This is a genomic window from Ruegeria sp. CF5 (assembly GCF_056537325.1).
Genome location: NZ_JBQFRI010000011.1, coordinates 57,272 through 114,942 on the forward strand (window position 1 = coordinate 57,272; position 57,671 = coordinate 114,942).

The 57,671-nt window shown below is 56.5% G+C and carries 47 protein-coding genes (2 of these 47 running past the window's edge); 17 read left to right on the plus strand and 30 right to left on the minus strand.

The window, feature by feature from the left end; translation table 11 throughout:
- Positions 1-4,017, minus strand: partial view of a beta strand repeat-containing protein gene (locus ACR0NW_RS20655; protein WP_480452087.1) — the 5' portion only. Its footprint begins 714 nt before the window's first position; only the first 4,017 of its 4,731 coding nucleotides appear in the window; it begins with the start codon at positions 4,015-4,017; its stop codon lies beyond the left edge, outside the window.
- 427 nt (positions 4,018-4,444) lie between these two features.
- Here ACR0NW_RS20655 and ACR0NW_RS20660 point away from each other — a divergent pair, with 427 nt between their 5' ends.
- Both ACR0NW_RS20660 and ACR0NW_RS20665 read left to right on the plus strand, forming a co-directional pair.
- Entirely contained in the window at positions 4,445-5,398 is a 954-nt protein-coding gene (locus ACR0NW_RS20660; RefSeq protein ID WP_480452085.1) for a winged helix-turn-helix domain-containing protein, read from the plus strand.
- Between the two features lie 233 nt (positions 5,399-5,631).
- The gene (locus tag ACR0NW_RS20665; RefSeq protein WP_480452084.1) at positions 5,632-7,182 is read left to right on the plus strand and encodes a hypothetical protein; all 1,551 of its coding nucleotides are present in this window, start codon (positions 5,632-5,634) and stop codon (positions 7,180-7,182) included.
- 97 nt (positions 7,183-7,279) lie between these two features.
- Here the strand turns inward: ACR0NW_RS20665 and ACR0NW_RS20670 are convergent, their stop codons facing one another.
- The 3 genes from ACR0NW_RS20670 to ACR0NW_RS20680 form a co-directional block, all read right to left on the minus strand.
- Positions 7,280-8,575, minus strand: a complete 1,296-nt coding sequence (locus tag ACR0NW_RS20670) for a phospholipase D family protein (protein ID WP_480452083.1) — start codon at positions 8,573-8,575, stop codon at positions 7,280-7,282.
- Positions 8,576-8,796: 221 nt separating this feature from the next.
- Positions 8,797-9,258 carry a mechanosensitive ion channel family protein gene (locus ACR0NW_RS20675; protein ID WP_480452082.1) on the minus strand — a complete coding sequence of 154 codons (462 nt, stop codon included), beginning with the start codon at positions 9,256-9,258 and terminating at the stop codon, positions 8,797-8,799.
- Positions 9,259-9,283: 25 nt separating this feature from the next.
- Positions 9,284-9,640: a hypothetical protein gene (locus tag ACR0NW_RS20680; RefSeq protein WP_480452080.1), complete on the minus strand. Its 357-nt coding sequence runs from the start codon at positions 9,638-9,640 to the stop codon at positions 9,284-9,286.
- A 119-nt stretch (positions 9,641-9,759) separates the two neighbouring features.
- Here ACR0NW_RS20680 and ACR0NW_RS20685 point away from each other — a divergent pair, with 119 nt between their 5' ends.
- Entirely contained in the window at positions 9,760-10,233 is a 474-nt protein-coding gene (locus ACR0NW_RS20685) for a hypothetical protein (RefSeq protein WP_480452078.1), read from the plus strand.
- 98 nt (positions 10,234-10,331) lie between these two features.
- Here the strand turns inward: ACR0NW_RS20685 and ACR0NW_RS20690 are convergent, their stop codons facing one another.
- A complete protein-coding gene (locus ACR0NW_RS20690; RefSeq protein WP_480452076.1) occupies positions 10,332-10,826 on the minus strand; it encodes a hypothetical protein in 495 nt (164 codons plus the stop codon).
- 340 nt (positions 10,827-11,166) lie between these two features.
- Here ACR0NW_RS20690 and ACR0NW_RS20695 point away from each other — a divergent pair, with 340 nt between their 5' ends.
- The 3 genes from ACR0NW_RS20695 (at position 11,167) to ACR0NW_RS20705 (ending at position 14,373) form a co-directional block, all read left to right on the plus strand.
- On the plus strand, positions 11,167-12,186 hold the full coding sequence (locus tag ACR0NW_RS20695) for a patatin-like phospholipase family protein (protein WP_480452075.1): 1,020 nt from the start codon (positions 11,167-11,169) through the stop codon (positions 12,184-12,186).
- Between the two features lie 294 nt (positions 12,187-12,480).
- Positions 12,481-13,407 carry a SphA family protein gene (locus ACR0NW_RS20700; RefSeq protein WP_480452074.1) on the plus strand — a complete coding sequence of 309 codons (927 nt, stop codon included), beginning with the start codon at positions 12,481-12,483 and terminating at the stop codon, positions 13,405-13,407.
- 255 nt (positions 13,408-13,662) lie between these two features.
- Positions 13,663-14,373: a hypothetical protein gene (locus ACR0NW_RS20705; protein WP_480452073.1), complete on the plus strand. Its 711-nt coding sequence runs from the start codon at positions 13,663-13,665 to the stop codon at positions 14,371-14,373.
- A 120-nt stretch (positions 14,374-14,493) separates the two neighbouring features.
- Here ACR0NW_RS20705 and ACR0NW_RS20710 read toward each other — a convergent pair whose 3' ends face one another.
- From ACR0NW_RS20710 to ACR0NW_RS20745, 8 genes are all read right to left on the minus strand, one after another.
- Positions 14,494-14,859, minus strand: coding sequence for a hypothetical protein (locus tag ACR0NW_RS20710; RefSeq protein ID WP_480452072.1), 366 nt, complete (start codon positions 14,857-14,859; stop codon positions 14,494-14,496).
- Between the two features lie 541 nt (positions 14,860-15,400).
- Entirely contained in the window at positions 15,401-15,745 is a 345-nt protein-coding gene (locus tag ACR0NW_RS20715) for a RidA family protein (protein ID WP_480452070.1), read from the minus strand.
- 14 nt (positions 15,746-15,759) lie between these two features.
- Complete coding sequence (locus tag ACR0NW_RS20720; protein WP_480452069.1) at positions 15,760-16,875, minus strand: NAD(P)/FAD-dependent oxidoreductase; 1,116 nt, start codon at positions 16,873-16,875, stop codon at positions 15,760-15,762.
- Positions 16,872-18,269, minus strand: a complete 1,398-nt coding sequence (locus ACR0NW_RS20725) for an FAD/NAD(P)-dependent oxidoreductase (protein ID WP_480452067.1) — start codon at positions 18,267-18,269, stop codon at positions 16,872-16,874. Before ACR0NW_RS20725 ends, ACR0NW_RS20720 begins: the two co-directional genes overlap by 4 nt.
- Positions 18,256-18,567, minus strand: a complete 312-nt coding sequence (locus tag ACR0NW_RS20730; protein ID WP_480452066.1) for a (2Fe-2S)-binding protein — start codon at positions 18,565-18,567, stop codon at positions 18,256-18,258. Before ACR0NW_RS20730 ends, ACR0NW_RS20725 begins: the two co-directional genes overlap by 14 nt.
- Before the next feature lie 73 nt (positions 18,568-18,640).
- On the minus strand, positions 18,641-19,633 hold the full coding sequence (gene dctP / locus ACR0NW_RS20735; RefSeq protein ID WP_170656461.1) for a TRAP transporter substrate-binding protein DctP: 993 nt from the start codon (positions 19,631-19,633) through the stop codon (positions 18,641-18,643).
- 36 nt (positions 19,634-19,669) lie between these two features.
- The gene (locus ACR0NW_RS20740; protein ID WP_170656459.1) at positions 19,670-20,968 is read right to left on the minus strand and encodes a TRAP transporter large permease; all 1,299 of its coding nucleotides are present in this window, start codon (positions 20,966-20,968) and stop codon (positions 19,670-19,672) included.
- Positions 20,965-21,459: a TRAP transporter small permease subunit gene (locus tag ACR0NW_RS20745; protein WP_170656457.1), complete on the minus strand. Its 495-nt coding sequence runs from the start codon at positions 21,457-21,459 to the stop codon at positions 20,965-20,967. Before ACR0NW_RS20745 ends, ACR0NW_RS20740 begins: the two co-directional genes overlap by 4 nt.
- A 144-nt stretch (positions 21,460-21,603) precedes the next feature.
- Here ACR0NW_RS20745 and ACR0NW_RS20750 point away from each other — a divergent pair, with 144 nt between their 5' ends.
- On the plus strand, positions 21,604-22,518 hold the full coding sequence (locus tag ACR0NW_RS20750; RefSeq protein ID WP_170656455.1) for a LysR substrate-binding domain-containing protein: 915 nt from the start codon (positions 21,604-21,606) through the stop codon (positions 22,516-22,518).
- A 680-nt stretch (positions 22,519-23,198) separates the two neighbouring features.
- Here ACR0NW_RS20750 and ACR0NW_RS20755 read toward each other — a convergent pair.
- Both ACR0NW_RS20755 and ACR0NW_RS20760 read right to left on the minus strand, forming a co-directional pair.
- Complete coding sequence (locus ACR0NW_RS20755) at positions 23,199-24,266, minus strand: ParB/RepB/Spo0J family partition protein (RefSeq protein ID WP_480452064.1); 1,068 nt, start codon at positions 24,264-24,266, stop codon at positions 23,199-23,201.
- On the minus strand, positions 24,259-25,644 hold the full coding sequence (locus ACR0NW_RS20760; RefSeq protein ID WP_480452063.1) for an AAA family ATPase: 1,386 nt from the start codon (positions 25,642-25,644) through the stop codon (positions 24,259-24,261). Before ACR0NW_RS20760 ends, ACR0NW_RS20755 begins: the two co-directional genes overlap by 8 nt.
- Positions 25,645-26,224: 580 nt before the next feature.
- On the opposite strand from ACR0NW_RS20760, the gene ACR0NW_RS20765 reads away from it, so the two are divergent.
- Entirely contained in the window at positions 26,225-27,487 is a 1,263-nt protein-coding gene (locus tag ACR0NW_RS20765) for a replication initiation protein (protein ID WP_480452062.1), read from the plus strand.
- Positions 27,488-27,544: 57 nt separating this feature from the next.
- Here ACR0NW_RS20765 and ACR0NW_RS20770 read toward each other — a convergent pair whose 3' ends face one another.
- The 6 genes from ACR0NW_RS20770 to ACR0NW_RS20795 form a co-directional block, all read right to left on the minus strand.
- On the minus strand, positions 27,545-28,390 hold the full coding sequence (locus ACR0NW_RS20770; RefSeq protein WP_480452060.1) for a HupE/UreJ family protein: 846 nt from the start codon (positions 28,388-28,390) through the stop codon (positions 27,545-27,547).
- Between the two features lie 179 nt (positions 28,391-28,569).
- Positions 28,570-29,397 (minus strand): peptidyl-prolyl cis-trans isomerase, encoded by an 828-nt coding sequence (locus ACR0NW_RS20775; RefSeq protein WP_480452058.1) that lies wholly within the window; start codon positions 29,395-29,397, stop codon positions 28,570-28,572.
- 95 nt (positions 29,398-29,492) lie between these two features.
- Positions 29,493-30,341: a carboxylating nicotinate-nucleotide diphosphorylase gene (gene nadC, locus ACR0NW_RS20780; protein ID WP_480452056.1), complete on the minus strand. Its 849-nt coding sequence runs from the start codon at positions 30,339-30,341 to the stop codon at positions 29,493-29,495.
- Positions 30,338-31,906, minus strand: a complete 1,569-nt coding sequence (locus ACR0NW_RS20785; protein ID WP_480452055.1) for an L-aspartate oxidase — start codon at positions 31,904-31,906, stop codon at positions 30,338-30,340. Before ACR0NW_RS20785 ends, nadC begins: the two co-directional genes overlap by 4 nt.
- 8 nt (positions 31,907-31,914) lie before the next feature.
- Entirely contained in the window at positions 31,915-32,967 is a 1,053-nt protein-coding gene (nadA, locus tag ACR0NW_RS20790) for a quinolinate synthase NadA (protein WP_480452053.1), read from the minus strand.
- 141 nt (positions 32,968-33,108) lie between these two features.
- Positions 33,109-34,005 (minus strand): LysR family transcriptional regulator, encoded by an 897-nt coding sequence (locus ACR0NW_RS20795; protein WP_480452051.1) that lies wholly within the window; start codon positions 34,003-34,005, stop codon positions 33,109-33,111.
- 136 nt (positions 34,006-34,141) lie between these two features.
- Between ACR0NW_RS20795 and ACR0NW_RS20800 the strand changes: the two genes are divergently transcribed.
- Positions 34,142-35,143: a sterol desaturase family protein gene (locus tag ACR0NW_RS20800; RefSeq protein WP_480452050.1), complete on the plus strand. Its 1,002-nt coding sequence runs from the start codon at positions 34,142-34,144 to the stop codon at positions 35,141-35,143.
- A 76-nt stretch (positions 35,144-35,219) separates the two neighbouring features.
- Positions 35,220-36,044: a 3-methyl-2-oxobutanoate hydroxymethyltransferase gene (locus ACR0NW_RS20805; RefSeq protein ID WP_480452048.1), complete on the plus strand. Its 825-nt coding sequence runs from the start codon at positions 35,220-35,222 to the stop codon at positions 36,042-36,044.
- Positions 36,045-36,135: 91 nt separating this feature from the next.
- Here the strand turns inward: ACR0NW_RS20805 and ACR0NW_RS20810 are convergent, their stop codons facing one another.
- The gene (locus tag ACR0NW_RS20810; protein WP_480452047.1) at positions 36,136-37,095 is read right to left on the minus strand and encodes a lysylphosphatidylglycerol synthase transmembrane domain-containing protein; all 960 of its coding nucleotides are present in this window, start codon (positions 37,093-37,095) and stop codon (positions 36,136-36,138) included.
- Between the two features lie 513 nt (positions 37,096-37,608).
- Here ACR0NW_RS20810 and ACR0NW_RS20815 point away from each other — a divergent pair.
- Positions 37,609-39,072 carry a glycosyltransferase family 39 protein gene (locus tag ACR0NW_RS20815; protein WP_480452045.1) on the plus strand — a complete coding sequence of 488 codons (1,464 nt, stop codon included), beginning with the start codon at positions 37,609-37,611 and terminating at the stop codon, positions 39,070-39,072.
- Between the two features lie 57 nt (positions 39,073-39,129).
- On the opposite strand, the gene ACR0NW_RS20820 is transcribed toward ACR0NW_RS20815, so the two are convergent.
- The 8 genes from ACR0NW_RS20820 to ACR0NW_RS20855 all read right to left on the minus strand — a co-directional run bounded on the left by ACR0NW_RS20820 (position 39,130) and on the right by ACR0NW_RS20855 (position 52,142).
- Entirely contained in the window at positions 39,130-39,981 is an 852-nt protein-coding gene (locus ACR0NW_RS20820; RefSeq protein ID WP_480452043.1) for a glycosyltransferase family 25 protein, read from the minus strand.
- Between the two features lie 127 nt (positions 39,982-40,108).
- Positions 40,109-41,344, minus strand: coding sequence for a lytic murein transglycosylase (locus tag ACR0NW_RS20825; protein ID WP_480452042.1), 1,236 nt, complete (start codon positions 41,342-41,344; stop codon positions 40,109-40,111).
- Positions 41,345-41,461: 117 nt separating this feature from the next.
- Positions 41,462-43,144, minus strand: coding sequence for a thiamine pyrophosphate-binding protein (locus tag ACR0NW_RS20830; protein ID WP_480452040.1), 1,683 nt, complete (start codon positions 43,142-43,144; stop codon positions 41,462-41,464).
- Positions 43,141-44,502 (minus strand): amidase, encoded by a 1,362-nt coding sequence (locus ACR0NW_RS20835; protein WP_480452038.1) that lies wholly within the window; start codon positions 44,500-44,502, stop codon positions 43,141-43,143. The genes ACR0NW_RS20830 and ACR0NW_RS20835 overlap by 4 nt, the downstream gene beginning before the upstream one ends.
- A gap of 2 nt (positions 44,503-44,504) precedes the next feature.
- Complete coding sequence (locus tag ACR0NW_RS20840) at positions 44,505-46,916, minus strand: FAD-dependent oxidoreductase (protein ID WP_480452037.1); 2,412 nt, start codon at positions 46,914-46,916, stop codon at positions 44,505-44,507.
- Positions 46,913-49,315, minus strand: a complete 2,403-nt coding sequence (locus ACR0NW_RS20845; RefSeq protein WP_480452035.1) for a GcvT family protein — start codon at positions 49,313-49,315, stop codon at positions 46,913-46,915. Before ACR0NW_RS20845 ends, ACR0NW_RS20840 begins: the two co-directional genes overlap by 4 nt.
- Positions 49,312-50,601 carry an aspartate aminotransferase family protein gene (locus ACR0NW_RS20850; RefSeq protein WP_480452033.1) on the minus strand — a complete coding sequence of 430 codons (1,290 nt, stop codon included), beginning with the start codon at positions 50,599-50,601 and terminating at the stop codon, positions 49,312-49,314. The genes ACR0NW_RS20845 and ACR0NW_RS20850 overlap by 4 nt, the downstream gene beginning before the upstream one ends.
- Positions 50,598-52,142: a trimethylamine methyltransferase family protein gene (locus tag ACR0NW_RS20855; RefSeq protein ID WP_480452032.1), complete on the minus strand. Its 1,545-nt coding sequence runs from the start codon at positions 52,140-52,142 to the stop codon at positions 50,598-50,600. Before ACR0NW_RS20855 ends, ACR0NW_RS20850 begins: the two co-directional genes overlap by 4 nt.
- 110 nt (positions 52,143-52,252) lie before the next feature.
- Here ACR0NW_RS20855 and ACR0NW_RS20860 point away from each other — a divergent pair, with 110 nt between their 5' ends.
- The 6 genes from ACR0NW_RS20860 to ACR0NW_RS20885 all read left to right on the plus strand — a co-directional run.
- A complete protein-coding gene (locus ACR0NW_RS20860; RefSeq protein WP_480452031.1) occupies positions 52,253-53,134 on the plus strand; it encodes a LysR substrate-binding domain-containing protein in 882 nt (293 codons plus the stop codon).
- Positions 53,135-53,287: 153 nt separating this feature from the next.
- Positions 53,288-54,262 carry a cytochrome ubiquinol oxidase subunit II family protein gene (locus ACR0NW_RS20865; RefSeq protein WP_480452029.1) on the plus strand — a complete coding sequence of 325 codons (975 nt, stop codon included), beginning with the start codon at positions 53,288-53,290 and terminating at the stop codon, positions 54,260-54,262.
- On the plus strand, positions 54,259-56,349 hold the full coding sequence (locus tag ACR0NW_RS20870; RefSeq protein ID WP_480452027.1) for a cbb3-type cytochrome c oxidase subunit I: 2,091 nt from the start codon (positions 54,259-54,261) through the stop codon (positions 56,347-56,349). Before ACR0NW_RS20865 ends, ACR0NW_RS20870 begins: the two co-directional genes overlap by 4 nt.
- Positions 56,346-56,978 carry a cytochrome c oxidase subunit 3 gene (locus ACR0NW_RS20875; RefSeq protein ID WP_170656403.1) on the plus strand — a complete coding sequence of 211 codons (633 nt, stop codon included), beginning with the start codon at positions 56,346-56,348 and terminating at the stop codon, positions 56,976-56,978. Before ACR0NW_RS20870 ends, ACR0NW_RS20875 begins: the two co-directional genes overlap by 4 nt.
- The gene (locus ACR0NW_RS20880; protein WP_170656401.1) at positions 56,971-57,291 is read left to right on the plus strand and encodes a cytochrome C oxidase subunit IV family protein; all 321 of its coding nucleotides are present in this window, start codon (positions 56,971-56,973) and stop codon (positions 57,289-57,291) included. Before ACR0NW_RS20875 ends, ACR0NW_RS20880 begins: the two co-directional genes overlap by 8 nt.
- A gap of 49 nt (positions 57,292-57,340) precedes the next feature.
- Positions 57,341-57,671: the 5' end (the start) of an HlyD family secretion protein gene (locus tag ACR0NW_RS20885; protein ID WP_170656399.1), read on the plus strand. It continues 647 nt past the right edge of the window; 331 of the gene's 978 nt are visible here — the first part of the coding sequence; the start codon lies at positions 57,341-57,343; its stop codon lies off the right edge, out of view.

The following is a 57,671-nucleotide window of genomic DNA, read 5'->3' on the forward strand; positions in this document are numbered from 1 at the left end:
GATATCGACATCCGTGTCGGGACTACCTGATTGCTCGAACTGTTTCGCCTGCGCGTCGGCCATCACGTAAGGACGGAACGTGTTCACAAAGCTGTCCTCGAATGCAAGGCCGCGAGTGACCTGAGCCGGTGCGTTGTAGCTAAGCGCCTGCCCGGCGCTTCCGACCACTTCGCCGTAAGTTGCAATGACGTCACCCGGTATGAACAAGTTGGCAGAATCGACGCTTGCGTAGATCGGATTGGACCCGCCTTCATCCTCGACAAACCACGCTGATCTGCCGTCTGACACTGTTGTTGTGAAAGTGCCGGTATTGGTGTCCGCGTCCTCGAAATAAAACACGGTGCTGTCGCCGCGTGCGTCGAGGTTCACATCATGCCCGGCGACCCGCATCGTGCCTGTCACCCGGTCCTCGGTGTCGACGTTCAGAGTACCGTTCCCGCCTTCCAGGAAGATCGCGTAGGCATCGCCGCTTTCCGATGTCGCGGTGACAGTGCCCACATCGGTAATTTCGCCGTCAAAGTGCCCCACATAAATTCCAACGGCATCCGCTCCGTTGCCCGAGGCCGACGCAGTTATTTCGCCGCTGTTGGCGAGGTTATGTTGCATGCCCTCAACGTGGATGCCAAAGGCCTTGGCTTCGTCGCCGGAAACGGATGCGCTGATCACACCGCTGTTGGAAATTTGGCCCGGCGTGCCTTCGAGATAGATTCCCATAGCATCTGCATCAGAACCTGACGCCATGGCCGAAATTGCGCCGTTGCTGGTTAGATCGCCCTGCATGTCTACAACATGGATACCAAAGGCGTCCGCCCCTGCCCCGGAAACCGAAGCGCTGATTGATCCGCTGTTGTTGATTGCACCAGATGTTTCACCGATGAAAACTGCAGTTGCCGTGGTGGATGCCGTGCCGGATTGGGCATTCGCCGCAATGGCCAGGATCGTGCCGCTATTGGTAAAATCCCCGTCAAGCGTATCGGTAATGCTGATTCCTTCCGCGTTCATGAAGGAACCATCGCCTCTGGCGGTTGCGACCAGCGTGCCAGAATTTTCAACATTTCCAGTTAGCGTACCGACAATTGTCACGGCCCCGGCACTTCCTCCAACACCGCTATCAAGGTTTTCGACAGTTGCGGTAATGGATCCGGAATTGACCAGATCACCGATCAAGCTGCGAGTCGCCCCTATTCCATATGCAAAGGCGGAAGACGCTCCATCAACGGAAGCCGAAATCGTGCCGCTGTTGGACAATGTGCCATTCATATCGCCGCTGATGTTGATACCAAGTGCGGTGGCGGAAGCGATCTGGTTTCCTGTGGCGGCTGCACTGATTGTGCCCGAGTTCTCAATGTCAGAGTCGACGTCATAACGGATCAGAATCCCCGACGCGACGGCGGCAGAGCCGCTCTCATTCTCGGTGCGGGTTATGATTGACCCGGTGTTGCGGATACCGCCATCTGCGCCGAGGTCCTGGCGTATTCTAAGCCCCGCCGCACTTGCCAAATCCCCTTTTCCGGTGATCGTTGTCAGGATTGTTCCTGAGTTTTCGAACGTACCGTTCAAATCCCCTTCAATAAAGATTCCATAGGCAGTGGCAGTTGCACCACTATCTAATCCCGCGGACGTGTTGATGGTTCCCGAATTGCTGATGTCTCCGGTCACATTACCATCGACATAAACGCCGTAGGCATAAGCTTCGTCCGTTTGATCCGTGGCAATTGCGGTTATTGAACCTGAATTGGTGAAATCGCCAGTGAAGTCATTTCTGAAATAGAAACCAGCAGCCACCGCCGATGTCGCCTTGTCAGTTTTGGCAAAAACGGTGCCACTGTTTGTAACGTTACCGTTCACGTCTCCGGTAATATTGACACCGAACGCCCTAACATCACTGTCAGTGGCATTCGCGGTTGCCGTGATCACCCCAGAGTTTGACAAAGACCCGTTCAATCCAGAACTCAAATACAGGCCAAAGGCATCCGCATCATTGCTTGGGGAACTCGCTGAAGCCGAGACAACGCCGGAATTTGTCAGATCACCGTTCAGGTCACCGACGATGTACACGCCATAGGCTTCGACGTCATCACCCACAGAATTTACCGTCGTCGTGATCGATCCGGAATTTGATAGGTTTCCGCTCAATTCACCACCAACATAAAGCCCATAAGCTTCAGCGTCGCTGTCTCCCGAGCTTGCCGCAACTGCGATAGAGCCAGAGTTCGAGAAATTCCCGTTCAGATCATTTTGAAAATGAAAGCCTGAGGCCGTCACGAGGCCGCTTGAGGCCACGGTCGCTTTTACAGTCACCGTCCCGCTGTTGGTTATGTTGCCCTGCACAACGTCTTCTACAAGAACAGCGGCTGCCATCGGATCTCGTGGAAACGGAGGTGTCCGGAACGGGGGAGAATACTTCCCGTTTGAAGTTACAGAAAGACTTCCGCTGTTCGTGAAGTTACCCGTCAGCTTCTCTCGGAGATAAAACGCTATTGCATTAGCTGAGCTATAGCCACCGGCAGTTGCCACAACTTTCCCACTGTTAATGATATTACCCGTGACATCATCGCCGATAAGAACTCCGCTCGACCGTGCGATATCATCAATAACTGTCGCAGCTGCGCTGATCGTGCCTGAGTTTCTGAAATTCCCGTTCAGTTTGTCGTCGATGCGAATGCCATTAGCTTCGGCATCATCGTTCGTCGTTTTCGCTGATGCTGTGATAGAACCAGAGTTTGAGAAATTTGCCTCCAGATCATCATCTATATAGACGCCATAGGCATCGGCATCGTCGTCGACTGACGTTGCCGATACCGTGATTGAACCATAGTTCGAGACGGCCGCGTCAAGGTCATTGCCGACAAAAAGCCCGTAAGCTTTGGCGTCGTCGCTTGGAGAGCTCGCTACAACAGATATCGAGCCAGAGTTCGTGAAAGCCCCGCCCAAATCTTCGGCAATGTAAAAGCCACTTGCCACCACGCTGCCGCTGCTGACATTGGTCGCTTCAACGGTGACGGACCCGTTGTTGATAATGTCTCCATTAAGGTATTCCTCAACAAAGACTGCAGCGGCTGCTGGTATCCCGCGAGAGGGAGGCGGCCCCGGTCGAGAAAATTGTTCAATCGCAGTCGCGGTCAAACTCCCACTGTTGGTGAAATTTCCGTTCAGGTTGTATTCCAGATGAAACGCATAAGCGTTAACCGTCGACGAGTTGCCCGCCGCATGTGCCGTAACAGTCCCGCTGTTGTTGACATTGCCGGTAACATCGTCGCGGATGTGAACACCTGCCGCCTGCGCAAAACTGCCGTTGTCCGTTGCAATGGCGCTGATCGTGCCCGAGTTGTCGAAGTTCCCGTTCAGTTCATCCCTCATCAGGATGCCGGTCGCAGCCATCGTCGAGGCGTTGTCAGCTATTGCCTGAATTGTGCCACTGTTGACGACGTTGGTACCAACGTTGGAAAAGAAAACCATCCCTGTTGCGGACGCTTGGCTGAACACGCCTGAAGCGATGGCCGAGATAACCCCGGAGTTCTGAATCGTTGCGGTTGAAGTGACGGGACCGCCAACTAAAACCCCAACGGCAGATACCAATGCCGTGGCGTTGTCTGCCGTGGCCGTTATTGCGCCGATGTTAAGAAGAACACCATCGACTTGGCCCAAAACAGAGACGCCATACGCTTCGGCCCGGGCTCCGCCGTTGAAGTCAGTTTCAATCGTACCGTTATTCACAATTTGACCGGTCGTTTCCAAATCGCCGGACACAAACAAACCCGTCCCGAATAAACCACTGGAAGATGGTCTGGATATTGTACCATTGTTGGTGAAGGTGCTGCTGTAGTCGGTAGTAATCTCAACCGATGCGCCAACGCCGGTCGTTAAGCTGACGGCGCCATCGGAAGTAATCGTGTGATCTGTGTCAGTAGTGAACGTTTCAGGTGTATTCTGTGGAGACGAAATGACATCCGCTGCAGCCATTCCAACCGACAGCGCGCCCACCGACACCGACGCCAGGAACAGCGAAGGTGCCATACTTGCCACTGTCCCTTTCCATTTCACTACTCGACCGCCACGGACCACGTGATTTTTCACGTGCCGCTTCAATTTGGTACTATTCACCGACTGATCCCCTTGGAATTCTTTTTGTCGTTTTAACCGGTCAAAGAGTTCGTCAACCCAGACCGGCGCCACTCGCGAAAACCGGCACTCCCGGAAGAACTCGTAAGGACAAACTCATAAACCGACATCTTCAAGGGTCCTGAAACCACCTTTGCCTGTGCCTTCAGACTACTCGTTCAATGCCCGTTAAGCGCGAAGTAGCTTGTGTTTTCTACACGCCACACGCCTTGGGAATCTCCACTCGCAAATCCCATTTTTCTAACTTGAAGTTGAGTTTAGATGTGGAATCACACGAGAATTACACCTAAACGCAAAGTAGAGCGGCAAGAGATAGAGCAGTATGAACTATAATCCCCATTTGATCAGCTATGGGCCCTGGAGTTTCGACGCTGCGCGAAATCTGCTGCATGTCGGCGGCGAGGTTGTGCGGTTGCAGCGGGGCGTCTTGCAACTGTTTCAATACCTGGTGCGCCGTGAGGGCGACGTGGTTACGAAAGACGAACTCATCGAAGCCGTTTGGAATGGTCGCGAAGTTTCCGATGCCGCTATGTACAATCGGGTCACTGCATTGCGAAAGGCACTCGCAGATGACAAGGGGCCAGAGCGTTGCATTCAATGGGAATATGGCCGAGGCCTGCGTTTTGTTCGCCCCAATGTCTCTCGAACCGGAAACGCTGTTGCCGCGCCTGAGTTTGCGCCGTCTTTGAAGACCAATGATCGACAAACTTCTACTGAAAGAGGTAAAACCTTCGAACAACAGAGGCAATTTGTTGGGGTCAGCCCACTCAAGGACTGGCGGTACATACTGGGGATTTACAACACGTTTTACCGCACCCCGTCATGGCCCAACGCTATCAAAGTTGGTGTGACTGTGCTGAAAGAAATCGACGGTCAAGTCGCCGTTTGGACGTCGGAACGCGGTGAAGACCGCAAGGTCGGTACACGACAAAGAGCACGCTATCGAGGCTCTGCAGTTTTCATAAACGGACGCGTGTATGTAACGGAACAAAACTCGGAACCGCCGCATTCTGTGTGCCAGTTAACTCTGGATGCGCCTCATTCTTACAGACCCGATATTATGACGGGCTTGATGCATGGAAGTTCATGGCGGTTGGGCGGCGCACCATACGCTACAAGAGTGGTTTGGCGTCGGGTACCACCCGGAACGAACCTGCGGGCAGCACTTGAAATGTCCGGTCCGTATCCTGAAAACACCGATCTTATTGAGCCTGCTATCCTAAGAAGCGTAGGATCCGATTGCCTGACGTTTCATGAGCAGACGAGTGCGCTTTGATGATGCTGACTAGTAAACAGGTTGTAAGTCTACATTCGTGTGATCCTAGCTGAATGCCCGCATAAGTAGTGGTTGCGCACTCTTGTCGATGATTGATCGAAATCACAATCCAATTAGTTTTGCTCGCGGAAGCAGAGAGAGTCGGCGATCCTCGCGTCGATAGGTATTTACATATTGCGTTTCAGTAATCTTTGCTGACAGATTTGGTATCGAGACGGATCAGGAGAATGTTAATGGCCAGTACCGTCAACCAAGCCAGCGTTCTGGACCAGTTGGAACGCATTGTTTCATCCAAGGATTTCCAAGGCAGCGCACGGACAAAATCGTTTTTAGAATACCTTGTTCGACTGGAGCTTGAGGGACGGGGCGATGAGTTGCGCGGAACAGCTCTGGCCATGGACGTATTTGGAAGAGGCGCCGATTTTGATCCCAATGTAGATCCGATCGTTCGGATCGAGGCGGTCAAGCTTCGCAAGGCACTATATAATTACTACCTCGCGGCCGGGTCTGCCGACCCTGTATTGATTACGATCCCAAAGGGGCAATACCGCCCGCATTTTGATGCCAATTCAGAAAAGTCGGGGCCAGACATTCAATCTCCGCCGGAGTCAGCTTGGCCTATATTAGGAATCTGCGCCTTTACCGGATCGGATACACCACGAGCCAGGCTTTTTCGCGACGGCCTTCCCGAAGAAATCGGTCTGGAGCTTTCACGCTTTGGCTATATCCGCGTTCTGACTGGATATCCGGGTGAGCTTGCAAACGAAGTACCGGAACAATTGAGGCCACATTGTGATTATTTGTTGGGTGGCACGGTGCGAGAGGAAGCGACCAGTTTGCGCCTGATCGTCCAGCTAAAGCGAACCAGTGATAGCAGTCTGGCTTGGTCTGGTCGGCGGGATATCAATCAGGATGACACAGATACATTTGGAGCTCAGGAAGAGATATCGAAACAGTGTGCGGTGATACTGGCTGATGCTTATGGTGTCGTTGCCACAGATGCCGCGGAACAATTTGCAGGCCGACAGGCCTCTGACAAACTGGTATTTGAGGCGTTGTTGGCCTTTCACGCCCACCTTCGCACGTCCAGATCGGGCAGCCTGAAGCAGATGGTAGATTTGGCAAAGATCGCGGTACAAGGCAATGATGCCAGCGGACTGGCGCATGCGCTGATGGCACTAGGGTACATAGAAGAAGTCGCGCTGGGGCAAAAGCGTCTGGGCGCAATCCTGAGCGCAGGACAGGCGCACGCCGACAAGGCCGTCGCGCTTGAACCTCAATGTCCCGAGGCGTTGTATGCGGCTGCGATTTACTCCCAAGTGGGGGGAGACAACCCGAGGTTCCAACGGCTGATTGACGCGGCTAGTCGCGCCAATCCCAACGGAGCTTTGCTGACAGCGTTGACCGGGGCATGGATTGCGCTTGTTGGCGACATCAAACTGGGTGGGCAAATGGTGCGACAAGCAATGGACGCCAATCCCATGCTGCCCATCTGGACGAATATCACCCTGTGCCTCGAAGATGTTGAAAACGGCGATTACATATCAGCTTCCGAAAAAGTGCGTTTGATTGATGCTCGTGAATATGCAAGCGATTGGCTGCTGATCGCTGCTATCCACGGACTGGCCGGTGAAACGCAACTGGCACGACAGGCATTGTCGAAAATTCCGACCCGTCATTTCACCTTGGAGGAATATCTTGATGATCTTCCGTATTCCTCCGGCCTCGTGGAGATGCTTCGTGAGGGAACAGGGATTCTGCGTTCAACCGAAACCGGGGAGTAGCCAGACCTCTAAGGGAACCGGTTCGTCTAGGCCGCCGAACCACTCTGAGATCGGCGTTCAAAAGTTAACCAGAGGTGTGGTTTCGGGTAAATTGCATTCAAAGCTGGTTTTCGATTGGCAACCAACTTGAAATTTTGGCCACCAGCTTGCGCCACAAACCTGCCGAAGGTTCTTTCGTCAGAGGTTCGCCTTTGCTTGACGCCAGATATTCCCATTGTGTCTTTCCAGTATCTGATAGCGTCACCCTATATGTGTAGATTGGCACCGCAACATCCAGCTGCGCGCTGATTTCTTTCGCCAGACTAGGACTGTCTATAACTAAGCCGATTTCAGAGTTCTGCCGGATAGATCTGGGATCGACATTCGCGGAACCAACGAAAACATATGTCTCGTCGATCAGGGTTATTTTGGTGTGTAGGGTCAGTGGCGTTTCAACACCGTCTACCGACGAGGGGACATCTGCCCGAACTTCGGCAATTCTTACGCCAGCGCGCAATAGCCGATCACGGTAGCGCGCGTAATGACCATGCGTGTAGGGATGATTGGTTGAGGCAAGCGAGTTGGTCACGATGGTGACCTCAACACCCTTATTGACCAGACCTTCAAAAAACTCGGCGCCATAATTCTCTGGGATAAAATAAGGTGTCACCACCGTCACGCTGTCGGTGGCGCGCCCCAAAACGGTATAAAATGCATCCCCGACAGCAAATGGACCTATGCCCGGTCGATTGCGCAGCTTACTCGGATTATCAGTAACGGTTCGCACATGACCGAAATGGACGGGCACTTGACCTGACTGGAGTTGGCGCAAGTAACTCGAGCCGAGCGCACGGTCATAAACAGAAACTTCTTCGCCGAGTGTGCGGTTCTGAAACTGTTTGTAGGCTTCGTTCAGGGGAACGATATCGCCGTCGTCGAATACTGCAATTGGCAGGGACCAACCGTCGTTCCAATAGATGTCAAATGACTCGGATAATTCCTGAACCGTTTTGCCTGCGACAAACAGATCGAAATCGGCAAAGTCATACTTTGTCCCAATGCTGTAGTATTCATCAGCGATATTCCTGCCGCCCACGATCGCAAAACTGCCATCAGAGATCAGAACTTTATTGTGCATGCGCCGGTTCACGCGGCCAAAATCCAACAGGAAATTGACAGCGACAGGGCTGTTTCGGGACAGAGGATTGAAGACGCGGATCTCAACATTCGGATGCGCGTTCAGGGTTGCAATCTGATCATCGCGCGCGGTGGTGAACACGTCATCGAACAGCAGTCTGATTTTCACACCTCGTTCCGCCGCAGAATTTAGTGCCAGCCAGATCAAAGACCCCGCCAAATCGGGCTTTATCAAAAAGGTTTGCAGGTCAATCGAGCTTTCCGCCGCTTCGATCATCCGAAGCCTGGCGCCAAGCGCGTCATTGCCATCGAACAAGGTGGCCATCGCCAAATTCTGACTGTCGTTGCCTGTAAGTTCAGTGACAATCCGTTCGGCCTGGGTGCCATCCGGGGTCAAGGCGCGAGAAGGCGTACGAGGCGTATCAAATGGAACATAAGTGCAGCCTAGGACGGTCAGCAAAAGACCAAATATGAGGAACAGTCTCGTCGAAACCCCCATCAGTTTTCCCGACCAGCATAGGCGTCAGTAAGGTGAACGTCTCTCCGCGGAAAGGATATCTCAATTCCTGCGGAATTCAGGTCCGCAAAAATGCGAAAAAGCAGATCTGACTGGACCATCAGGATATCGTCGACATTCCTGAGGTAACACCGCAGTTCAAATTCCAGAGCACTTTCACCTATGCCCCGAAACAAAGCTTTGGGCGCCGGGTCTGCAAGGACTTCGACGTGATCGACGGCAGACTCTTCAAGTATGGATTTGGTTCGTTCCAGATCGCTGTCGAAGGCCACGCAAATTGGTATGATTAATCTGCTAACCCGCGATGTCAGGGTAAGGTTCTTTACTGTGTTTGCGATCAGGTCCTGATTGGGAATAATAATCTCGTGCCGGTCAAAGGTCTCGAGCTGGGTCGAACGCCCCGAGATTTTCCTGACCGTCCCGTTATGTTCCGAAACTTCCATACAGCCCCCTACGGCAATCGGTCTTTTAAACAAGAGCATAATTCCAGTAGTAAGATCCTTGCAAACGCAGAGACATTTCTCCGACTTCTTCGAGGTCGATGAAAATCTGAAAGCCTTCTTCAGCCCCGAGCCCCTGGACGCCGTAATCATGGACGATCGCAATACCTGCCTCGTCCATCGTATGGATAACCTCGGAAATTAGCGCGTAGTTCGTTGTCGGGTTTAGGCGGTTTGATTGGGCGATCGCGCTGGTGGCGAGAGTGGACAGGAACCCGATTGCTATCATCGCCCACTTCATTGCACGTACTCCCAACCCCCAATAGAGCATGAAACACAATATGTGCATGTCAAACAAATTTTTTGCGCCCAGTTGTTCAATCACTTGCCAGACTGCCGCAGCTGCACAACGCCCGTTAACGGTTTCACTACTGTAAAACACCTGTTGGTATTGGTGAGGCTTCCTCATTTCTGTTGGGCGAAAACAGAAATATGGAGTGAGTGATGTCTCAATTCGAACTTCTGACAGTATTGCAGCAACAATACCCTTCGACCACCGCAGCGGCCCATGATCTTGTCATGCGGGCATCTGACCTGAAACGGGCGCGTACCCACGAGAATTGGGTGGATTTCCAGGGGTTGAACAAGGCACAGGTCGCCTTCAACAATGCGCTCTGGGAAACGCTCCTTTGGGCGGCAAGGGAATCGCGTGAGGAATGTCCAGATCGACTGCTTAAATTTGCGGCAAACTTCTTTGCTCAGTTCGCGCTGGCCTGTCCCAGATGGAACAGTGTCTGGCCGGTCATCACGGTCTATTTGCTGGAAGCAATTACAAAAGACGTATCCATACTGAACGATGCTATCGCCCAGGTGAAAAGCGAACAGTCAATTGTCAGGGGAATCGGGCGAGGAAGGAACGATCAATCGTTGCAAACTCGTGTAACGGTATATCCTTTATCAAACTCTGGCCCGCATTAACTTTGAATGATCACCCGGCAGAATATTCGGTCAGTTCAGACCGTGCTCTGCCGGGTAAAATTCAGTATGACACTCAGTCAAATATCCCTAAGTGAGCATCAAGCATGTTGAACGGATTTCGTTCGCTCGACTTTCGACAATAAGTGCGTGGCGGCCACCATTGCGACCCAGATAAGCAAGGAAAAGGTGTTTTCTGCTGCGGCAAGAGGCAAGACCAAAAATCCAAACGCAATCGCAACGAAATCCGTAACCTGCCATCCATCTGCCAAAAGATCGGGCAGCAGACCAATGAAACTTCCAAAGGCGCCAGCTATCAGCGTTGACAATAACCCTCCTGCAAGCGCAACGAACCACCCGACAATGCCGTCGCGACCGAATAACGAGGCGAGTAGAAAGCCCATTATCGCGCCGCCCAATGTCATTGCGATCACATAGCGTGCAACCAACCCGAAATTCTCGCGCGCCCAATCATCCTGCAAGCCGTCGGGAAGATCGCGGGATAGAAATAGCAGAAACAAACTGGCGCCTATCACCGCCATCATGATCGTCGCTGCGCGCCTCGGGGCTTTGCGTTTTTGCCGTGAGAAACTCATTCATTTGGTCCAATTCGCAATGATTTTGATGGCCTGAGATGAAACAAGCTTCCAACCGGAAATGCCTGCAGATGCAGCGCTTGAGCTGTCGGGCGCGATCAGAACACTTGATTAACCATACAACGAAATGCTTGTGTCAGGTCAACGGATTGGCAAATGATGAGGCAATATGGCCAAACTTTTCCCACTTCTGACGGGTGTTTTTTTGTGCTCGTTTTTGTCTGTCTGCGGATCAATCAAACGAGATCCAGTGGGTATCGGAGATTTGCAAAATCCCCAGGTCCCGGGAATTCCCGGCGCACGTTACTGGGCGGACTCACCTCCCGAAGAACTACAAGATTTGATCCGGGAAACGTTTGAACAGCGCCAGAGATCTGGTGTCGGTCGAAATGGGCGTGAAGTTCTGGTGCTATCGGGTGGTGCCGAAAACGGTGCCTACGCCGCCGGACTGTTAAACGCCTGGTCCGAGAGCGGGACGCGCCCTGAATTCACGACGGTGACCGGCGTCAGCACAGGTGCGCTGATCGCCCCTTTTGCATTTCTTGGCGAAAAGTATGATGGAAAGCTCCGAGAATTCTACAGCGGCACACCAGCCGATCAGATTTTCAGATCACGTGGGGCCATTGGAACCGTTTTCAATGTGTCCGCTCTGGATTCAAGCCCTTTGAAACGGATCATAGACGACACGGTTACACCGGAGTTTTTGGCCGCTATAGCCAGAGAACACGCCAAAGGTCGACGGCTTCTTGTTCAATCTCTGAGCCTCGACGCACAACGTCCCGTTTTGTGGAATCTGGGTGTGATTGCCTCTAGTAACGCGCCGAATGCCGAAACTGTTTTCCAGGATGCTTTGCTTGCATCCGCGTCTATACCCGGTGCCTTCCCTCCTGTTCTGGTCCAGGTCGATACCCCCGATGGCCCCCGAGACGAGATGCATGTCGACGGCGCGATATCTTCGACGATGACGGCACTTGATGAATGGTATTTGGCTCGCCCCGGTCAGGAGTTACCCAATCAGCGTGAAACGCTTTATGTCATTCGAAATTTCCGGGTTTTGCCAGAAGCCAGCATCACCAAGGCCAAATTGTTGAAGATTGCCGGCAGGTCGCTCGAGACGCTGGTCAAGACACAAGGCACCGACGATCTGTTAGAATTGTATCTGGGTGCACAGGAAGCCGGCGGCAGGTTTCTGGTAACATGGATTGGAACCGGATTTACGCAAACGCCGCCTGCTCCCTTCGATCAGGAATATATGCAGGCGCTGTATGTCTACGGATTCAACAAGTACAAGTCTGGAAAAGCATGGAGCACCCTTCCTCCGCAGCTGATGACAAGGGCAGAAGTCGAGCGCATCAAATAAAATCATTCTAATGTGATTTTTGTGATATTACGGTGTCTGGAAACGAAGGGCGGATGGAATTTAAGGGGAACTCTCCGGTAATTTGCACAATTATCCTCTGACATTGTCAGCTATCTTGCCGCTGAACCGGAAGGTTGGTTGCAGGGGCATAGCGCAAAAAAGCGCCTGGCTAGTCTAGTGGTCCCTCATTTTCAGCACGCTTTTCCATCTCCAAACGGCAATTCAAAGGGGCTGCATGCCTCCGCACCAAACCGGCAACCGGCAGAGGCATCTGATCGTCAGGGGGAAAAAGAAATGGCTACCAAGGAAACGACAGGTTTCCCGCTGTTCCTAAGGAATTTCTACATATTTATCTTCTTGTCATTTGGCAGCGCCGCGAATGCACAAATCCCAATAGCGGGAAATTATGGGCTGGGTGCCGGGTTGGGTCAGACGTCGGCCATCTTGCCACCACAAGGCACCCGAGTGATCGAGAACGGTTGGATAAACTACGAAATCCAAAGATATGTAGATGAAAACGGAAATGATATCGGCGCACTATCGGCAACGGTGAACGCCGCTCGCCTGACCTTCCGCTACGTATTTCGCGATGTGAAAATATTGGGTGCTGATTATTCTGCGGGAATAGTACTGACCTACCGCGATCAGGTGTTGCGGCCAGAGCCGGGATCAGAATTTGACTATCACCTTGGAGATACCGTCGTAACACCCATTGCTTTGGGGTGGCATCGTGACAACTGGCATTTTCAGACTTCGTATACGTTTTGGGCTCCGACTGGAAAATTTGATGCCGGCGGGACCACAAACACCGGTAAAGGATTGTGGAGCCATATGCTTTTTGGAGGTGCAACCTGGAGGCAGGATGCCAGCCTGCCTTGGGCGGCTACGTTTCAGGCGCGGTACGAAACCTTTGGGCGACAGAAAACCACCGATATCCGGCCGGGGAATGTGCTGTCTCTGGAGTTTGCCTTTGGAAAAGAAGTTGCCCAAGGAATTAATATTGGCCTTTTGGCGGCACGCTCTATGCAGGTTTCAAGACAAGAAGGGACGCCTGGAGGCGATCCGTCAAAGTATGAAATAAACCTTTATGGAGCGGAAGGCGTTTGGAAGCCAAAAGGATTACCCGGCGCCCAAATTGCACTTCGTTTAGGCAAGGAGTTCGACAACCGAAATACGACAGAAGGCTTCGCAACACTTCTTTCTTTTGCTTATGCATTCTAACGAATATCACACCGAAAATTACTAGGTCAGAGCTCCAAACTACAATTAACGAGAAAGGTCAGCTCGTGTGCATGTGGACCCGTCAGAATGCGAGATTCTGGTTGTCTGTGGATAGGCCTTTGCGTTTGCCAACGTTATCAAGTTTTTTGAATCGGTCATTGGTGCAATCGCACCGAATTTAGCAGCTATTCGCGATTGCCCCTGTTGGCACGTCTCGGTGACAAGAGGGTTCTGAAAATACCTTGGAGCAGCGTAATGAAGTTTCGATCCGCTGATTGGGAAACAGCTTATGAAGCGGCGCTTCCAATCTTTCAGGAAGCAATACATGCTTTGCAGACCGATGGCGAAACCCAAGAGATTTTTGCCACCCGTAAGGAAGGAGATTACCTAAACAATGTCGTCTCCCCAGAGGAATGGCGTACATGCGTTTCAACAGCTGGGTTGGCTGATCGCCTGAATTATCCAAAGACAGGTTGGACCAAATCTGTTGGTGAATGGCTTACCATTCCGGTGGTCGCAATCGCCCGTCGAGCCTTAATCAGGGGTAACGAATTTGTCGACGGCGCTTGGAGCCAAGTTGTTTTGAAAAATGCTATTGTTCCAAAGCAGGTCTTTGAAGATCCGGAAAATGTTCACTCGGTGCTCATTGACTTTTTTCTCGACAAACCTCGGCATTTATCGACGCTTATCGCCCCTTGGGCAGCGTATGCATCCTCGTTGGAGTTCACTGAAAATGCAAAGAATTTCGACGAACAGGGTTTTGATGACGAAGAAACTCTGAGTGCAGCGGAAGATGCCTTGTATCCGCACTTTGTCCACTATGGGGTCGTTGCAGGATTTGAGAACCTAGCCCTTATTCCGCACCTGATGGCAGCCAGAAATGTGGATGTCAGCGACCCTCAGGCAATTCGATCATCAATTGCAGAAACAAAGTACTGGCGCGAGAGATTTAAGGAGTACCAGTAACAGATGTACTTCCCCAAAAATTCTGGAACGCGATGCCTGACTTTGCGGTGTCTTTCAATGTCTTGTGATAGACTTCTGCCCCGATCCAAATCGACCCAATGATGGCATATTTTTTTGCCGCTAACCCAGGTCGTCAGAAGATTTATAGATCTCGCCGCTGATGTTGAGCGCCAGATCGGCAACGATCCAGCCGATGGCCGAAGTCTCGGGGTTAGCGCGCAGGACACGTGCGTGATGTTCAACGTCACCGATAAAGTCGTTGATATCGCTGGGGGCGATTAGCTCTTTCTTCAGCAGCATGATCAGCAGTTTCGATTGGATGACAACAAGCGCGTTCACCTGGTGCGACGCTTCCAACTGTGTCATCGGCTGTGTTTCGATGAGCGCTTTCAGTTGTTCAAGCATGTCTTCCAGTAACCGCGACTGGCCAGCACGTCGCTTCTCCAACTCAGCAACGCGCGCCTCAAGTTCTTCCAAACCAGTCATCCGAAAATCCCTTTCTTTCGATGCGATACACACCATGTCGACTCTTGCAGTTACCACATGACCCGTAGCCAACGGCAGCACGTCATATATTCACCAAAATGAAAAACCATCCAGAGCTGGTGAGGCTATTTTTCAAGTTTTTTCAATGCATAGGACCGTTGAAAGAATGAGCGGACAGAAAACAAGAACCATCGGATGAACAAAGCGTATTTCGGGCAAACAATATGCAGCACGTAGCCAAGTTCGGGCGACTTCACACTTGATCAGGATGGTGCGCGCAAGCACTCATTCGCGGAAGTTGGAGAGGTGATTACGTGGCGGCAGCCAGTCGATATCGATAGTCTTCCGGCAGTTTTGAAATACCGTGTACCGGCACTAAGGCTACAGCCCCGGGCATCCGCCCTGTTCATGTCTAAATGCAACGCAGTTTATCAGAACCAGCTCACCTCAATTTAGGGAACTGAAGAGGTAAACCCACGCGCCTTGCTAAGGCCATGTGGGTTCGCCTATTTCGAAAATCGATAACCCTGACCAGCTCAACTCAGTCGCAAGCAGAAGTGACAATCATCTCGACCTTGAGCGCCTCGCGTGCCAGTTTGGCTTCGCCACAGGCGCGGGCCGGCGCGTGACCTTCCGGCACCCAAGCGTCCCAAACATCATTCATCTCGGCGAAATCCGCCATGTCGGCCAACCAAATCACACATTGCAGCATCCGGGTTTTATCGCTGCCTGCCTTGGCGAGAAGGTCTTCGATCTTGGCCAGAATTTCGCGGGTCTGCTCCGCGACCGTAGCAGCGTCAGAAGTCTGGCCGCACAGATAGGCAACGCCATTGTGCTTGACGATCTTGCTCATACGTTTGCCAGTTTCGATACGGGTGATTGTCATGTCGGATATCTCCATTAAAGGACCTTACGGTCAAATCGATCAATTCGGAAAGGCGATAGATTGAACCGGCTTTGGCCACCAGTCACCAGTTCCGCCAAAACCTGCCCCACGACAGGTCCCATCTGAAATCCATGCGCCGAAAACCCGAATGCATGGAAGGCACGAGGGGCATTCACAGCCGGACCGATCACGGGCAGGTTGTCCGGCATATAAGCCTCCAGCCCGGCCCACATTCGGTTGATACTGGCCTTGCGCATGATCGGGAAGAACTCGGCCGTAGTGCGGCAAGCAGCGGCGAGTTTGGCATAGTCCAGCCGTGTGCGATTTTTGGCGCGATCGGCAAAACCCTTGGCCCCGCCGCCGATCAACACCGTGCCATTCTCGAATTGCTTGAAGCTGAGCTGGCGGCTGATCGCTCCAACGACCGGCTTGGCAAAATGCGGCATTCGGGCGGTGATCATCAACATTGGCGCAGCATGGCTGAGTGGAACGTTGTCCCCGATCATAAGAGCAATTTTATCAGCCCATGCGCCAGCACAATTGACGACGGTTTCAGCCTCGTATGTGTGCCGCACACCCTGCGCCAACCAAGTATCGCCCACACGCCGGAGCCCAAGAAGCTCTTCGCCTTCGATCACCCGCACACCTAAGTTTTCGGCGGCCAAACGAAACGCAGATGTCGCCTTGTAGGGGATTGCATACCCGTCCAGTTCCGAGATCACGCCACCAACGCTGTCGGGGTTCACATGAGGCAATCTTTCCCTGAGTTCGGCCTGATCTATGATCCGTTCATGTGTGTATCCAGCATCACGCATCGTGGCCTCGCGGGCCTGCACGGTTGCCAGATCGGCCTCATCAACTGCGATGTTGACCAGCGTCTGACGGCGAAACCCGGTATCATGGCCCAGGTCTTCATCCAGTGTCTGCCACATCTCCATCGACGCTTTCGACAAAGGAACCTCGGCCATGTCACGCCCCAGAAGCCGCACCCCACCTGCATTTACACCCGATGCATGCCGTCCGGTGTAGTCTTTTTCGACCACAATCACTGAGACACCTTTGCGCGCCAGATGGTAGGCAGTTGCGCAGCCTTGAATGCCGCCACCAATGATCAGAACATCCGCCTTCATTCCGCCGCCTCCGCCGGAACCGTGTCGTACCGGCTCAGTTCATCCAAGGTCAGCAGGCGCTGGGGGCTGCGCAGTCGGTAATACCCAACTGCTTCGGGGCTTTCTGCGCGCCATTGCGCCAACAACCCGGCCACCACATGACCGCATTGCCGCCCCTGACATGGCCCCATTCCACACCGAGTCAGTGATTTCAGGGCGTTCGGATCCCGCGCGCCCTGTTCGAATCCTTTTCGCAAGTCGCCCAAAGACTGCTCTTCGCAGCGACATACCAGAGTTTCCGCGTCACGCGGCAATCTCAGCGCCTCGGTCGGGCGGTACAGGCGGTCGATGAACCGGCGAAACGGTTTCAAGGCGGACAAGAGTTTCAGATCAGCGCGTGCCCTTTGATCCCTGTCAGCCTCGGAAATCCGACCAAGGCGAAACAGGATATTCTGCGCGGCCACGCGGCCGGCCGCACGTGCGCCGTCGGCACCAACAATTCCGGCCCCGTCGCCAGCAACTGAAACATGCGCGACAGAGCTTTGGCCAAATACATCAACAGTGACTTGCCAGCACATCTGGGCGTGGTTCCAGTGATGCGCCAGCCCCATCGCTTGGGTCATGTTTAAATTGGGTTGAACGCCATGGTGCAGGAAAACGGTATCGCCTGAAACAAGGTGCTGCTGGTCCGATGCTACAAAACGCAGCCCTTTGACTCTTTGATCGCCGATGACCTCGAGGTTCTCGGCATATCGGTGGATGGTCACGCCCGAAGCGCGAATTTCTCGCAACAAAGACAGGCCCTTACGCAACTGTCCGGCCTGCCGCACCGCGCGTGGCATCAGTGGGGCCGCGTCAAGGTAATGCTGTCGCGGCGTAGTATCGACCAGCGCTGCCACGGGCACACCCAGCCTCAGGTATTGCGCCACAATCAGATACAGCAAAGGACCGGACCCGGCAAAAACAGCCCCATCCGCGACGACGGCATCCGATTTCAGCATCACCTGCGCCGCGCCTGCGGTCATCACCCCGGGCAGAGTCCAACCGGGGATCGGCATGGGCCGTTCCATCGCCCCTGGACACAACAGCATCTCACGGCAATGCAGTTCGCGGGTTTCGCCCTGACAGGAAAACAGAACGCGACCATCATCCCCCAGGTGCCAAGCATCGGCCCCGGCAATGTGTTTCGCGCCAGATCGTTCGAACCGGGTGATCAAGTCAGCCCCCGCCGCGTAGTCCGGGCCAAGGCTTGCGATGTCCGGCAAAGGGCTGCTGGCCGCCGACCGGTAAATCTGCCCCCCTGCCCGTTCGGCACGATCCAGTACAACCACATCGACTCCGGCCTGCGCCAGCTCAATGGCGGCGGACATGCCTGCTGGGCCCGCCCCAACAACGGCGCAATCAAAGGCCTGCATCGGCGGCCTCGGTATCTTCGGTTATGTTCTGCGTATTAACGCTCATCCCATCCTGGACCTGACGCAGGCAGGCCTGCTGATTTGAAAGGCCATCGATTTCGACCATGCACTCGAAACAGACGCCCATGGCGCAATAAGCGCTGCGGGCTTCGCCCGACAGGGCCGCCTTGCGGGTCACGACCTGACCGGCCACCGCCATTGCAGACCAAACGGACTGGCCTTTGCGAGCCTTGACCACCTGGCCATTGACGCACAGCGTCACCAGATCGCGGTCATGATCTTGCAGGGATCTGAACATTGGCTGATCTCCGGGATAAACAGGGCAAGGCGTAGAAAGAACACGCCTTGCCCGATTTCAGGGTCGGGTCGGTTTATTGATCGATCTGGTCGAGGATGGCCTGACCCCAATCCTGACCTACGTCTTCAAGGACCTGCGGCCAGACCTGCGTACGCACGTGCGCGGCGGTGGCCGCAAGCTCTTCATCTGTCAGAGACACGATGACTGCGCCGTTGTCGGCCAACTTCTGCTCGAACGCGCCCTGATCGGCCTCGGCGGTTTCCCAACGCTTTGCTTCGAACGCCAGTGCTGCGGTTTCCAGCGCTGCACGGTCTTCATCGCTCAGCTCGGCCAAAGTGCCCGAGTTGATGATCATGTACCAAACCTCGAAGTGCGTGTTCACTGGCACGTAAGACGTGGTCACGTCGCGGAACGAGGCATAGTAACCTTCGGCACCCGAGCCGACGACACCGTCAACAACACCGGTTTGTACGGCAGTGAACGCTTCCGAGAATGGAATGGGCGACGAAATGTATCCCAGAGCATCGGCGGTCAGCTGAAAGCTCTTGATCCCCGGAACGCGCACCTTGATGCCCTTGGCGGCTGTCGGATCGCCCGGGTTCACGGCGTCGGTGTTCAGGGCAACGCCACCAAAATACACCGGATAGGCCGCCAGCATGGTGATGTCTTGCTTGGCATAGAGATCCTTCATCGCGCCGTGAATTGCGCCGCCGGGGCCGTAAATCTCTTTCGCCTCTTCCCAGTTTGCCGCCACATAGGGAAAGGCCGAGATCTGCATGCGACGATCAACGGCGGTGGCTGCAGGCTGCACGGCCATGTCGATGGCACCCACCGAGATGCGCTCCTGAACCGAGGTATAGTCTCCGAGCGCTGACGCCGGGAATAGGTTCAGCTCAACCGAGCCATTCGTTGCGGTCTTCAGTTCTTCGGCAAAGGCACGCAATTCATTGTCGATGGTCGCACCCTGTGGGCGGATATGGCTGATCTTCAGCGTGTCGGCGGCGGCGATCCCGGCGGTTGCCACAACGGCTGCGGCCATGCAGGTGGATTTCAGAAAGTTCATCATGGATAAGTCTCCTCCGTGAGTGATGAAGTGGGCGGCTTAGTAGCCAAAGAAGCGGGGCAGCCACATCGACAGGTCCGGCCAGAAGCTGGTCAGGAACACGACTGGCAAATAGCCCAATAGGATCAGGGTCATGGCAGGTCGGATCACCTTGGTGACCGGCACCTGACCGATGCGTGCGCCCAGATACAGGATCGAGGCATAGGGCGGCGTCACACCTCCCATCGCGGTGTTGACCCCCATGATCGCGGCAAACTGGATCGGACTGACACCGATAGCCTGCATCAGAGGCAACAGCAGTGGTGCGATCAGGATGATTGCGGTTACGTCATTGACCACCATGCCAACCAGGAACAGCAGAATGTTGATCAGCACCAGCAGCAGGACCTTGTTTTCGGTCACAGAGAAAATCGCCTGCACGATGGCCTGCGGCACGCTTTCCAGCACGAACATCTGACTGAGGATCATCGAGAACAGGATCATCAGCATGATCGCTCCAACCGATGTTGCGGCCTCTTTGCCGGCACCGAAGAACGTGCGAACATCCAGCCCCTTGTAGATCAGGAACCCGACCGGGATTGCATAGATCACTGCCACAGCAGCAGCCTCGGTCGGGGTCATGATGCCGCCATATATACCACCCAGAATGATCACCGGCATTAGCAGTGCGGGCGTGGCCTTGAAGCCGCGTTGGGCTGCCTCGGACATGAATGCCGCGCCTTTGAGGGGCTCATTCAGTTGCAGGGGGAACCTGCGGGCCATTCGGATATTGACCGCCGAAAAGCTGGCCATGATCAGCAGGCCGGGTCCAAGCGTCGCCAGAAAACAGGCCAGGATCGACGTATCCGTCACCCAGCCATAAACGATCATCGTCACGGAAGGCGGGATCAGCAGGCCAAGAAGCGATGCATTCGCGATCAACGCCGTTGCGTATTCACGGGGGTAGCCTTGTTTTTCCATTTCTGGGATCAGCAGCGGGCCGATGGCGGCGACGCCCGTCAGGCCCGAGCCAGAGATCGCGCCGATCAACGCACAAGAAACTGTGGCTACAACACCCAATCCACCTCGCAGGTGGCCGATGAAAATGTTGACGAAATTGAGAAGGCTCGCCGCGATACCGGAGACAGACATGATCGTCCCCGCCAGAACAAACAACGGAATGGCCAGCAGCACAGGGTTGCCCAACTGTTGGAAACCCCAAAGCATATTGCCCTTCATGACCACGTCACCGGCGAAGTACATCACCATCAGACCGGCACCGAAGCAATACGGCAGTGGAACACCCAGTGTCAGCAGAATGACCAGAACCAGTACGGCAAGAAGCGCGATCTCGATCATTTCAGACCTCCTTCAACGGCGGGTTCGGTAACAGGGGAAAACAACGCGCGCAGATGCATCAGCAGGTGCCAGGCGGTGAAGATCATCATCAGGACCAACCCGACAAACAAAGCGACATCGACATAGAAGGTCGGCAGATACAGGGTCGGGCTCTCGCGCCAGACACGCATCGAGTACTTGGTGAAATCCCAAGCCCATGTGGTCAGCCAGATACCTACGATAAGGCTGATGACCTCACCTATGACTGCCAGAACCTGATGCTGACGTTCGGTGGACAGAAAAATTTCAAGCACATTGGCGCGAATATGCGTGTTTTCACGCGACGCGTTGACCGCCCCCAGCATGTACAACCACAGCGTCGGATAGAGCAGGCTTTCTTCCAATCCCATAACGGGGATTTCCAGCACATAGCGTGTGATTACCTGCACAAATTGCCCAAGAGCAACCAGGCAGATCAGGACTGTCAGCAAGACGCTAGCAAAGCGTGTCATTTCCCCCTCCGTCATAGCGAATGCATGTGGTGTATTCGTGGCGGGAAGATCACGAGCCGGGCATATTAAGTCAAAACGAATAAATTGATTGTTGAATAAAGATAGTTTATGGAGTGGCAAAAAGATGAGGATTAACAGAGGCGCATGAATCTCAGCTTTCGCCAATTGCAAGCCTTTCGAGAGGTTATGCGGACAGGATCAGTATCAGGCGCCGCCCGAATCCTCGGACGGACTCAACCCGCTGTAAGCGCGCTGATCGCAAATCTCGAGGCCGAGTTGGATATTGCTCTGTTCCGCCGACAGCGCGGGAAAATGGCCCCTACCCCCGAGGCGCAATATTTCCTCACCGAAGCTGAGGCGATCCTAGATCGCCTGTCGCTTTCAACCCGGACGATGCGCGAGATTGGGGCGCTGACAAAAGGGCGCTTGAACATCGCCTGCATGCCGGCCGCCTCCAGCCTTTTGATGCCGCAACTTCTGGGTGAGTTTCTTCTGGACAAACCAGATGTAAAAGCTTCGTTGATGATGCGCGCATCCCCGGTGATCGAGGAATGGGTTGCCTCTCAGCAATACGATATCGGATTGGGAGAAACCCCAAAATCCACCGCAGCAATTGATACAGTCGACTTCGACATGAAATGCGTATGTGCGATCCCTGCGGGTGATCCATTGGCTGAACTTGATATAGTCCAAGCGCATCACCTGTCTGGTCGTCCGATGGCCGGGTTGCAGGAGGGTCACCCAAACCTGATTGCGACCCAAAGGGCATTCGCCAGCCAAAAGGCCAGTTTCGAACAACGGTTCGAACTCAGGACCTTTCACCCAGCGTTAACTCTGGTGGAAAAAGGGCTTTGCTATTGTATCTGCGATCCGATTACCGCAGCCGGATACGTCAATATGCAACCCGAGCCGAGACCCATCGTTTTTCGGGCGTTTCACCCCCATGTCGTTTTAAACGTCTCAATAATGCAACCTGCACATCGCCCTCCATCTGCGTTGGTAAGTGAGTTTGTTGTGCAATTGAAGGTGGCTCTGGAACACGTCAACAGCCAGTTTTGAAAAGTGTTTGTGGGTTTTATTGCAACCACCTACTTTCTTTACGATCATAAATTGTACTTTTTGCACATTACATAAGCCATTTTCTGACTTAGCTATTATATCCGATAAGTACCGCTTATCACTTATGATTGATTTGACCGGAAATATCCCCCATGATGCAGGCCATTAAGCCCCCTCTCCGTTAACCCACAGGTTTTTTCCCGATGGATTTTCGATCCGATATCACCGGATTGATACCGAACGATGTCCACCAGAAAGATCCGAAATGATCGGTACATTTGTTCGGGGTTTGGGTATTCCCAGCGGATAGCAGTTCCGGTCCCTTATCAAAGTAAGTCGCATCTGTAGCCAGCGCTTTAGTCCAGACAAGTTCTCTCAGACCACAATAATCTAGTTGGAACTGACCGAGGTGCCCGAGAATTTCGGTCCTCCCGTCGGCAGAACCCGGGCCGGGAAATCCCGGCCACCAAAGACCTCCCTTCGCGTCGTGTGACTACACGGGCCCAGAAGCAAAGCAGAGATGTGAACAACTAAAAAAAACCTGACAGCTTTCTTGCTGAAACAATGAGACGAAAACTGCCAGCACACACATTAGGTACCCGTTTACGGGAAAGGTACAGGACGCCAATCCCTGTCCGAATGGCGCCCCTATTGGCCCTGATCCGAGGTTCACCGCGAAACTAGGTCAATGCATCCGAAAGCTGCTTGAGGAAATCCTCGGCTGCTTCGCGGTCGAACGCCCTGCCATCAATCCGGATACGGAGTTCATCGGGCCCGACCTCGGCACTGATGCCGCCGCCGCCAGGCAATGCACGGCGTGCGATGCGTTCGATCTGCTGCGGCCGCCCTCCTCGTGACCTTTGTTTTCGGGGTGCAGAAGTCTGCGTCAACAGATTGTCCAGAAGCGCCCATTCCGCCTTTGCGTCCAGAACATCAGCCCCCGCCAACGCCTCTCGCAATTGAGGCTGGGCACCTTCCCGCAGCGCAGCCGCCAATCGCAACCCGGCCTTTTCAGACAGGGCTACCGGATGCTGTAGAAGATCCCCCAGCGCCTCATGCACAACGGCAAAACTGCGCACCTTGGACCGTTTAGCCTTGGATGCCGCCGCAAACAGCACATCAACGGCCGCCTCAATCGAAGGGAATACCCCCTGCCCTGCCGCCAGTACTGCAATACGGCCTCTCTCATACGGGCTGAGGTCGGATCGCAGCTCATTCTCTTCGACCATCGAGACATAGGCGCCCTGGCCTGCCCCAGCCTCGCGAACAAAAGCCGGAATTTCCCGGAACCGCTCGTCCGTTTCAGCCAACCGTTTAAACGCGTCCAACCTTCGGTAACCTGAGATCAGGCCGTATCCCTCTGGCGTTCTTGTGACTTCGATCGGCGTGCGCAAACCATGAACACGTAGCGATTCCAACAACTCGGCCATTGCTTCTTCATCATCGACCATTCGGTCACGACGAATGAAATCCGCATCAATCTGGTCCAGCGCCACTATTTCGGCAACTAACCCGGCATCCTGTGCCTCACGCCAACGTGCAGCATCCCCCTGGTCCTGAGCCAGCGCGACACGGTCGGTAACGGCTGCCATTCCGTTCAGCGCCGCCGTCTCACCCGCTACCTGCGCAATTGGCGGGGCTGCGGATTTGGTTTCGAACGGGCCAACAGACGGTTTCGCCGCGAAACCCGCCTCCAGCTCTTCCAGTTCGGTCGCGTCCGGGGCGATAAGTCGTCTACGCTTAGCCATTTGCCTGCTCCTCCATCTGTGCATCACGCCACCAGCAGCCGATCAGAAGTTCCTTGAATTCGGCATATGTCCGGTCAAACGCCTCACGTCCGCGCACGTAGGTGTCTCGGTTAAAATCGCGATAGTCGGCTTCGTAGATGCCATTGACCTGCTCACCGGCCTGCCCCACCAGCGCTGTATAGTCCTGCCGGTATGCATTCATGAAATCCCCGAAGTAAGCCTGAATGACGTTTGCCATATCGGTTTGCTGGCTTGCGTCAAACCGCGTGATGATGGCACGCACTACATCCCATTCGAATTTAAGTTCAGGTAAACCCGCTGCTCGCTGTGCTGCATTTTCGCCATCCTCGATACTGGCGAAGGTCGTATAGAGCATGTCAAAGAACCTGCCCGTCGAATCGAACTCCAGAAACGATGCTCCAAGCGGCACCAGCAGGATATCCGCTGCCGCCAGCGCATTGATCGTAAGGTACCCAAGAGCAGGAGGCGTATCGAGGAATACGACATCGTAGTCGTTCAGAATGCCCTCGTCCTCCAGGAAATTGGTAAGGCCATCCCATAACGGCCAGCTGCGCAATCCCATGCGCCAAACAGGTATCTGGAATTCGGCCCAGTAGAGGTTCAACTGAGCGCCAATCAGATCGATATTGGGCCAATGCGTCTTCTGGATGACATCACGAGGTTGCGTAGTCAGTGCTTCCTGCAGGGTTTCATCCAATGGGATTTCCGGTTGTCCTGCCGCTGTACGCACCCGGTTTTCTTCCTGCACCGCACGCGCATAGTCCTTGGCGATCAGCGGAAAGACGGTTTGCCATTCATCGGCAACACTACCGCCCAGAATTGACGTCATCGATCCCTGGCTATCCAAGTCAATAACAAGAACCTTGTATCCATCCAGAGCCGCTGACATCGCCAGATGAGCAGCGGTGGAGGTTTTGCCGACACCCCCTTTAAAGTTAGCCACCGCTGCAACCTTTGCAGGTTGTCCTTCAGGGCGATAGGGCTGGTATTCCTTGGTGCTGACGCCTTCGGCCGCAAAGTGCTGCCGCAAAATCAGAACCTCCTCGAGAGAGAACCACTTGGATCCGCCTTCACCTTCTCCCTGGGGAAGCTCGGGATTGGCTTTGAGTACCCGGCGCAGGTGAGCCGGAGCAACCGGAAGCAAATACTTGGTAATTTCCCAAGTTGAAAATTTGCGAAGGCGTTTTTCGCCGTCGGGTGCATAACCGCGCCGCGCAAGGTCTTCACGACCCTTGCCGCAGAAAGCAGCCGCTTTTGCGAATCGCGAAGTGCCAATAGGATCAGGTAACTTTTCAGCTGCCGCCTTAGGATCCAGATTCAGATAGGGGGGCAGGGGAGGTTGCGTAGGTTTGTTCACTGTCGATGCCTCTGAATATGTTCGCCTTACCGGCGTATATTCGACAATCTAGCGAACATTTATGCGCAGCGCTATCTTTCTTTCCCGTGTTTTCCACAGAAACGGGTTTATCAGTGGGGTTTCGCCGCGAAACCAATGGAAAATAACAAAAGACACACCGACAAAGGTTTTATTTTTTTAAGGTCTTTAGATTCTTTAGCGGAACTTTATCCTGCAATAACAATAAGATAAGCTATCTTGAGTACCAACATACAGGATGAAAGGTACCCGCTTGCAGGATAATGAGTGACTGATTCCGGGACAAAATGGACCAAGAAGCAGGAACAAGAGGCCCGATTCGCAGGAGGCTGAATTTATTGAGGCTTTAGGGTCTAACATTGACACTGTTGCCTTCCAGTCGGCGGCGATATTGCCAGTGTTGAGTCCAGGAAAGACCATTTTCTGTGGATAACTCAGGTGGCCCTGATTTAAGGTACCTGTCTGCGGGATTGCGGTTCTCCCGTATTTGGGTACCCAAATCCATTTGATTGGAAGGTACCTTTCATGTCACAAATAGCAAAACGAGCAGCCAGGCAGAATCATGCCGGATACACAATTGGACATGGACCACCTAGCGGGCGCCTTGCGCCGGGAGACGGTCAAAAAGAACGTCGCCGCGATTCACATCAGCGGCAAGCTGACGCTATTGCAGCGTAAGCTTTCAAACGTCCTGTTGCTCAATGCGTATGACGCGCTGACCTCAGCTGCGACGCACACAATTGACGCGCGAACGCTGGCAATGATGGTTGGCTACAACTCCAACGACTTCGATACTCTGCGCGCCAGTTTGCGTGCGTTGGCCGAGACTGTGGCCGAGTGGGACATGTTGGATGAACAGGGCCGACAGGAGTGGGGTGTTTCTTCCCTGCTGAGTTTCGCCAAACTCAAGAACGGAGTGTGCGAGTACGCATATTCTCCGGCCTTGGCGCAAAAGCTCTATGATCCCAAGATCTATGCGCTAATCAATGTGCATATTCAGCGAAACTTCAACTCGGGTCACGGGCTGGCCTTGTATGAAAACTGCTATCGTTTTGTTCGGACTGGTTCCACTGGATGGTGGACACTGGACGTGTTTCGAAAACTGATGGGCGTCGATGGCAGCGACTATTATGCCAGTTTCAAGCACCTGAACGCCAAAATTATCAAAACCGCTGTGGCAGAGGTGAACAAAAGCTCTGACATTGTGATTGAGCCCCAGTTTCAGAAAAAGGGACGGACAGTAACCGATATTCGTTTTCTGATCCGCAGCAATCCGCAAAAAGCGATGTTCGAAATCGACGACAGTGATGGCGTGCGCAATCTGGGTGTCTACAAGACGTTGCGCAAGCAAGGGGTCTCGGATCGGCTGGCGCGGCAATGGATTGCGGAACACGGCGAAGAATACGTGCAGGAAAAACTGAACTACGTTGTCGGGCAGGGGGGTATCAAGTCGACCGTGGGTTATTTGTCGGCTGCGTTGCGCGACGACTATCAGGCGCAAGATAAGCCTTCGCAACCGGAAGAACCCAGCCCGGAAGCGTTGGAAGCCGCCAGAATGCGGCAGGCAGAGAAGGCGCAAGAGGACCAGGCCTATGAAATGCGCGCAGCGGAACGGGCCGATCGGTCAAGAAAGCTCTCAATCGTGGAAGAGCTGGTTTCGCGGCGAAACCCAACACAACGGGATGCAGATAAGCGTCTGTTCATGTCTGGCCTGAACGACGAACTGGACCGCGAGCACTTTCGGGCTCATGGCTGGCGGTCAGGTCTGAACGCCAAAGCGATTTTTGCATTCTGGGAGGAGCTTGAACCGGACGCCTTTGACTAGGCCATGGGCCGCAGGATCATTTGTAACCGGCTGGTGCACTGCCAGCCAAATGTCAGGTTATGCCCAAAACCCAATGACACGTTCAACCAGCCAGTAGGCGGAAACAGCCCCAACAAAGTAGCTGACTGCTATATTCATCACCTGCAGGCTGGCTTTCCCGACCGGGAAAACAAGTTTGAGCGTCCAGCCAATGACCAGTACAGCAGCTACAAATAGGATCTGACCGATCTCCACACCCAGATTGAAACCAAGCAAGGCGACAAAAATATCCCCCTCAGGCAATCCGATATCGCTCAGCGCTCCGGCAAATCCAAGCCCATGCAACAGCCCGAACGAGAATGAGACAACCCAAGGCGCCCGTTCGGACAAGCGGGGCGCATCGTCGGTCCTTTTGGCAATTTCGACGGCAAGAAAAACTATCGACAAGGCAATGACCGCCTCGACGGGAGGCGCGGGTACGTGGATCAGGCCCAGAGAGGCAAGGGCAAGCGTAATACTATGGGCTGCAGTAAAAGCCGTGATTGCCCCCAGCAGCCGCCAGAAGTCGCGGATCAAAAAGAGCAGGGCAAAGACGAATAACAGATGGTCAAACCCCTCCAGAATATGTTCGACGCCCAAGGTGATGTAGGTGCGCAAAACGGACAGGCCGGTTGTGTCTTCTGGGACTACGAAAGTGATCTGTTCAGGAACAAGCCGTGTGGTTGATGATGGGCTGTCCAGCAAGTCTACGCGCAGCAAGACATCGGTACGGGTGTCCTCAAGTCCTGGAACTTCAATCGTCGTACCCGCAAGGCCGCTGGGGCACCGGGTCGTCCACTCTGAGATCCACGCAGCGCCGTCAAATCGCGGGGCAGGGGGGGCAGTGACTTCGCAAATCTCCGGCAGTCTGGCTTCGATTGCCATCGGCTTTTGCTGAACGTCAGGCTTTCGCCAGAAAACGCGGTACGTTTCCGGTGAAAGTTCGGTTATTTCCAGATATCCCGGATCCAGAGCATGGGCTCGGAGATCGGCAGGAGTAACGAAATTTATGCCGATCGCAATGCATGCGGCCAAAAATACATTTAAAAACAAATAGTTAAACATCATTCTTCGTCTATTTTGACCTGATACTTGCTCAAAAGTGCTTCATTCAGCCTATCCCGCGCATTTGCCTGTCGACCCTCCCGCCATTTTAACAGAACCGCCGCGCGGGCGGTCTCGAACTCTGGCAAGGTTGCGTCGGCCTTTTCCAGAATGCGAACCAGATGCAGGCCATAACCAGACGGGACCGGGCCGTCCCATTCCCCGGGTTCCAAATCATCCAGCGAAGCCGCAAAACCGACACCGAATATACCGTCAATCCGGGGGGCGTTCATCGGTGGGACCTGAGCGGGCAAAAGGCTCAGCGCTCCGATCCCGTCCGGAACGCGCCCTGCGTTCAGCTCTTTCAGAATCGCGTCCGCAGAACCTGCAAAGTCCTCGTCCAGCAACACCTGATCAAAGGCAACCGATCCGGGAATTTCAAACTCCGCCCTTTCAGTCAGAAACAGATCCATCAGTTCTTCGTCATCCGGGGTTTCAGCACTTGCCGCCGAAGTTGCAATGAACTCCATCTTTTGTCGCAACCGGTTTCGGATCACGGCGTCCCCTTCATCCATCCGCAATGCGCGCGCTTCGCGAACAAGGATTTCCTCGAATACCTGATTGTCGATCAGCGCTTTCAGCTCATCCGGATCGGGTTTGCGTCGCCAGGTTGCTTCAAATTGTTTCTCCAAGGCCGTTATGTCGGCTTGGGTAATCTGAATCTCCAAGGCTTCAGGTTGCGCCTGAGGAGTATCGGCAAAGCTGTACAGCGCGAAAATACCGGCGCCCATGAGCAGGAAATGAACAAATGGTTCCCGCACAATGCGGAGGAATAAAGATTCTGACACGACGGACCCGACATGAATTGAACTATAAGGTGATCCTAGACCACCTCAGTCAGTCCGCAAGCCTTGGGTGAAGGGTAGCCCTGGGTCGTTGCCGGTCAGAAATCCAGGCCCAGATCGACGGTTCTGTAGGAATGTGTCAGCGCGCCTGAAGAAATGTAGTCGACCCCGGTTGCTGCGATTGCAGCCACGGTGTCACGGGTGACGTTGCCGGATGCCTCGCTTACCAAGCGACTCTCGATCATCGCGACGGCCTTGTGCAACGTATCCGGCGACATGTTGTCCAGCAGAACCACATCCGCGCCGCCGGTTTCCAGAACCTCTGATAGCTGGTACAGAGTGTCGACTTCGATTTCGACTTTCATCATGTGCGAGGCGGTCGCTTTGGTTGCCTCGAGCACCTTGCGGATGCCACCGGCCGCGGCGATGTGATTGTCCTTGATCAGGATCGCATCGGACAGAGAATAGCGGTGATTGAACCCGCCACCGTGCAGAACGGCCTGTTTCTCGACAATACGCAGACCCGGCGTAGTCTTGCGGGTGCAGGTGATGCGCGCTTTTGTACCCGTGGTTTCGGCAACCAGGGCTGCGGTTTGGGTTGCAATTCCGCTTAGCCTTCCGGCGAAATTCAGCGCAACGCGCTCACCGCTCAGGATCGAGGCCGCGCTGCCCCGGATTTCCATGAGTGTGTCGCCCATTGCGCAGGTGATGCCGTCAGCGGCCAAAGTTGTGACCTCCAGCGTCGGATCGACCAGCCGAAAGGCCAGCGCCGCGACCTGCATCCCGGATACCACGGCGTCCTCGCGTGCGTTCAGCCGCGCAGTATAGGTGGTGCCCGAAGGAATCACCGTTCGCGTGGTGATGTCGCCATAGCTGCCCAGATCCTCCATCAGCGCGTTGCGCACCAGAGGTTCAAGAATAAGGTCGGGCAGGGTGGCGGTGTTCATACTGCTTCCTTTGCAATGGTGCTCCGCAGCGCAACTGCGCGGTCAAGTGTCAGACGCGACCGCTGGCCGGGGTCGGGCAGGGGGCTCGGAAAATCGGACCGGAAATGCGCGCCACGGCTTTCCTTACGCAACAGTGCTGCGGCGGCAATCAGGGTGGCGGTTGCGGTCATGTTGAGAAACCCGTCGTCGGATCGACCATCAGCCTCCAGCCGCGCGATGTCGTTCAGCGCAGCCTTCAGCCCCGGCTCGTCCCGGACAACGCCGACATTTCTGGTCATTGTCTGCCGAAGTTCCATAAGCGCATAAGTATCGGTCTTTGAGCCGCCATCGTGAAAGGACAGCACAACCTCGGGCAGGTCACTGGATTCCTCAACGCTGCCCAGAATGTCCAATGCACAAGCGCGCGCAAAAACCAAAGCTTCGAGCAGACCGTTCGACGCCAGACGATTTGCGCCGTGCAGTCCGGTGGATGCGGCCTCGCCACAGGCCCAAAGACCATCCAACGACGTGCGCCCGTCAAGGCCGGTGGCGATGCCCCCCATATGGTAGTGGGCAGCGGCGGCCACGGGAATCGGGGATAGGGAAGGGTTCACGCCATTACGACGACAGGCGTCGGCCACAGCCGGGAATTCAACGCCGATCCGATCACCGATGGCCTGTCGTGTGTCCAGAACCGGGCGGTTGCCGGCCTGAGCTTCGGCAAAGATCGCCCTTGCCACGATGTCCCGGGGGGCCAGTTCAGCGTCGGGATGGATGTCGGCCATGAACCGGTGGCCATCGCGGTTGACCAGTACTGCACCTTCCCCGCGCAGCGCTTCGGTTGCCAGCGGGGCAGGGTCCTCACCGACATCAATGGCCGTGGGGTGGAATTGAACGAATTCCGCATCCGCGATTTCCGCACCTGCGCGCGCGGCCATTCCGATCACCTGACCGCGTATGCGTGGGGGATTGGTTGTCAGGGCATAAAGCCCGCCAGAACCACCGCCCGCCAGCAGACAGGCGGACCCTCGCAACACGACCGGTTGCGATCCGTCTTCCGAGGAGGAGGTCAAAACGACACCCGTGACGCGTTGCCCCTGCGTTTCCAGCCGAACGGCCTGTGCGCCTTCGATAACCTGAACCGAAGGGGTCTTCCGCAGCTCGGCGATCAGCGCGCGCATGATCTCGGCCCCGGCCTGATCTCCTTTGACGCGAACGACACGCGCTATGCTGTGAGCTGCTTCATGCGACAGAACATAGCCACCGTCTGCGGTGCGATCAAAACCCGTGCCTAGATCGGTCAGGTCCAGAATATGATCGCGCGCTGCGCGGGTCACATATTCGGCCACATCGTGCAGAACGACACCGGCCCCGGCCTTTTCCGTGTCTGCTGCGTGTGCCTCGGGGCTGTCGGCGGGGTTCATCGCCGCGGCGACACCGCCCTGAGCCCATGCCGAACTTGCCCCTGTTCCCAGTGGATCGGGCGAGATCATCACAACCGGGCGGGGCGCCAGTTTCAGCGCTGCATAAACGGCCGCAAGGCCGGCGCCCACTATGACCACCCGATTGGTGGTGATCTCTTGCATGGCCTGACTCAGATGCCCAGCTTGCGCGAAAGGTCGATCATGCGCTGAACAGAAAGTCGCGCCTTGTCGGCGACGGTCGCGTCAACTTCGACCTGACCGGTCATGGTATCCAGCGCATACAGCACCTTCTCCAAAGTGATCTTTTTCATGTAGGGGCACATGTTGCAGGGTCCGACGAATTCGACCTCGGGCAGTTCATCCGCAATATTCGACGCCATCGAACATTCGGTGATGAGCAGCGCCTTTTCCGGCTTTTCCTTCGTCACATAGTTGATGATACCGCTGGTCGAACCGGAATAATCCGCCTCGGCCACCACATCGGGTGGGCATTCGGGATGTGCGATCAGCCGGGTGCCAGGGTTCCACTCGCGGAAATCGCGCAGGTCCTGAGGCGAGTATTGCTCGTGCACGATGCACGACCCCTCCCACCACACGACGTTCTTTTGCGGAACATCCTTGGCCACATTTTGCGCTAGATACTGATCCGGCGTCATGATCACCGTATGGCTTTCCTGTGCGGCAACGATCTGAGCGGCATTGGACGAGGTGCAGCAGATATCGGATGCGGCCTTAACTTCGGCCGTGGTGTTGACATAGGTCACTACCGGCGCACCGGGATAGCGGCGACGCATTTCGGCAATCCCGTCGGCCGTTATCGATTCGGCCAGCGAACATCCGGCCTCCATATCCGGCATCAGGACAGTCTTGTCCGGGCTCAGAATCTTGGAGGTTTCAGCCATGAAGTGCACACCGCACTGAACGATGACATCCGCCTCGACCTCGGTGGCCTTGATGGCTAGCTGCAGGCTGTCGCCGACAAAGTCTGAGATACCGTGATAGATTTCGGGGGTCATATAATTGTGACCCAAAATCACGGCGTTACGTTCCTTTTTAAGCTGATTGATCGCCTTGACATAGGGCGCATAGATCGCCCAGTCCGCAGGCGATACGACACGGTTCATACGGTCGTAGACATCACTCATCTCCGCCGCCAGTTCGGGCGAGGGGGAAAGGTCGTATTTTTCGGAAAGGTTTGCGCGCAGCGTGGGTAGGTCGAACACGGGTTTGTATTCTCTGCCTGTTAGTATCCTGACGTGGAATAGTTGTTTATTGCCCCATTGGCCATAGTGTTGTGCCGCTAACAGTCCGGTAAAGTTTTTCATCGGCGGACCGTCGACACGTCCACCAGTCAAAATTTCTGTCTAACCTGTGCGCGTCCGTAGTTCGGATGTGTAATCCAGAAGCCATGTTCTGAACTGTCGCGCTGGCGGGCGAAGGGCCGCGCGATCAGGGTAAATCAGGTGATACGCCTCTTGCCCCGGTACCTGGATGTCGGGCAGGCAGGGGACAAGTCCGGCCGCTCGAATAGCTGAATCCGAAGCGGGTGCGCGCGCCAGCGCAATGCCGACGCCATTCACCGCCAGCTCGGTCGCCATCAGCGAATTGTCTGCAAAGAAGTACCTTGCCAAACCATGAGACAGCCGCAGTTCCTCAAACACACCGGGCCAACTGGCCCGATGGGTGGAGACCTCGATCAGGGTATGGTTGAACAGGTCCTGAGCAGAGTGGATGCTGGCCGCAATATCCGGTCTCGCGACTGGATACAGAACCTCGCGCATCAATTCGTCCCCGTCTGTGCCAAACAGTGAGGGATTGCCGAACACGATTTGCAAGTCAGTGAATTGATTTGCAAAATCCGCGATCATGTTGCCGGTGCTCAGGGCCAGACTGACCCGCGGATGGGCGGCCTGAAACTCGGGCACGCCCCGGGCCAGAACACCGTGCGCGAAAAGCAGAACGGATTGAACGAAAAGTCGCTGTTCGCGGCTTTCGCCGAACAGTCCGGTTGTTGCGGTTTCCAGCATCAGCAACGATTGCTGGACCGATGGCAGATAGGCCCGCCCGGCCTCGGTCAGCGTCACCGCGTGCGCGTGACGCTGGAACAGAGGCGTGCCCAACCGGGTTTCCAGCGCCTTGACCTGCTGACTGACGGCAGCGGGCGACATATTCAGCTGCGCAGCCGCGCGTGCGAAACTTTCGGTGCGGGCCGCAGCTTCGAACACGCGTAGCCAGTTGAGAGAGGGGATGCGGCTGCTCATGTCCACAGGCTAAGCAAAACTTATCCTTACCGGCAAGACAATATGTGCTGAGAATCCGGCGGGCGGTCATAGTGTCTTCGCCAGCGAACTGAAATCCGCTGCTTTGCAGCCTTGCCCAAGCCACGAGAGTCGAGACATGACAAGTCCCGCTAATGCTCCGCGCCCCAAGCGGAAAATCTGGAACTACACACCCCAACTGCCGATTCAAACCTCGCCCTATTGGGACTGGCCGATGAAGCCGCTGGCATCGCTGAAATACCTGCTGCAAAGCTGGAACCCGTTGGCGCTGCGGACGCTGATGCTGATTTTTGCTATCATCACATGGAAGTACCTGACGCCGTCTCTGTCCCGGATCGAAACGTTTAGCTGGGACTGGGTGGCGGAGATTTGGTTTCGCAATTTCTGCATCCTGATGGTTGTTGCCGGTGGCCTGCATCTGGCGCTGTGGAAGGTCCGCACGCAACAGGATGAATACCGCTACGACATGCGGCCGATGATGAAGGGCGCCAAGGTGTTTACCTTCAAGAATCAGGTCTGGGACAACATGTTCTGGACGCTTGGCCCGGCGCTGACCTTCTGGACCTTCTGGGAATGCTTCATCCTGTACGCCTATGCCAATGGCTGGATCACGATGATCACCTTTGACAGTAACCCTGTCTGGTTCTCGGTCGTAACGATCCTGATCCCTGTCTGGGCGGGCTTCCACTTCTACTGGCTGCACCGGCTGCTCCATGTCGGTCCGCTGTACACCAAGGTTCACGCTTGGCATCACCGCAACATCAACACCGGACCGTGGTCGGGTCTGGCGATGCACCCGGTGGAAAGCTTTTTCCTGATGTTCGACACGATGATCTTCTTCCTTGTGCCGTCGCATCCGATCCATGCGATCTTCCTGCTGTTCCACCACGGGATTGGCGCGCCAACCTCACATGCGGGATTCGAACATCTGAAGCTCGGCAAGAATGCCAAATTCCAGGTGGGTGACTTTTTCCACCAGCTGCACCACAAGTTTTTCGACTGCAACTACGGCACATGGGAAACTCCGTGGGATGAGTGGTTCAACACTTTCCATGATGGTTCGGACGACGGAAACGAAATGGTGAAGGAACGCCGCCGCAAAATCTGGGCCGCCGAATAATACAGGCAAGCAAGGAAACCTCAGAAGCCGGGCCTTTCGGGGTCCGGCAATTCACGTTTGAAAGACAGGGAACGCGATGAAAAACATCTATACTTTTGGCCGCCGACCGGCGCAGCGCAACTATACCGTCAAGGACCTGCTGGACCTGAAAAAGACCGGCCAACGCCTGACCATGTGCAACCCCGCCAACGAGGCCGAAATGCAGGCCTGCGTCGATGCGGGGATCGACCTTCTGACGCTGTGGGACGTGCATCTGGACATGGCGCGCGACATTGCACCGACGCATTTTGCGGGTACCGCCATGAACTGGGGTCAGTTCGCCACCAAGGACGAAATCATGCGCCACGCCATCGACTGCATGGAAAAGGGCGCGGACATGTATTTCACCAATCGATCCTATGAAGTGGTCGAGATGTTGGCCAAAGAAGGCATTCCGGTTCAGGTCCACATGGGTCTGGTGCCATCGCTCAGCCACTGGGCGGGTGGTCTGCGTGCCTTTGGCCGTACCGCCGAAGAGGCAATGCAGATTCACGACACGTTCAAGCGCTATGAAAACGCCGGTGCATTCGCATGTGAGATTGAATGTGTGGCCGAAGACACCCTGCGCCTTCTGAATGACCGTACCTCGATCGTTACCATCTCGCTAGGATCGGGCAATGCGGGCGACGTGATCTTTCTGTTCATGGCCGATATCTGCGGCGAGGCCGAGAACCCGCCGCGCCACGCCCATGCGTTCCGCGATCTGGGCCGTCTGCACAAGCAGATGTACCAAGAGCGCGTCGAGGCGCTGCAAGAGTTTCAGTCGGAAGTGCGCGCCAAAGCGTTCCCCTATCCGGCGCAAGGAATCTCAATGCGGGCGGGTGAGCTGGAAAAACTTCAGGAATCTCTGGACAAGCTTTGATCGGCGCAAGCCATCCGGAAAACAAGTACCGGCGCCTGAAAGGGCGCCGGAGTCCAAATGGGTCAGGGTTCCTTTTGAAGCTAGTGAAATCCTATTCGGTGGGTATGGATCGCCCGGTTTTGGCCTTTTCCGTCAGCAGGAATGTAAGCGCCCCAAGGCCGCCGGCAGCAAACATGACCCCCTGCCAGACCAGACCTGCGGCCAGAATAACGGCGGCATCTCCGTAGAGAGGGGCCAGAATGCTGGCCAGGGTCCCCTCACGCAAGCCCAGCCCGTTCAGCGACACGGGCAGCACCGCGACCAGTTTGGCGATAGGCCAGGCAAACAGCCAATGGCCCGGCTCGATCCCTGCGCCGGCAGCCTGGGCCAGCCGGAAGGAAATATAGACAAGCCCGAACTGGATTGCGGCGGACAGGCACAGCGCCAGGCAAAGATGCAGGCGCCGTTTCGATAAGGTTGCAAACTCGTCACCCAAAGAGTGAACGAAGTTTCGGCCGGGCAGGGATGGCGCCACGGTCCAGATAAGCGGAAGCAGCCGGAAACCAACAACTGCCAGTGCCGTGAAACCCAGAAAGACCAGCACGGTTTCTATGGTCAGGCTGACACTTCCGCCGCTGGTTAGAGCCCAAGACAAACCAATGACGGACAGGATAATCAAAGCCGCAAAATCTATGAACCTGTCGGTTGCACCCGCTGCAACAACATGGGGACCATTTCCGGTGGCCGCATAGACGATACCGCCTCTGACCGCGTCGCCGCCGATGGCGCCGGGCAGGCAAAGCCCTGCCGCCAGCCCGGAATAATGTGATCGGATCGCCGTAAGCGGCGAAACCTTGAAATCGAGGATGAACCACCACTTGAGTGCTGCGGCCAAATGCAAAGCCAGAAACGCGGCCAGAACCAGCAGAAAGTCCCGGACGGTCAGGCGACTGAAGGCTTCGGACAGCGCATCAAGCGGAATGACCCAGAACAGCGCGGTCAGGATCAGCGCCGACCCGGCGACGCGCAACAGGTACTTCTTTGTTGCGCTGGATTTACCCTTCCCGGTCATTTGACGGTTTCTTTCGATCTCATCAATCGCACTCCAAAACTCAAAAAACGGTTCACCCCTGACAATAGGACAGGTTGGGGTATCGAGGGTGTGAATACTAAAATACTATATCTTCGACCTGCTTATTCTGCGGCTTCTCTGCAGACTTCTTCAGGGTTGCCAAGTAACGATAAATACGTTCACAAATCCGATTTTCACCTTCAAGATCCGGGACCGAAAGCTCAATTCAACAGCGGGTATGTTTATCAGAGGCTTGTGTCGTGATTTTGTCAACAAATGATGCCTTGAGTGGGAAAAGTTAACCTATGGGCAACAGAGGCCCATCGACGACACCCGCATATTCAGTTCCATATCGACTCGTGACCGTGGATTGGGGATGATCGAACAAGCCTTGTTGGGCGGATTTAAGACGTTTCACTGTGATTACTTTCTGCAAGGGCCGGTCCCGGCGGGGACCAGAAAGCAGGAAATACTGGCGCATTGAATTTGACTGTGGATGTCCGGAGAAACCGCATGAACCAAAACGTCCGGTCGCTTGGCCGCAATGATTTGGCGCTACTTTTGTTTATTCTGCTTCTTGCAGCGGTACTCAGAACCGCCGGGCTGAATGCTCCTTTGTGGTATGACGAGATCTGGACGGTCGACACGCATGTTCGCCTGCCTTGGGGCGAAATGATGCGCGATTACTCGATGAACCATCACTACTTTTTCAGCATGAAGGCAAAACTGGCGTCTCAGGTCTTTGGGCACGAATCTTGGGCCTATCGCTTGCCTGCCATGTTGTTCGGTGTTGGTACTGTCGGGGCAATCTGGTGGCTGGCCAGGGATGTCGCCGGTACCAAAATCGCGCATATTTCGGGTCTGCTGGTGGCGCTGTCCTATCATCAGGTCTGGTTTTCCCAGAACGCCCGCGGATATACCGAACTCGCCTTCTGGAGCACGCTTGGCCTTATTTTCTTTATGCGTGGAATGGACCGTCCTTCCGTAGGTGTCTGGATAGCCTTCGGACTGACGGCTGCTGCCGCAGTATTTACCCATCTGACCGGCGCATTTTTCTTTGTCGCGCTTGGTCTAGTCTGGTTGATTTCGCTGGTGACAGGATTTGGACGAGGCGCACTGACCCGCGAATGGGTTCTGAACGCGCTTCTGGGTGTAATGGTTGCCTCGGCCCTGATCCTGTTGGCGTATCTGCCGATTTTTCCAAGCATTGTTGAAACCGTGGGTGGGGTTTCGGAAACTTCGGCTGTTGATCCGATGCAGGAATACCAAAACCCGCTTTGGACCGTACTGGAAGGGTTGCGAACTGCAATCGGGAACACCGGCCTCCTGACACTTGTCGTCGCAGTCTGCGGGTTGGTGGTCATTGCGTTTGGGGCTTTGGGTGCGCATGGGACGCAGCCGCTGTTTTTTGCCTCTGTCGCAGCGCACATCATCGTAACGCTTGTTGTCCTTTTGGCGTTCAACATGCGGATCTGGCCAAGATTTTTCTTTGCCGATATCGGGTTTTTCATTGTGCTCGCCGTGATTGGGTGTTGGTACGGCGCAAACCTGATGGCCGACCTGTTCAACCGGCCCGCTCTTGGACGTCTTCTGTTCACTACGGGCGTTGCCGCAATGATCGGATTGTCGGTTCTTCTTGTTCCGCGAAACTACGTTGCCCCAAAGCAGGATCTGGCCGGGGCATATGCGCTGGTGACAAGTTTGCGTGGCCCGTCAGAACGGGTTCTGGCCATCAACCCAGGCGGCCCGGTGTTTGAAAGCCACTTTGATGCAGACTGGCCAACAATCGGAAGTTCCGACGCCTATATCAAAGAAATGGCGAAACCGGGGCCGGTGATATTGGTGGTCTTGTTTCCGTCCCGAATGTTTCGGGCCATCCCGGAACTGGCACGCGACGCGGATGAGCAGTTGGAATTCGTCCGCGAATTCGCCGGGACACTGGGGGACGGTCAGGTACTAGTGTTTCGCCGTAACTGATCCGTCAATACCGAACCTCATTGCGGGCAAAGAACCGACGCGAACGGGGCGGGAAAATCAACTGGGGCGCTGCGTCCACTTCTGGAACAGTTTTTCGTATTCACGGCGGTTTTCCACACGCCTGACATGCGTGCGGAGTTTGTCCGCATCCTCAGCATCGATGCCTTTGGGGTGAATGCGGGACGCAAACTGCGCAAAGTCCTTGTTGAATGACAGGTCCGTCGCAAGAAGCGGCTCGATTGTAACGGCCTGAACATCCTCTCGTGCAGCCATCACCTCGTGAACCCAGACGTCCGATGTTGTCTCGATCCGTTTGAACTGCTGCAATAGCAGGGCGGCCATGTGGCCGTTAAGGATGTGAGCCGCATTGCTCATTACCGGGCGATCGCTGAGTTCATAGGTTTCGGGCAGATTCTGAAAGGGCCGTTCGCCGGAAGAGCACATTCTTATCAGAACGTTCTGCCGGGTGGGTGAAAAGTCCTTGGTAAAGCGATCGAGAATTTGGCGCGCGTTGTGATGAAAGGCCACATCGTCTTCGCAGATCATGAAGTAGTCGTCGGGAGATTGGGCGCAGTACTTCCAGACCTCAATAAAGGACAGCCAATTGGCGACCTGTTGGGGAATGATGATGTTGTTTTCGCATTTGCATTTGTACTTTTTCCGGATGAAGCGAGGCAGCAGATCAATGAAAAAGCCGAGTTCAATGGACCTGTTGCACCTGAAGCAGATCGGAAAATTGGCAACTTTCCCGCTCATATACGTATCCCTGACTGCGTCAGAGTCCGCCGGAGTTGCGTCGATGATCGAAAACTTACCCAACCCGAACTCAGTCAGATGTTTTTGAATATGCGCGCGCCGCCTTTCGTCAGCGGCGAGTGATACAACCAGAGTTTCTTTAATTTCGATCATTGGAATATCGAAGTTTTGTCACAATACTAATTTGCCTGGGCGCTCCGGTATCGCAAATTCTGTTGGGTGTCTAGGAAACCGGCGTCCCGGCCAAGGTGTGGCAAACCAAAGGTGTGTTCCCTCGGCGTCATCCTCTGAGATCCGATTTCATGCTGGCTTGCGGGAAACAGGTCGGTGGGTGCCCGTTGGCCTGCTGCCAGCGGCCAATGGATCGCCGTGTCCGGAAACCGGGCAGGCCGTCAGCGCCCCCTACGTCGTGTCCCTGTTTTTCCAGCGCCCGCTGCATCGCTGCGATGTCCGAGCGATAAAGACCGCCGACCTTTCCCCAAGGTGCCGTGAAATCGCCCATGCCGTATTCGATGCGGTCCCCGACATGACCAACGAACAGTGCATAAAGATCACTCATGTTATAGTCTTTAAGAACATAGAAATTCGGTGTGACGATAAAGGCAGGACCATTTCGGCCCGCGGGCATCATCAGATATCCTTCACCTGCAAGTTCGTGCGCGGGAAAGGGTTTGCCGGATACACGGGTAACGCCCATCCCGGCCCATTCGGCAACGGGCCTGCCTTGATCCGGCCCTTCCAACGCGCAGGACACCGACTCCGGAACGTACACTTCGAATCCCCAGTCCCGGCCTGAAACCCAGCCATGACGGGCCAGATAGTTGCCGATCGACGCAATCGTGTCGGCCTCGGAATTCCAGATGTCACTGCGGCCATCGCCATCGCCATCCACTGCATATTGCAGGTAGTTCGTTGGCATGAATTGTGGCTGACCCAACGCGCCAGCCCAGCTGCTTTTCATGGCGCGACCAGAGATATTACTTGTTTCGGCAATCTTCAGGGCGGCAATCAGTTCCTCAAAGAAGTAATCGGATCGGGTACTCATGAACGCCTTCGTCCCCAGAACCTGGAACGCGTCATGGCGAATGGCGACGCGGCCATAACCGCTTTCGCGGCCCCAGATGGCAAGAATGACCTGAGATGGTACACCCGTGGACCTTTCAACCCGGGCAAGGGTTTTGGCGTGCCGCTGCGCCATCTGCCGCCCAACCGAGGTCGCCCCACCGACCGAGCCTTTGTTAAAGTACTTTCCCGGTGATCCGAATTCGGCCTGACGTTGCTTTTTGGGTGTTCTGGCCTTTGTTCCCGGCGGGACAAGATCCGGCAAATCCCAGTTCAGCGTCACCCCAGTAAAAGCCTGTTTCATGGTTTTGCGCGACACACCGGCGGTACGGGCCTGCGGCCAGACTGTCTGATCCAGCCACGACTGAAACTGCCTTTCAACTGCGGCGCGGTTCTGTGCTGACGCTGATCCCGACCAGAGGATCAGGCAAAAGACAATTAGCAGGGCACGCATGGATATGGGGCTCCGGATTGAACTGCTCGTACCGGTACTCTAACCCCATGATACGCTCTGGCACCAGCCGGGATGCGGCCCGGTTGTGAACCGGCCCTGTTCCGGAACCGTTCAATGTCAGTTTTGCTTGCCGCCCTGATCCGGGGCCTTGAACAGATCCTTGCGCAGCGTCATCAGCGCGCCGGGGTCGATGCGGGCCTGGATAACTGTTGTTTCATTGCTGGCTATCGCGGCCTGCAGCGCAGATCCAAGCTCCCCCGGTTCTTCAACCCAAATTCCTTTGCCACCGCAAAGCTCGGCGAATTTGTCGTAACTCGGAGATTGGATTTCCGCACCCAGCAGGCGCCCACCATAAAATTCCTGTTGATAGGCCTTTTCAGCCCCCCAGGCCTGATTGTCGAGGACGACGATCACTATCGGCAGGCCGTGTTGAATGGCCGTCTGGATTTCGATCATCGTATAGCCAACAGCCCCGTCACCCATGATCGCCACCACGGGTCGTTCCGGTGTTGCTGCCTTGGCTCCGACGGCTGCGGCCAATCCAAACCCGACCAGCCCAAAATCCAGCGGCGTAATCAGTGACAGGGGCTCGTAATGTGCAAGCCGATCTGCGGCCTGCAGGCATGTGTTGCCTGTATCAAGTGTAACGACCGCATTTTCCGGCAGGACAGCGCGTATTTCTGCCAGAGCGCGCCGGGGGTGCAGGGGCAGGGTGGATATCTCTGCCTCGGCCTGACGTTCCGCTGCCAAATCTTCCATGTCCTTTCGGAATTCCGCTCGCCACGCATCCGCGTCTGGACGGTTTGCGGCGTGGGTCAGGGCCTCGGCCGTCAGACGGGCATCCCCCTGTGCGGCAATCTCGGCAGGAAAGTACCGCCCGGTGGCAGACCCGTCGATATCCACATGTGCAATGCGCGTGTTAGGCCCGACATAGTCGTGGGAGTGAAAGGTCGAATTGAAACCCAGCCGCGCACCCAGAACGACCATTACATCCGCTTCCTTGGTCAGGCGCGAGGCTACCCGATTGCCGCGCGGTCCCGCCTGACCGGCAAACCACGGATGCCCGTGGCGCATCACGTCCGCATGACCGGTCGAGGCCACGACCGGAACTTCCAACGTCTCTGCAAGTTTCGTCAGCGCGTCTCGTCCCTGACCCCATTTGAAGCCACCCCCGGCAAAAATGACGGGCCGCTGCGCGGCAGACAGCATCGCGGCAATGGCTTCAATATCCGTAGGCGCTGCCGGGCCCGATTGCGCCACTTTGATGGCCACGGGATCAATCGCCGGAACTTCTGCCGCAAACAAGTCACGTGGAACATGCAACACGACCGGTCCGCGACGTCCGGTATTGGCCAGCCGGATTGCGTCTTCCAGCATCGGAACCAGCCGTGACGGGTCGGTCACCATGACCGACCGTTTGCTGATCGGGGCAAACAGGGCGACCTGATCGACCTCTTGAAACGTGTCCTTGACCTGATCCGCCCGGGTGATGGCACCGGCGATGACCACCAAAGGCGAATAGGCCAGATACGCTTCGGCCACGGCGGTTACGATGTTCACGACACCGGGCCCGGCCTGCGCGCCCAGCACGACGCCAGGTTTGCCGGTCATGCGCGCCCAGGCATCGGCCATGTGGCCTGCCGCCCGTTCGTCGCGCGCGCCGACATAGGCAATCTCGCCGCCTTTATACATCGCGTCGTAAAGCTCCAGCATCGAGCCGCCCAACAGGCCGAATACCGTATCGATGCCGTTGGCTTTCAACACGCGGTAAACCGCTTCTCCGCCGTTTATGAGTGTCATGAGCTTTCTCCGGTCAATGCGCGCTCGATGCTTCGGGCAAAGCGCAGAAGTTTTGCGTCCGAGCCTTTCGGCCCGGTGATATGAAGGCCAACCGGCATTCCGTCCGAGGACGTACCGAACGGCAGGGAAATCGAGGGCAGTTCCATCACCGGCGTCAGGGTAACGGTCCGCCAGTCCTCGGTAATTTCGCCATCTTTTAGATCTGCATCAAAGGGCAGGCCGGTGGCGGTTGGCCACAGGGCAAAATCGTAGCGTTCAAAAAAGTTGACGACATGTTCCCAAACCTGCGTGCGGGTGTGCTGATAGGCAATCACGTCCATCAGGCTCAGCGCCTCTGCCTGCGCGCAGGCGGTCCGAAAGCTTTCACCCGCCAGCGCCATGTCCGGGTTCAGCATGGCGCGCACCGAAAGGGCCGATTGCCCGCGGATCAAGTCGCCATGTTCCAGAAGGGGCGCAAGATTCGGGGCGCCCTGTTCGACCTGCCACCCCAACTCGCGGCACAATCTTTCAACCGGCGCAATGGCGGCTTGCACCGACGGATCGACGCGCGCGCCGAACGGGGCAAGCGACAGGGCCAGTCGTCCCGGCGGGTCGGCCTGTTCCAGTGTGGCCAAGCCGGGAAGGATGCCGTCAAACATCAACGGTTGCGATGAAGTGCGACCCTGCATGACCTCCAGCATGAGCGTCAGGTCCGTAACGGTTCGCGCCATTGGTCCGGGGACATGCAAGCCGTCGAACGGGGTCGGGTTCGGCGACATCGGCACCAGCCCCGAACTGGGCCGATATCCGACCACTCCGCACCAAGCGGCAGGCGTGCGCGTGCTGCCGCCCAGATCCGAGCCATCCGCCAGCGCCACCATACGCGCAGCCAGTGCAGCGGCCGCACCGCCCGAACTGCCGGCGACGGTCTTCGCCGGGTTCAGCGGGTTGCGGGTTGTTCCGGCAACAAGGTTCGCGGTTTGCCCGGAAAAGGCAAACTCGGGTGTGTTGGTTTTGCCAACGATAACCGCCCCGGCTTGTCGCAAACGGCCTACGTGCATCGCGTCCCGTTTCGGCACATGGTTCGCGAAACTCTGCGACCCCCAAGTGGTGCGCAGATCCGCAGTTTCGAACACATCCTTGATCCCCACGGGCACTCCATGAAGTGGCCCGGCAAATTCCCCGCGCGCAGCCATCTGGTCCAGTTCGGCGGCCCGGGACTCTGCTGTTTGCCAATCGAGGGTGATAAAGGCTTTGATCGCAGGTTGATGCTTTTCGATCTGCGCGCGGCACGCGGCAAGAACCTCTCTTGCGGAGAGGTCCAGATCGCGCAAACGCTTTGCAAGTTCCGTGGCGCTAAGGTCCGTGATCCCTGTCATGATTATCCATCCGTACCCGGTCGTCGGTTTTCAGGATCGAATACAGCCTTTTCATGCACGGTCACGTCATATGTTTCGTTCAATAGCTGAACCGTCAGATTTACTCGTGGTGTGCCCCTGCGGACGAACAACCAGCCAAGGCTTTTACCCACGGTGTACCCATAGCCGCCGGATGTGGTCAGGCCGATGACCGCGCCATCAGACAGAACCGGTTCACCCCCCGACACATCCATACCGCCACTATGGGTTTCGGCAAAAAGCAACTCCCACTCAGGCTTGCGATCCAACAGGGTTGCGCGTCCGACAAAATCCCGCCCGTCACTTTTGACGAACCGCTCCAGCCCAACATCGAAGGGGCCGACATCGGTGGTCAGTTCGGCGCTTGCGCGATAGGCTTTTTCCATTCGCATCCCGTTGAAGGCATAAGACCCCAGATCGATCAACCCATGCTCCTGTCCCACCTTGAAAAGGGCGTCGTAGAGGTCACCGATTTGCGACAGAGGGCAGTGCAGTTCCCACCCCAGTTCACCGACAAACGAGACGCGCAATGCGTAGCAGGCGATCCCGGCGACCTCGATCTCCTGACCGGACAGCCACGGAAATGCTGCGTTCGACAGGTCGGCGCGGGTGAGGTCCGACAGGATGGTGCGCGACGCGGGTCCGGACAGCGCCAGCATCCCCCAATCTGACGTTCTGTCGATAATCCGAACGTCTTCACCTTCACGGATATGATCTCTGATCCACTCCAGATCGGGCTTTGCGCGTGCAATCGGTGATCCGGTGAAAAACCTGTCCCCGGCAATGCGCCAGATCGTGATTTCGGTTTCGAACCGGCCTTTGGGTGTCAGCAGGTGGCTCAGATTCATCCGCCCGTCACGGGCCGGTATGCCATTGGCGGACAGGCGATCCAGCAGATTGCCCGCGTCCTTGCCGATAATCTCGAACTGGGCAAAGGCGCACAGATCGATGACACCAGCAGCGTCCCGCGTGGCCACCGCTTCGCGCCTTGCGTTCTCATGCCATGCCTGCCGTCCCCAGCCGATCTGTTCCTGTTCGCCAACCTCACCGAAATACCGCGGCCGCTCCCAGCCCGCGACTTCCCCAAAAACCGCGCCTTTGGCGGCCAGACGGTCATAGAGTGGATGGCGCTGCACGGGCCGAAGCGAATGGAATTGCTTGCCGGGGCAGGGGGTGTCGTGGCGCCGCATGAACTCGTCTTTCGTGCGCTCGACGATGAAGTGGCCGGATGCGAAGTTTCCATACCGGCGCGGGTCGAGCCCACGCGTGTTGATCTGTGTTTCACCATGCACCATCCAGTCGGCCAGCACCTTGCCAGCCCCGCCGCCCCAGGCCAGCCCGATGGACGACCCACAGGACAGCCAGACATTCGGCGCGCCCGACGGGCCGACCAGCATGCCGCCGTCCGGCGTATGGGTGATGGCACCACGCACCACGCGTTTGATCCCCAGATCGGCCAGGATCGGCATCTTGCCGAAAGCCACCATCAGAAAATCACCGATACTGTCATAATCCGCCTGAAACAGCTCATTTTCAGCCGCCCAGGGCGCGCCATCGGGCATTTCCCAAACCGTCGGGCACACGTGACCTTCGTAGATGCCGATCAGCCCCGATTTCTGCTCCTGCCGGATATAGCCGCCAAAGGCGTTGTCGCGCATGACCGGCAGTTCTGTGCGGCCCTCGAATTCAGGAACGGCGTCAGTCACCAGATAGTGATGCAGGCAGGAAACCGACGGGATCGTCAGACCGAACCATTCTCCGACCTGATTGGCATAAGATCCGGCGGCAATCACCACATGTTCGGCCAGTACATCCCCTGCTTCGGTCCGCAGCAGCCACATATCCCCTTTTCGGCTCGCCCCGGTCACCCGGTTGCGGCGTTCGATCACCGCGCCCCGCGTGCGAGAGGCAGCGGCAAGTGCCATCGTGACGCCAGAAGGGTCGATATGGCCATCCTCAAAGGTCCGAACGGCGGCCTTCACGTCATCCACGCGGTAGAACGGGTTGCCTTGGGCGACCTCATCCGGCCCAACCAGTTCCATGGGCAGATCCAGCAGTTTGCCGACGCCCATGATGGACTTCATCCAATCCACCTCGTTATCCGTTGTGGCGATGCGGAACCCGCCAACCTCGTGCCAGCCGATTGACTGCCCGGTTTCCCGTTCGACCCGCTTGTATGTTTCGATCGAGGTTTTGTTGATCCAACCCATCACCCGGCTGCCGACCGCATGTGCGATCTGCCCCGCCGCATGCCATGTCGAGCCCGAGGTCAGCTCGGACTTTTCGAACAGGATCGTATCCGTCCAGCCGTTTTCGGCCAATTGGAACTGAGTGGCGACACCCATGATCCCGCCACCGATGATGGCGACCTGCGTGGTTCGCAGCGTATCGCTCATGAAAATACCTCTTTGATCGGTTTGGCCGTAGCGCGGGCGGTGAAACGGGTGCAGGCGATTTCCACCTCGAAGCCGTCGACAACAGGTGCGGACCGGATGCGATCCAGCGCGCCGGTCAACATCGCCAGAGCAACCGTGCACCCCAACCGGTCACTCCATGCTGCTGAGGTGATCTGACCTACCACTTTATCCTCGTAATAGATCGGTTCGTCATGGATCGGGATGGCGTTTGGATCGTCAAACAGTATCGAGACGATCATGCGTTCGGGTGTACCCGCTTGCTGTATTGCCTCTTCCCCGACAAAGCCGCTGCCCATGGCGCAGAACTGCTGCAATCCGGCCTCCACCGGCGTCACGCCCGGCGTCAGTTCATGCCCGAACGCCCGATACCCGCTTTCGATCCGCAAGGTGCCCGAGGCGTACAGACCAGCATGCGTCGCGCCTGCAGCCACCAAAGCCTCATGGGCGCTCATCGCCATGTCCGAAGGTAGATACAACTCGTACCCGTCTTCGCCGGTAAAGCTCAGCCGCCCGGCCCAGCCCCGCGCCAGACCAACCTCAATCGGGGCAAAATGAAACCGTTTCAGATCGGGAACCGGGGTGTTGGTTGTCGCCCGCAAAACCTCGCGCGCGCGGGTGCCCGCAAGCCCGATGATTGCGTAACCGCTGGTGACATCCGTGATTTCGACGCGAAAACCCGGTTTGAGATCCCGCATCCGCTGCAAATCGCGGACAACCTCTCCGGCCCCTGTGATCATCAGATACATGTCCGGCCCGTGCCGCTGTACCGTCACATCAGATTCGATCCCTCCCCTGCGGTTCAGGATCTGGCTATAGGCGATGCGGCCGGTCGCAATGTCCATTTCCGCCGCGCATAGCCGATTGAGGAAAGCGCAGGCATCCGGTCCCTGTACCATGATCTTGCCAAAGGCGCTTTGATCCAGAATGGCTGCGCCCGCCCGGCAGGCGGCAACTTCGCGTCCCACCTGCTCGCGCCATTTCGGAATGCCAAACGTCAGCGGCAGATGCGCCGCATCGCCACCGAAATGCACCGCGCGTTCCCAGCCGCCGCGGCTTTCGAACTGGGCGCTTGCCTGCACAAGCCCTGCGTGGATGGGCGAGCGTCGCTGACCGCGAGCCGTGGTCATGGCGCGGCCCGGGTAGGGGTTGTCATAGTGACGGCCCAGAACTTCGGGTATCCGTGCCTCAAGCGCGCCCAGAACGTTCATTTCGGGGCCAAAGCGGCGAATGTCGGCCTCGTTCAGGTCCACCGTCGGCTCACCCGCGATGATCCAGTCCGCCATTGCCTTGCCCGCCCCGCCAGCCAGAGCGATACCCGTCGAATTCATTCCGCCCAGCAGGAACAGCCCCGGCACGTCCGGGCTTTCCCCGATCATGAACTGGCTGTCTAGGGTAAAGCTCTCCGGTCCGTTCAGCAGCATCCGCACCTCGGCCTGTTCCAGAGCCGGAATGCGGCGCAGGGCGTTTTCCATCATTGGCATGAAGTGATCCCAGTCTTCATCCAGCAGATCGAACGAGAAATCGGCGGGTAGGCGATCCAGCGGCAGGCCCTTCGCATGTGGCTCGAACGATCCGACCAACAATCCCTCGACATCATCGCGGGCGTACAGAAAGGCGTCCTGATCGTTCAACGTCGGCAGGTGCGTGCCGGGTCCAAGCGCCTGAACCTCGGGCAGGGGTTTCGTCAGGATGTAGAAATGTTCGCAGGCGTAAAGCGGCATATGTGCCCCGGCCATGGCGGCGACCTCGCGGGACCACAGGCCGCAGGCAATCACCACCTCATCAGCGGTGATGAGGTGATTTCCAACCTCGACGCCGGAAATGCGCCCGCCTTTCTTCTGCAACCCAGTGACAGCCGTGTCTTCGAAAAACCGCACACCGCGTGCGCGCGCACCCTTGGACAGGGCCAGTGCCACATCCGACGGGTTGACCCGCCCGTCAGCCGGTGACCACACGGCCCCGATCACATCGTCCACCTCGATCAGCGGCCACAATTCCTTGGCGCGCGCTGCATCGACCATATGCGCCTCAAGCCCGAAGGCCCGACCGAGTGAGACCTGACGCTTGATGTTGGTCAGCCGGTCCTGATTTGTCGCCAGCGTCAGTGAACCGGTCTGGGTCCAGCCTGTGGCCTGACCGGTCTCTCTTTCCAGCTCGCCATAAAGGTCGATCGAGTAGTTGATCAGTCTGGTCAGCGTGGCCGAAGGGCGCAACCGCCGCACCAGTCCGGCGGCGTGCCAGGTGGTGCCGGATGTCAGCTTGGATCGCTCCAGTACCACGATGTCCTTTCGCCCCTCGCGGGCAAGGTGATAAGCAACCGAACAGCCAATGACCCCGCCACCGATGATCACCGTTCGCGCGTGTTTGGGCAGGCTCATTGCAGCACCCCGTCCCGGATCATTTCCGTCAGTGTGTCGCGAAATGCGTCAAGCGCCTCGTCGATATGACTGACCTCATGCGCGCCCGAGGTTACGCCCGATGTGTAGGACATCATGTCGACACCCCGCTCCAGCAGCCCGTTCCGATAGGCGCGAACAACGTCCCGCGGCAGGCCGCGTATCTGGGCAGGGGTCAGACCACTCAGATTACGGTGCCCGAAATGCACATGGAAGGCTGAGCTTTCGCCATAGGCAATCCCGCACACGCCAAGCTGGGACAGGATCGCATTCATACCGTCGCGCAAACGTTGCGCCATGGCGTCTGCCTGCGTCTGCGCCTGTCCCGAGGCCAGCAGCGGCATCGCCGCACAGGCCCCGGCGGCGATCAGGGGCGAGGCGTTGAAGGTGCCCTTGTGACTGACCGGAGGGGACAGGCCATCGCGGACGGCGGCGTTGTTCATAAGCTCCATGATCTCTGCCCGTCCACAAACTGCGCCACCCGGCAGGCCGCCGGTCACGATCTTCGCCAGCGTCGTCAGGTCCGGCGTGATCCCGTCGAGCGCCTGACGTCCGCCCGGCGACCACCGGAACCCGGTGATGATCTCGTCAAAGATCAGAACCGTGCCCGCCGCGCGCGCCACATCGTGAATGCCCTTCAGAGTGTCCGTGGACATCGGAATGCTGCCGTAATTCGCCCCCGAAACCTCGACAATGACGGTCCCGATGCGGTCGTCCTGCAATGCGCTTTCCGCAGCCTGCGGATCGGCGGCGCACACCTCGATCAGATCGTTCACCGCGTCTGGAACGCCCAGAGTCGATGGCGCATCGCTGCCCGCTTTGGCCCCTTTCATCGCGTGATCGTGCCAGCCGTGGAAATGGCCGTCGATGCGCAGCACCCTGTCCCTGCCCGACCATGCGCGCGCCAGCCTGAGGGCCAGCATCGTCGCCTCGGTCCCGGACGCAGTAAAGCGGGTTCTGTCGGCCGATGGAAACAGTCGGTTCACCCATTCGGCCCATTCGACCTCCGCTTCATGGCAGTCGGCGGAAAACAGGGATCGCGCGGCCTGCTCCTGCACCGCCTGCACAATCGCGGGATGGCAATGGCCCAGCATCTGACTGGCTGAACCCATCTTGAAGTCCACATAACGCCGACCGTCGGCATCCCATTTTTCAGCGCCTTCGGCCCGGTCGAAACAGATGGGATATGGTTCCCGGTATCGCAATTCGTGACTGACCCCACCGGGCAAGTTCTTGCGGGCCCGTTCCGCAAGGGTTTCGGATTTCATTCCGGCCTCCCTATGTCAGCGCGGCTTAGTCGGATGTCGAAGGCGTCGCGCAGCGCCGTGTCTGTCGCATCGTCGATGTGGGACGGGTAATGTGAGGCCAGAATTTCGCGCGCCGCAGTTTTCGCGGCCTCTCCGACAGGCTTTGCCCCGTCCTCCTGCCATTCGCGCGGAGTACGGCGGTCGCCAAGATGAGGATAGAAGTAATCCGATTTCATACGACCGAAGGTGTGCGTCTCACCCAGATAGTGACCTTCGCCCCGGCACACGTTGGCAATCACATCGGCGGCGATGTTATCCGGCGTTGCCTCAACCCCCCGAATGGTACGCAAGATGTTGCCCAGCAAGTCATTGTCGCTGACATAAGCCTCAAGCGAAACGCCCAGCAGGCTGGCCTGCATGCCGGCGGCCTGCGTCACGATGTTCGATCCGGCATGTGCTGCCATGGCCACGGCCAGCGACTTTTCTGCGCCATATTGCGCATCCAGCGTCTTGGCATCGGTGATGCCCGCGATGGAGCTGGTGGGCAGGTCGAAATGGCGCCCCATCTGTGCCGCCGCTGCCATCAGAATGGCCTGTTCGCCACCGCCGCCGGACATGGACCCGGTGCGCAAATCGGCCACCAATGGTTTTGGTGCGAATATCGCCCGGACCTGCGGGTCAACCAGACGCGCAAACACCAGTCCCGCCAGCGTTTCCGCAACCGCCTGAACCAAAGACCCCGCTATCGTCGCCGGGCTGGTTGCACCGGCCTGACCGGCGCTGATCAGTTGCACGGGGAAACCCGCCTGAATGGCCCGCTCCAGAATCTCGCAGGCGTCTTCGGCGAACCGCATCGGCGGCACCACATGACAGACCATCACCGTAAGAAACGGCCGGTCGCGAAATGCCTGTTCGCTACCGGCGACCCGATAACACAATTCGGCAATGGCGGACACGTTTTCCGGTTCGCTGATCGAAATAGAGACATGTTTGGACGTGCCCATCAGGCAGGCATAGGCCGTGTTCAGATCCATCACCGCATTGTCCGCGATATCGCGTGCCACGACTGAGCGGCTGAAATGATGGATGTTCTCCATCCGGTCAGAAATGCGCGCGGCATCATACAAGTCTTTCAGGGTCGAGTCGCGATAGGCCCCGGTGTCGATGTCAAACACACCCGGCGCCGCGCCCCCGGTGGACATGTGCACGCGTGCGTCCTTGATGTGCAGATCGTGTTGGGTGTCCTGACCACACAAGGAAAATCCACGGCGTGCGTCCTTTATCGCCGCATTGACCAGAGCGCGCGGAAACAACAGGCGGCCATCTTCGGTCAGGCTGCCCCCGGCGTTGGTGACACGGCGGATCATCGACGGGGTCGCCTGACTCAGCCCCAGTGTTTCCAGCAGAGACAGAACGCTTTCCTCGACCAACTCGACCTCATGCGGCGCAAGCGGTTTGAACCGACCGCCTTCGACACCCGGCCAGACGGCTGGGTGTTCGTCCGGTAGCTGAGCACGGGCTATACGGTCTTTTCGACCTCGCCGCCGCGATTGAGGTGCCATTCGCTCATGAGCCTACTTTGTTGGTGAAATCAAAACACACCGGAAAATCCCTGTTTACAAAGACAGGTTTCTCAACATTAGATGAGTTTGACTCATCTGATAGGTTTGCCATGCTTCCGTCTCTGCCCTCATTGCGCGCGTTTGATGCCGCGGCTCGGCTTGGCAGCTTCAGAGAGGCCGCCTCTCGGCTATCGGTCAGCCCCACAGCAATCAGCCATCACGTGCGCGGTCTTGAGGAACAACTGGGCATTCGCCTGTTCGACAGATCCGGCCGCAGGATTGCATTGACCGAAGATGGAAAGCGGTTGGCAGAGGCCACCGAACAGGCCTTTACCGTTCTCGAAGAAACCGTCGATACCCTGCAGGGTCGATCCCGCAACGTTGTCAGGATTGCTGCCGGTCCTATTTTCACCGCCCGCTGGCTGATGCCTCGGATCAGTGATTTCTGGGATCGTCATCCGGGCATCGAACTGGAGGTCGTCCCGTCTTATCGGCCCATGTCAGTCGGCGGGCAGGGGGCCGATATCATCATTCGATGGGAACGAGTTCAGAATGTATCGGCCAGCGCGGTGAAACTGCTGGAGTTGCGGCCGGTCGCGGTTGCCAGCCCTGATTTCATCGGCCGTCACGGCCCGTTCCGGCAACCATCGGACCTGCTGGATGTGCCGATCCTGCATCAGCGCGACCATTGGGGATGGCTTGACTGGTTCCGCGCTTTGGGCGTGGATACGCCCGACCATCTGCGCGGCCCTGTGTTTGAGGACGCCAATGTTCTGCTGCGGGGCGCGGCAGATGGGCAGGGGGTCATCCTGGGCTGGCTGCCGTTGATCGCTCAGGACATCAGCGAGAAGAGGATTGTCAGAATCTTCGACGAGAATATCCCGCCGAGCCATGGCTATTTTGTAGAAGTGCCCGAGGCGCGATCCACCAAACGGGTAAGAACCGTTATGAACTGGCTGTCCGAAGGACAGGAACCGGCACGGCAAATTTGACCGGTCATTTATCATCTAAAGCCCGGAATTCGCTGTAGCTGACCCTGTATTGAACATTGTTTGCAAACTGGCCGGGGTTTCAAAACCCTTGAGAAATTTTGGTTTTCTCCTAATAATCGAACGGGATCAGAGACATATACAGGTAAGGCAGGCGTGACACGAACGGCACAGAAACCTGCGGTCCTGTCGGCACTTGCCGCGGCCGCTCTGATAACAATGGCCGGTCCGGCCTTGTGCGACAGCAATACGTTCATGGACCCGCAAGGACCGATTGCGTCGGTGCAAAAAGTCCATCTGATCCGCGCGACCGCGCTGATCATGATTGCGGTCATCCCGGTTCTGGTTCTGGTGCCGCTGATCGTTCTGCGATACCGCCGCCGCAAGGGCGGAAACGCCGCGTATCGGCCTGACTGGGATTTTTCCGTCGGGCTGGAAATGCTGATGTGGGGCGTTCCGATCGCCATTGTGGCGTTATTGTCGTATTATCTTTGGAAAGCCACGCACCGGCTTGATCCGTATTCCGCTCCGTTTGGTGACGATCCGGCCCTGCGCGTTCAGGTGGTCGGTCTCGATTGGAAATGGCTGTTTATTTACCCCGATCTCGGTATCGCTACGGTGGGCGAGCTGGGCATTCCCGTAAAACGTCAGGTGGCCATGACCCTGACCACCGATACCGTCATGCAATCCTTCATGATCCCCGCGCTGGCCGGCCAGATTTATGCAATGCCCGGTATGACCACACAGCTGCATCTGTCAGCGGATATTCCGGGCCGGATGCAGGGGGAAAACACCCAGTATAATGGCCGCGGGTTTACCAAGCAGAAATTCGCGACCCTCGCCATGGAGGGTGGCGGCTTTGACGCCTGGGTCGATCAGGTGAAATCTGTAGGCATTCCATTGGATGAGGTGACGTATGGCACGCTCGCCATGCGTTCGGACCGGGACGAGGTTCAGGCGGCTTTGGGGACGCCTGATATGCCCGACGCGGCACTGTATTTTACTGTTCAGGATGATCTGTTCCGGTCGATCATCGCCCGGTACCACAGCGGCAAGCCGCTGCCGCGCGCCGATCAGCCCGGCACCACAGAGTTCAAGGCAGACACTGCTGCGCAGGAGGCAGATCAATGACATCGGTCGAGAACAGTTTCATTGGTCGCCTGAACTGGGACGCGCTGCCGATTACGGCACTGATCCAGAATCCCGGCGTGAACGAGATCGTCGCCAACGCGGCGGCAGCCGTTGTCATTATCGGCGTCGTCGCGGTTTTGGGTCTGCTCACATACTTTCGGTTGTGGGGCGTTCTTTGGCGCGACTGGCTGACCAGTGTCGATCACAAGAAAATCGGCATCATGTATATCGTGCTGGCAATTGTCATGCTGGCGCGCGGCGTGCTGGAAGGCGTCGTCATGCGTGCGCAGCAGGCGATGGGGCCGGATAACGGGTTTCTGGAACCCGACCATTTTGCCGAACTGTTCAGCACGCACGGCACGATCATGGTGTTTTTTGTCGCCGTGCCCTTTGTGGTCGGCGTCATCAACTTCATTATGCCGCTGCAAATCGGCGCGCGGGACGTGGCCTTTCCTGTCATGAACCAGATCGGCCTTGGTCTGACCGTTTCCGCAGGCATGATGCTGATGGTGTCACTGGTGGTGGGCGAGTTCTCGACCGGCGGCTGGACGGCCTATCCTCCTTATACCGGTGCGGCCTTCAACCCCGGGGTAGGGCCGGATTACTGGATCTGGGCCATTGTCGTGTCGGGCGTCGGGACCACACTCAGCGGGATCAACTTTGCCGTCACCATCTACAAGATGCGCGCGCCGGGGATGAAGTTCATGCGGATGCCGATGTTCTGCTGGACCATCATCTGCAGCTCGATCCTGATCATCTTTGCCATGCCGCCGCTGGGAGTTGCCGCCCTTCTGTTGGCTGCCGACCGCTATCTGGATTTCCATTTCTTCACCAATGACCTCGGCGGCAACATGATGAACTATGCCAACCTGTTCTGGCTGTTCGGCCACCCCGAGGTCTATCTGCTCGTGCTGCCCGCCTATGGCATCTATTCCGAAACCTTCGCCACTTTCTCGGCCAAGCGGCTGTATGGGTATCCGTCTCTTGTCATCGCAACCATGTCGATTGCGGTGCTGTCGTTTACCGTCTGGCTGCATCATTTCTTCACCATGGGGCAAAGCGCGCTGATCAACGCAGTCTTTGGTATTGCCACAATGCTGATCGCCATCCCCACGGGCGTAAAAGTCTATGACTGGATGGCCACGCTGTATCGTGGGCGCATTCGCCTTTCTGTCCCCATGCTATACGGCCTGTCCTTCCTGATCCTCTTTGTCATCGGAGGGCTGAGCGGTGTGGTTCTGGCCAATCCAACCGTCGACTATCAGGTCCACAACACACTGTTCCTTGTGGCGCATTTCCATAACGCGCTGCTGCCGGGGGTGCTGTTCGGGATGCTGGCCGGCTACAACTATTGGTTCCCCAAGGCCTTCGGGTTCCGTTTGAATGAATTCTGGGGCCGGATGTCGGCGATCCTGTGGACCGTCGGCTTCCTGCTGACCTTTATGCCGCTTTATTTCGTCGGCTTGATGGGAATGCCCCGCCGGTCGTTCAGTTACAGCGACCCGTCATTCCACCCTTACATGATCATGGCGATCATCGGGGCACTCATTATTACATGCGGCCTGTTTTCGATCCTGATCCAGCTTTGGGTCAGCATCCGCGACCGCGACAAGACCCGCGTGCCGGTTGGCGACCCGTGGGACGGGCGCACATTGGAATGGTCGATCCCGGCGCCGCCGCCGCCCTATAATTTTGCGATCATTCCGAAAGTGACCGAACGCGATGACTTCGCCGCCGCCAAGGAGCGGGGCGAGGCCTATCCGTCACCCGAAGCTTACGAGGATATCGCCTTGCCCAAAAACACGTCTATCGGCTTCATCCTGTGCGTGCTCAGCGGTGTCTGGATGTTTGCGCTGGTCTGGTGGATCTGGTGGTTGGCTGCGTTGGTGTCGGTTCTTATCATCCTGTCGGTCATCGTCTGGAGCTTTAACACCGATACCGAGGAAATCATCCCCGCCGCAGAGATCCGCAAACAGCACGAAGCATGGCTCGAACTGGTTCGCAGTTCCGCTCCGGTGGACCGCGATCACGAAACCGCTCCGGAAAACCGCGGTCTTGCTGGCCCCGATCTGGAGGCCGCCACATGAGACGCGCACCAAGACACAGCTATCCCGGCCTGAATCTGGGCGAGGACCACGCCAGCGCCCACAAGGCGACGGAACGGGTTCAGTTCGGCTTTTGGGTCTTTCTGATGAGCGATCTGGTCTATTTCGGCTTGATGTTCGCCATCTACATCACGATGATCGATGCGCAGGCGGGCGGGCCGGGGCCGCATGAGCTGTTCGACCTCTACAGCATCTTCGCCCAGACCCTGATCTTGTTGACCAGCAGTTTGACGGTGGGGCTGGCCTCGCTGGCGCTGAAATACAACCTGCCTCGGGTCAGGATCGTGTTCTGGTTCGGGTTGACCCTGCTGCTGGGTCTCAGCTTTTTGGTGCTGGAAATCCGCGATTTCATGTCGATGGCCGCGCAGGGCGGGGTGCCACAGCGCAGCGGTTTCCTGTCAGCATTCTATGGTCTGGTTCCGCTGCATGGGCTGCATGTTGCGGTGGGGTGTTTGTGGCTGATCGTGCTGGGGATTCAGCTGCGGGTCATGGGAATGACCGACCTGATGAAATCCCGCGTGATGCGGCTGGCGCTGTTCTGGCATTTCCTCGACCTGATCTGGATCGGCATCATCACCATCGTCTATTTCGGGGGGCTGACCTATGGATAGAAGGAGCGAGATGCACAAGCGCGAGCGGCGCAGATATGTGATCGGATACGGTCTGTCGCTGGCTCTGACCCTCGCCGTGTTTGTCATCGCATACCGGTATGGCATCAAAACCGTCGGCGTTTACCTGAGCATTGGCCTGCTTGGTCTGGCGCAGCTTGTGGTTCAGTTGATCTATTTCCTGCACATCGATCGCCGCCGAAGCAGCCGCGAGGATCTGGATCTGGTGCTGTTCTCGACGCTTGTACTATTGATCATCATCCTCGGGACGGTGTGGATATTGGGCAATCTGGCGATGCGGATGCACATGGGGTGACCTCGCCAAAACGATGGGGATCGGGCTAACAAAACAAAGGTTGGCAGGAATGAAATCACTCAAACTTCTAGTGGCGGCAGGTCTGGTTGTAGGCATCGCGGTCGGTCTTTTCTTCTATTGGCAGCACGAAAAGCGCTATCCATCGACACAGGACGCCTATGTCGGCGCCAATATCATCAACATCGCTCCGCAGGTGACGGGGCAGGTCTCGGAAATGGCCGTGATCGAAAACCAGAAGGTCAGCGCAGGGGACCTGCTGTTTGCAATCGACGACACGCAATTCAGCGCGACGGTCGATCAGGCCCGCGCCGATCTGGATTCCGCTATCAAGGATGCCGAAGCCTATGCCACTCAGATCGCAGCGGCCCAGGCCACAGTGG

Bases quoted from the DNA above. Each gene is read 5' to 3' on its own strand.
- ACR0NW_RS20710 (WP_480452072.1), bottom strand. From the start codon at position 14,859: ATGACTGGTTTGGAAGAACTTGAGGCGCGCGTTGCTGAGTTGGAGAAG.
- ACR0NW_RS20705 (WP_480452073.1), top strand. From the start codon at position 13,663: ATGAAGTTTCGATCCGCTGATTGGGAAACAGCTTATGAAGCGGCGCTT.
- ACR0NW_RS20875 (WP_170656403.1), top strand. From the start codon at position 56,346: ATGAGACGCGCACCAAGACACAGCTATCCCGGCCTGAATCTGGGCGAG.
- ACR0NW_RS20665 (WP_480452084.1), top strand. From the start codon at position 5,632: ATGGCCAGTACCGTCAACCAAGCCAGCGTTCTGGACCAGTTGGAACGC.
- ACR0NW_RS20800 (WP_480452050.1), top strand. From the start codon at position 34,142: ATGACAAGTCCCGCTAATGCTCCGCGCCCCAAGCGGAAAATCTGGAAC.
- ACR0NW_RS20715 (WP_480452070.1), bottom strand. From the start codon at position 15,745: ATGACAATCACCCGTATCGAAACTGGCAAACGTATGAGCAAGATCGTC.
- ACR0NW_RS20660 (WP_480452085.1), top strand. From the start codon at position 4,445: ATGAACTATAATCCCCATTTGATCAGCTATGGGCCCTGGAGTTTCGAC.
- ACR0NW_RS20795 (WP_480452051.1), bottom strand. From the start codon at position 34,005: ATGAGCAGCCGCATCCCCTCTCTCAACTGGCTACGCGTGTTCGAAGCT.
- ACR0NW_RS20835 (WP_480452038.1), bottom strand. From the start codon at position 44,502: ATGACAGGGATCACGGACCTTAGCGCCACGGAACTTGCAAAGCGTTTG.
- ACR0NW_RS20765 (WP_480452062.1), top strand. From the start codon at position 26,225: ATGCCGGATACACAATTGGACATGGACCACCTAGCGGGCGCCTTGCGC.
- ACR0NW_RS20725 (WP_480452067.1), bottom strand. From the start codon at position 18,269: ATGCAGGCCTTTGATTGCGCCGTTGTTGGGGCGGGCCCAGCAGGCATG.
- ACR0NW_RS20860 (WP_480452031.1), top strand. From the start codon at position 52,253: ATGCTTCCGTCTCTGCCCTCATTGCGCGCGTTTGATGCCGCGGCTCGG.
- ACR0NW_RS20805 (WP_480452048.1), top strand. From the start codon at position 35,220: ATGAAAAACATCTATACTTTTGGCCGCCGACCGGCGCAGCGCAACTAT.
- ACR0NW_RS20825 (WP_480452042.1), bottom strand. From the start codon at position 41,344: ATGCGTGCCCTGCTAATTGTCTTTTGCCTGATCCTCTGGTCGGGATCA.
- ACR0NW_RS20675 (WP_480452082.1), bottom strand. From the start codon at position 9,258: ATGGAAGTTTCGGAACATAACGGGACGGTCAGGAAAATCTCGGGGCGT.
- ACR0NW_RS20815 (WP_480452045.1), top strand. From the start codon at position 37,609: ATGAACCAAAACGTCCGGTCGCTTGGCCGCAATGATTTGGCGCTACTT.
- ACR0NW_RS20845 (WP_480452035.1), bottom strand. From the start codon at position 49,315: ATGAGCCTGCCCAAACACGCGCGAACGGTGATCATCGGTGGCGGGGTC.
- ACR0NW_RS20870 (WP_480452027.1), top strand. From the start codon at position 54,259: ATGACATCGGTCGAGAACAGTTTCATTGGTCGCCTGAACTGGGACGCG.
- ACR0NW_RS20700 (WP_480452074.1), top strand. From the start codon at position 12,481: ATGGCTACCAAGGAAACGACAGGTTTCCCGCTGTTCCTAAGGAATTTC.
- ACR0NW_RS20755 (WP_480452064.1), bottom strand. From the start codon at position 24,266: ATGGCTAAGCGTAGACGACTTATCGCCCCGGACGCGACCGAACTGGAA.
- ACR0NW_RS20690 (WP_480452076.1), bottom strand. From the start codon at position 10,826: ATGAGTTTCTCACGGCAAAAACGCAAAGCCCCGAGGCGCGCAGCGACG.
- ACR0NW_RS20730 (WP_480452066.1), bottom strand. From the start codon at position 18,567: ATGTTCAGATCCCTGCAAGATCATGACCGCGATCTGGTGACGCTGTGC.
- ACR0NW_RS20840 (WP_480452037.1), bottom strand. From the start codon at position 46,916: ATGAGCGATACGCTGCGAACCACGCAGGTCGCCATCATCGGTGGCGGG.
- nadC (WP_480452056.1), bottom strand. From the start codon at position 30,341: ATGAACACCGCCACCCTGCCCGACCTTATTCTTGAACCTCTGGTGCGC.
- ACR0NW_RS20785 (WP_480452055.1), bottom strand. From the start codon at position 31,906: ATGCAAGAGATCACCACCAATCGGGTGGTCATAGTGGGCGCCGGCCTT.
- ACR0NW_RS20685 (WP_480452078.1), top strand. From the start codon at position 9,760: ATGTCTCAATTCGAACTTCTGACAGTATTGCAGCAACAATACCCTTCG.
- ACR0NW_RS20670 (WP_480452083.1), bottom strand. From the start codon at position 8,575: ATGATCGAAGCGGCGGAAAGCTCGATTGACCTGCAAACCTTTTTGATA.
- ACR0NW_RS20770 (WP_480452060.1), bottom strand. From the start codon at position 28,390: ATGGCAATCGAAGCCAGACTGCCGGAGATTTGCGAAGTCACTGCCCCC.
- ACR0NW_RS20820 (WP_480452043.1), bottom strand. From the start codon at position 39,981: ATGATCGAAATTAAAGAAACTCTGGTTGTATCACTCGCCGCTGACGAA.
- ACR0NW_RS20810 (WP_480452047.1), bottom strand. From the start codon at position 37,095: ATGACCGGGAAGGGTAAATCCAGCGCAACAAAGAAGTACCTGTTGCGC.
- ACR0NW_RS20880 (WP_170656401.1), top strand. From the start codon at position 56,971: ATGGATAGAAGGAGCGAGATGCACAAGCGCGAGCGGCGCAGATATGTG.
- ACR0NW_RS20750 (WP_170656455.1), top strand. From the start codon at position 21,604: ATGAATCTCAGCTTTCGCCAATTGCAAGCCTTTCGAGAGGTTATGCGG.
- ACR0NW_RS20855 (WP_480452032.1), bottom strand. From the start codon at position 52,142: ATGGCACCTCAATCGCGGCGGCGAGGTCGAAAAGACCGTATAGCCCGT.
- ACR0NW_RS20850 (WP_480452033.1), bottom strand. From the start codon at position 50,601: ATGAAATCCGAAACCCTTGCGGAACGGGCCCGCAAGAACTTGCCCGGT.
- dctP (WP_170656461.1), bottom strand. From the start codon at position 19,633: ATGATGAACTTTCTGAAATCCACCTGCATGGCCGCAGCCGTTGTGGCA.
- ACR0NW_RS20745 (WP_170656457.1), bottom strand. From the start codon at position 21,459: ATGACACGCTTTGCTAGCGTCTTGCTGACAGTCCTGATCTGCCTGGTT.
- ACR0NW_RS20720 (WP_480452069.1), bottom strand. From the start codon at position 16,875: ATGAAGGCGGATGTTCTGATCATTGGTGGCGGCATTCAAGGCTGCGCA.
- ACR0NW_RS20830 (WP_480452040.1), bottom strand. From the start codon at position 43,144: ATGACACTCATAAACGGCGGAGAAGCGGTTTACCGCGTGTTGAAAGCC.
- ACR0NW_RS20740 (WP_170656459.1), bottom strand. From the start codon at position 20,968: ATGATCGAGATCGCGCTTCTTGCCGTACTGGTTCTGGTCATTCTGCTG.